Origin of the sequence: Limnohabitans sp., assembly GCF_034680285.1 — a bacterium.
Classification (GTDB): Bacteria; Pseudomonadota; Gammaproteobacteria; order Burkholderiales; family Burkholderiaceae_C; genus Limnohabitans_A.
Window position 1 is genome coordinate 113449 of sequence record NZ_JAXITC010000008.1, and the last position, 40737, is coordinate 154185.

Here is a 40737-nt window from a genome sequence, read left to right on the forward strand (position 1 = left end):
TGCCGGTGTTTGGCACCATGGCGGCGCGCTTCAACGACGACGGCGTCACTGCCCTTTACCAAGCCCTCAAAGCCCGATTGGCCGAGCTGGGCATGAAGACCACCGAAGGCCGTTTGCCTGTGGTCAGCGTGCGTTACAGCACCCACCAAAACCCGGTCGTGCCGTCTTCCCGCACCCGTTACCTGGCCGAGATCAGCGACACGGTGCGCGGCTACAAAAAGCGCGCCATCGACCAATCCCGCCTGGCCCGCGAGATTCAGCAACTGCGTGCTGCGGCCCGGATGCTCGAAGTGGGCAAAGCTGGTCGCGCCAAAGCGGCTGAAGCCGCCATTGACCTGGCTGTGAGCCGCGAGCAAACGCAAGACCCCACCGCCCGCAAGTTGCTGGCCCAGTGGCCCGACATGCAAAAAGCCTACGCGGGCGACGAATACGTGGTCAAAATCCGCGACAAGGAAATCCGCACGGCACTGACCACCAAATCGCTGAGCGGCACCACCATCCGCAAAGTGGCGCTGCCCCAATACGAAGACGACGGCGAAGTGCTCAAGTGGTTGATGCTGGACAACGTGCCCGGCAGCTACCCCTACACCGCAGGCACCTTTGCTTTCAAGCGCGAGGGTGAAGACCCGACCCGCATGTTCGCCGGTGAGGGCGACCCTTTCCGCACCAACCGCCGCTTCAAGCTGGTGTCTGAGGGCCTGCCAGCCAAGCGCCTGTCCACCGCGTTTGACTCGGTCACGCTGTACGGCAACGACCCCGACCTGCGTCCGGACATCTACGGCAAGATCGGCAACTCGGGTGTGAACGTGGCCACGCTCGACGACATGAAGGTGCTGTACTCGGGCTTTGACCTGTGCAACCCGACCACCAGCGTGTCCATGACCATCAACGGACCTGCACCCTCTATCTTGGCCATGTTCATGAACACGGCCATCGACCAGAACCTCGACAAGTTCAAGGCCGAGAACGGCCACGAGCCGACCGAGACCGAAGCCGCCAAGATCCGCGAGTGGGTGCTGGCCAATGTGCGCGGCACGGTGCAGGCCGACATCCTGAAAGAAGACCAAGGCCAGAACACCTGCATCTTCTCGACCGAGTTTTCATTGAAAGTGATGGGCGACATCGCGCAGTACTTTGTGCACCACGACGTGCGCAACTTCTACTCGGTGTCCATCAGCGGTTACCACATCGCCGAAGCCGGGGCTAACCCGATTTCCCAGCTGGCCTTCACGCTGTCCAACGGCTTCACCTTTGTGGAAGCGTATCTCGCGCGTGGCATGCACATCGACGACTTCGCGCCCAACCTGAGCTTCTTCTTCAGCAACGGCATGGACCCCGAGTACACCGTCATGGGCCGTGTGGCACGCCGCATCTGGGCGGTGGCGATGAAAGAGAAATACGGCGCGAACGAGCGCAGCCAAAAGCTCAAGTACCACATCCAAACCAGTGGCCGTTCCTTGCACGCCCAAGAGATTCAGTTCAACGACATCCGCACCACGCTGCAAGCGCTGATCGCGATCTACGACAACTGCAACAGCCTGCACACCAACGCGTTTGACGAGGCCATCACCACGCCCACCGCAGACTCGGTGCGCCGTGCTATGGCGATCCAGCTCATCATCAACCGCGAATGGGGCTTGGCCAAGAACGAGAACCCGGGCCAAGGCGCCTTCATCATCGAAGAGCTGACCGAGTTGCTGGAAGAAGCCGTGCTGGCTGAGTTTGAAAAAATCGCCGAGCGCGGTGGTGTGTTGGGCGCGATGGAAACCGGCTACCAGCGCGGCAAGATCCAAGACGAGTCCATGCACTACGAGATGCTCAAGCACACCGGCGAGCTGCCCATCATCGGCGTCAACACCTTCCGCAACCCCAAGGGCGACGAAGTCATGGAAACGCTGGAACTGGCCCGCTCGACCGAAGAAGAAAAGCAGTCGCAACTCCAGCGCCTGAACGACTTCCACGCCCAACACGCTGCCGAATCACCCGCCATGCTCAAACGCCTGCAACAAGCCGTGATCGACAACGGCAACGTGTTCGAGGTGTTGATGGACGCGGTGCGGGTCTGCTCACTCGGTCAGATCACCAATGCGCTGTTCGAGGTGGGTGGTCAGTACCGACGCAATATGTGAACCTCAAAAATTCACTTTATCCCCGCCCTTGAGCGCCAGCATGCTGCGGGCCTCATCGGGTGTGGCGATCTCCAGGTTCAGGGCTTCGAGCACGGTGCGGATGCGCTGGACCTGCTGAGCGCTGGACTCGGCCAATTTTCCAGGGCCAATCCACAACGAGTCCTCCAGCCCCACGCGCACATTGGAGCCCATGGCCGCACCAATGCTGGCCAGCGCAATCTGGCCTTTGCCTGCGCCCAGAATCGACCACTGGTAATCGTTGCCAAACAAGCGGTCGGCCGTGCGGCGCATGTGCATCAGGTCTTCGGGGTGCGGGCCAATACCGCCCAAAATGCCGAACACCGACTGCACAAACAAAGGCCCCGTGACCAAGCCCCGATCGCGGAAGTGCGCCAGGTTGTACAGGTGGCTGATGTCGTAGCACTCGAATTCGAAGCGGGTGCCGTTTTCGGTGCCCAGACGCAAAATGGTTTCGATGTCCTTGTAGGTGTTCTTGAACACCAGATCACGGCTTTTTTCCAGGTGCTCACGCTCCCACTCGTGCTTAAAGGTCTTGAAGCGGTCCAGCATGGGGAACAAGCCGAAATTCATCGATCCCATGTTGAGCGACGCCACTTCGGGCTTGAAGGTCAAAGCCGGTTGCATGCGCTCATGCACCGTCATGTGCGGGCTGCCGCCTGTGGTCAGGTTGATAACCGCGTTGGTGTTGGCTTTGATCTTTTGCAAAAACGGCACAAAAAACGCTGGGTCTTGTGTGGGGCGGCCGTCGACCGGGTCGCGGGCGTGCAGGTGCAAAATGGCCGCACCCGCCTCGGCGGCGGCAATGGCTGCATCGGCAATCTCGTCGGCAGTCACCGGCAAATGCGGTGACATGCTGGGGGTGTGGATGGCCCCGGTGGGGGCGCAGGTGATGATGACTTTGCGGGTTTGACTCATGAACCGTCTCCAGAAAAATTGTGGCCCAGTACCTGTGGGCTGGGTCTGGGCCACAGCATGCCCGTCCAACAAGATGGACGGGGTCACCAAGGCAACAAGCGTGCAGCCCTGTCACACCCAAGCCGCGCGATTGCAGCAAAATGGCCAGACACACTGTCCAGGAATCCCATGCAGCACCTGCCGCCCTTCATCGCCCCTTCCGAGCACCACGATGCCGACAGTGCCTTGGCGCAAATTCAGCACATCTACCAGCACAGCGTGAACCACCTGCGCCAGGCCATGCGCGAGTTTGTGGCGGGCGCCGACATGACAGACACCCGGGTGCGGGCTTTTTACCCGTTTGTTCGGGTGCAGGTCAGCAGCGCCAGCCGCAAAAGCGCGGGGCTGGACAGCCGCCTGAGCTACGGCTTTGTGGCCGAACCCGGCCGGTTTGAAACCACATTGACACGGCCCGACCTGTTTGCTTTTTACATTCGCCAGCAACTGGCGTTGCTGCTTAAAAACCACGGTGTAAGCCTGCAGGTGGGCACCAGCAACCAACCGATTCCGATTCACTTTTCATTTGCCGACGACGAACACATGGAAGGCAGCCTGAGCACCGAGCGCCAGGCCCTGATGCGCGAGGTATTTGACCTGCCCGACCTGGCCGCCATGGACGACGGCATTGCCAATGGCACACACGAGCCTGCAGCCTCCGAGGCGCGGCCGCTGTCGCTCTTCACCGCGCCCCGCATCGACTATTCGCTGCAACGCCTGCGCCACTACACCGGCACCTCACCGCGCTGGTTTCAGAACTATGTGCTGTTCACCAATTACCAGTTCTACATCGACGAATTCATCGCCCTGGGCCACGCCGAAATGCAAAACCCGGACAGCGAGTACATCGCCTTTGTTGAGCCCGGCAACTTGGTCACGCGCCGTGTGGGCCTGGCTCCTGAGGATGTGGACGCTCAGGGCCAAACACCACCTCGCTTGCCGCAAATGCCTGGCTACCACCTGGTGCGCAAGGGCCACAGCGGCATCACCATGGTCAACATCGGCGTGGGCCCGGCCAATGCCAAAACCATCACCGACCACATCGCCGTGCTGCGCCCGCACGCTTGGCTGATGCTGGGCCACTGCGCGGGCCTGCGCACCACGCAGCTGCTGGGCGACTACGTATTGGCCCACGCCTATGTGCGCGAAGACCATGTGCTGGACGAAGAACTTCCGCTGTGGGTGCCGATTCCGGCGCTGGCCGAGATTCAAGTGGCGCTTGAGCGTGCGGTGTCCGAGGTCACCGGCTGTCATGGTGCAGACCTCAAACGCCTCATGCGCACCGGCACGGTGGCCAGCACCGACAACCGCAACTGGGAGCTGCTGCCAGACAACAAACCGCAGCGGCGCTTCAGCCAAAGCCGTGCGGTGGCCCTGGACATGGAAAGCGCCACCATTGCGGCCAACGGATTTCGCTTTCGGGTGCCCTACGGCACCTTGCTTTGTGTGAGCGACAAACCGCTGCACGGCGAGATCAAGCTGCCCGGCATGGCCAACCACTTTTACCGCGAGCGGGTGAACCAGCACCTGCAAATCGGCATCCGCGCCGTGACCTTGCTGCGCGACGCTGGCCCCGAGCAACTGCACAGCCGCAAACTGCGCAGCTTTGCCGAAGTGGCTTTCCAGTAAGCCTGCCCCGCCATGGCCTTGGTCCTGCTCAACCCCCATGCGCAAGGCGGCCGCGCTGCGCGGCGCATTCCGACGCTGCGGGCGTGGCTGGCAGCGCATGCGCCGAATGCACAACTTGCTGCCCCCGAAGCCTTGAGCGACAGTGTGGCCCTGCTGGAGTCGCTGGCCGAAGGCAGCCGCGTGGTGGTGGTCGGCGGGGACGGCACACTGAACTGCTGGTTGCCCATGCTGCTGGCGAGGCGGCTCACCATCGGACTGGTGCCCATGGGCAGTGGCAACGACAGTGCCCGCGCCTGGGGTGTGGATGGTCTGCCTTGGGCACAAGCCTTGACGTTGGCATTGCAAGGCCCTGCGCAAGCCATCGACACCGGCCTGGCCCACTGGTGCGATATGCAAGGCCAAACGCACGACACCCCTTTTCTGTCGAGCCTGACGGCCGGTTTTGACTCGGCCGTTGGGCTGCGTGCACTGAACGGCCCGAGCTGGCTGCGCGGCTTGCCCCGCTACCTGTGGGCCACCTTGAACGAGCTGATCCACCTGCGCCACTGGGACCTGACGCTGCACAGCGATGGGCACCTGAAACAACAAGGCGCTTGCCTCTTTGCCTCCAGCCTGAACACCCCGACCTTCGGTTCGGGCATGCCGGCTGTGCCCCACGCGCAATTGGCCGATGGCCAGCTCAACGCCCTGTTGGCGGGCACCTTTGGTCGACCGGGCGCCCTGCTCATGCTTCCCCGTCTGCTGATCGGCCGACACCTTGGTCATCCGCGCATCGGCTGTTGGGCCTATCGCCAACTGGACATCGCCTGCACACAGGGCGTTCCTCTGGCCGCCGATGGAGAATACTTGGGTGAAGCCCAGCATGTGCGCATCCACTGCCAGGCGGCCAGCTTGCTGGTGGTGCGGCGGTGATCCCGGCCGCCTTCCATCTTGGTTCACATCCGTTTTAGCGTTCTGTGTCACAGTTCGCGCATTGACTTAGAAATCTGACTGCTCATGAAAATACTCTTTGTTGCCGACCCGCTCGAATCCTTCAAAATTTACAAAGACACCACCTTCGCCATGATGCGCGAGGCACAAAAGCGCGGCCACCAGGTCGTGGCGTGCCAGATGACCGATGTGCGCTGGCAGCAAGGCGAGGCCGTGTCGGCTCAAGTTCGCCACATCACGCTCACCGGGCAGCCAGACACTTGGTTCACCGAAACCTCTTCGAGCCGTGCCAACCTCAAAGATTTTGATGCGGTCATCATGCGAACCGACCCGCCTTTTGACAGCGAATACTTCTATGCCACCCACTTGCTGACGCAAGCCGAGCGCGAAGGCGCCAAAGTCTTCAACAGCCCGGCGGCATTGCGCAACCACCCCGAAAAGCTGGCGATTCTGGAGTTTCCGCAGTTCATTGCACCGACCTTGGTCACGCGCAGCGAGTCTGACATCCGCGCCTTTCATGCCGAGCACGGCACCATCATCTTGAAACCCCTGGACGGGATGGGCGGCACGGGCATCTTCAAGGTGGGTGTCGACGGCCTGAACCTGGGCGCGATCATTGAAACGCTGAACCAAAGCGGCGCCCAGACGGTGATGGTGCAAAAGTTTTTGCCCGGCATCGCGAAAGGCGACAAACGCGTGCTGTTGATCGGCGGCAAGCCCGTGCCGTTTTGTCTGGCGCGCATTCCGCAAGGCGGCGAAGTGCGCGGCAACCTGGCAGCCGGCGGCAAGGGCGTGGCCCAACCGATTTCGGAGCGTGACTGCGAAATCGCCGAAGCCTTGGGTCCGATCCTGTTCGCACGCGGATTGATGCTGGTGGGCCTGGACATCATTGGCGACAGCCTCACCGAGATCAACGTGACCAGCCCGACCTGCTTTCAGGAAATCACCGACCAGATGGGCTGCGACGTGGCGGCGCTGTTTTGGGACGCGGTGGAAGCGGCGCTGTAAAGCATCAATCCACAGCTTCCCCCCGCTAAGCGTTCAGACTCCCATCCTCAAACGCATACAAGCGGCCAGGCTCAAAAGCGACCCAGTCCTCGTCGGTCGTCAAAGGTTGCGTGACCACCACCGCCACGCGGTCACTCTCACGGGTGTGGTCCGCAAAATTGACACTCAGATCTTCATCACTGAGCGTGGCCCGGTTGAACGGGTGCCTGCGCAGCACATAGTGCAGATGCGTGCTGGCGTGCGACCAGAGGGCTTGCCCGTTGGACAACAAAAAATTAAACGTGCCGTGCTGTGCGATTTGCGGCACCAGCTCGCGCAAGGTGCAACTGAGTTCTGCCACGCTGGGCACGCTGGCGTGTGATTTGGCCAGCTCTTGCATGAGCCAGCAAAACGCCCGCTCGCTGTCGGTCTGGCCCACGGGCTTGAAGCTGCCGTGCAGGCGCGGCGCGTAGTCCACCAAATTGCCGTTGTGCGCGAACACCCAGTAGCGCCCCCACAGTTCACGCACAAAGGGGTGACAGTTTTCCAGGCTCACCTCGCCCTGCGTGGCTTTGCGGATGTGAGCGATGACGTTCTGACTTTTGATCGGGTAGCGCCGAATCAGGTCGGCAATGGGTGAGGTGCTGGCGCTTTGGTGGTCCACAAAGTGGCGCACGCCCTGCCCTTCAAAAAAGGCAATGCCCCAACCATCACTGTGGTGGTCAGTGATGCCACCACGCTGCGCAAAGCCGCTGAAGCTGAAAGTCACATCGGTGGGGGTGTTGCAGTTCATGCCGAGCAGTTGGCACATGGTTCAGTCTTTCTTGGGGGGCTCTTCGGCCTCACCCATTTTCCAGGCAGCCAACAAGGCCAAGGCGGTCATAGTGGCCAGAAACACAAAGGTCTCGTTGAAGGCCCGCAAATCGGCGCGACCTGGGATGCCGGATGCATGGGCATACACCGCCAAACGCCACTCCAGCACGATGGCGCAAATGCTCACGCCCGCCGCGCCGCCCAGCATGCGCACAAAACCAATCACGCTCGACGCCTGCGGGATCAGGTCTTTGGGCAAGCCCCTCATCGCCCCCAGGTTGAGTGAAGGCAAGATGAACCCCAGGCCAATACGGCCCAGGATCACCAAAATCCAAAGCAGCGCCAAGCCCGCTGCCGGGTGGACCAAGGGCATGAGCGCAAACGACAGCGCCAGCAAAGCCAAGCCCCAGCTCACCCAATGGGCAGGCGGCATGCGGTGCGACAAACGCCCCACAGCCGCGATGGTCACGGCCAGCAAAATGCCCGCCGGCAACAAGGCCGCGCCAATGTAGGACGGTGACAGACCCAAGCCCATCTGCATGTAGACCGGCAGCAAATAGGTCGAGCCAAACAGCGCGATGCCGTAGGTGAACGATACCAGCGCCCCCATGGCGAAATGGCGGTGGCCAAACACACGCAGGTTCATGAGCGGGCCTCGCCTAGCTTGGCGGACTTGGCCTTTTCGGCCTGAAGATGCGCGTCGCATGCGATGCAAACGGCGATCCGGCTGCAGCAAATGCCGCTGCCAGGCCACAAACAAGGCCATGCCCACGCCCGCCAGCACCAAAAGGGTCACGGCAACCGTGTGGTCATCGCCGCGCAGCTGCACGAGGCCATTGAGCAGCATCAAGGTGGAGACGCTGGCCAGCACCAGCCCAATCCAGTCCAGGCCCGGGCTGCCCGCATCGGCCTGCACACCGCCCGGAGCCGACGTGGGCACATAGCGGCGCGACAGCCACAGCGCCACCATGGCCAGCGGCACCACCATGAAAAAGATCGAGCGCCAGCCAAACACATCGACCAGCACCCCGCCAATGCTGGGGCCAATGGCGGGGGCCAGCACCACGCCCATGCCAAACATCCCGCTGGCGCGGCCCTGCTCTTCGGACGCAAAAGCCCGCAAGATGATGATGGCCGGTATGGGCTGCACCACACCCGCAGCCAGGCCCTCGGCCACGCGTGCGGCCATGACCAGCGGAAAATCATTGGCCAAGCCACCCACCACACCGCCACCCAGCAGCAGCCACATGCACACCTCGTACACCCGGCGGTAGCCGTAGCGCGACAGAAGCCAAGGCGTGGTGAGCATGGACACCGTCATCGCCACCATGAAGCCAGAGGTGACCCACTGCACACGGCTTTGCCCCAAGGTGAAGTGCTGGCTCATGTCGGGAATGGCCACGTTCATGATGGTGGACGACATCACCGCCGCCATGGAGCCCAGCATCACCGACAGCAGCAGCAACCAGCGATGACGCTCGCCATAACGCGCTTGCAGGGCCTGCAGGCTGTGGGGGCCTTGGGCAAGGCTCATGCGCCTGCGCCTTGGTTTGGGTTGTGGGCCGTGTTGTCCACAGACGCCGCACCACAAGCCGCGCAAATGCAGGCCTTGTTGCGCGCCGCTTCGGGCACTTGCTTCAGCAAATCGGCGCTGAACTGAACTCGCGTGCACCAGCACGGCCCGGACGCGGCATCACAGGCTTGCGGCATGGCCATGGCACAGGCATTGGGCTGCCCGCACAAGGGGCAGCGGCAAGGGTCAAGGGCAGGCTGCGACATGGCGGCAGGTCTCAGTCCTTACCCTGGCGGCGGCGCTGCGCGTCACGCCACAGGCGAATGCCCAGTACCACCAAAGGGGTGGTGTGCAAGAAAAAATCAAAGATGTCGATAGGTTTGCTCAAGCTGCCTTGCATGAGCATGCGCCACTTCTCCACCAAATGCGGCTCAGGCACAAACGGGGCCCCGGCCAAATAAACGGCAATAGCCACCAGCCACCACATCGGAATCCGGTCAATCCAGCGCATTGCGCCCTCCTCAAAGCACCATTTTCAACCATGCACAGCAAAACGGCTCCCGAAGGAGCCGTTTTTAAGCATCGGCCCGTGTCCGAGCCCTGCGCTTTCAGGCCGCTTTGACCTTCAAGCGCCAAGCGTGCAGCAGCGGCTCGGTGTAGCCGCTGGGTTGCGCCTTGCCTTTGAAGACCAAGTCACAAGCCGCTTTGTAGGCCGCTGACTTGGCAAAGTTACCGGCCATGGGCTGGTAAGCCGCGTCGCCCGCGTTTTGCGCATCCACCACGGCGGCCATGCGTTCCATGGTTTGCTTGACTTGCTTTTCGGTCACCACGCCGTGCTGCATCCAGTTGGCCATGTGCTGGCTGCTGATGCGCAAGGTGGCGCGGTCTTCCATCAGGCCCACGCCGTTGATGTCGGGCACTTTGGAGCAGCCCACGCCTTGGTCCACCCAGCGGACCACATAACCCAAGATGCCTTGGGCGTTGTTGTCGAGCTCTTTTTGCTTGTCTTCAGCCGACCAGTTGGCGGCGTCTTTGGCCACCACGGGGAACTGCAGCAAAGCGTTGAGCGTGTCTTCGCGCAATTGTTTCGGGTCTTGCTTGGCAACCGCTTTTTCCATCTGCTTTTGCAGGGCAGGCACGTCCACTTGGTGGTAGTGCATGGCGTGCAGCGTGGCGGCGGTGGGGCTGGGCACCCAAGCGGTGTTGGCACCGGCCATGGGGTGGCCGATTTTGGCCTTGAGCATGTCGGCCATCAGGTCGGGCATGGCCCACATGCCTTTACCGATCTGAGCGCGACCGCGCAGGCCGCAGGCCAGGCCCACGTTGACGTTGTTCTTCTCGTACGCACCCAGCCAAGTGCTGTTCTTGATGTCGCCCTTGCGCATGACGGGGCCGGCCAGCATGCAGGTGTGCATCTCGTCGCCTGTACGGTCCAGGAAGCCGGTGTTGATGAAGGCCACGCGGCTCTTGGCGGCAGCGATACAGGCTTTCAAGTTGGTGCTGGTGCGGCGCTCTTCGTCCATGATGCCCAGCTTGACGGTGGAAGGCTTCATGCCGATCACTTTTTCGACGCGGCCAAACAGCTCGTCGGCAAACGCGACTTCAGCCGGGCCGTGCATTTTGGGCTTGACGATATAGACGCTGCCGGTGCGGCTGTTGCGCAGGGGGTGCGAAGACTTTTTCTGCAAGTCCACTAAGGCGCAGGTCACGGTGATCATCGCGTCCAGGATGCCTTCAGGGATCTCGTGGTTTTTGCCGTCAGCGCCTTTGTAAAGAATGGCGGGGTTGGTCATCAGGTGACCGACGTTGCGCACAAACATGAGCGAGCGGCCGTGCAGTTTGACGGTGCCCTTGCCTGCGGGTTTGGTGTACTCACGGTCACCGTTCATGGTGCGGGTGAAAGTCTTGCCACCCTTTTGCACTTCTTCGCTCAGGGTACCTTGCAAAATGCCCAGCCAGTTGGCATAGGCCAACACTTTGTCGTCGGCGTCCACCGCGGCGACCGAGTCTTCCAAGTCGAGGATGGTGGACAACGCGCTTTCAGCGATCAGGTCGGACACGCCAGCGGGGTCGGTCTTGCCGATGGGTGTCGACTTGTTGATTTGCAGGTCGAGGTGGATGCCGTTGTGCACAAACAGCACGGATGCCGGGGCCTTGGCATCACCGGTGTAACCCACGAACTGCTTGGCATCGGCCAAGGTGGAGTTTTTGCCGTTGGCCAGGGTCACGACCAGCTTGCCTGCTTTCACGGCATAGCCCTTGCTGCCCACGTGCGAGCCGGTCTTCAGGGGTGCTGTGCGGTCGAGCACGTTGCGGCAGTAGTCGATGACTTTGGCGCCGCGCTTGGGGTTGTAGCCCGAGCCTTTTTCACAGCCATCGGCTTCGCTGATCGCGTCTGTGCCATACAGCGCGTCGTACAAAGAACCCCAACGGGCGTTGGCGGCGTTCAGGGCGTAACGGGCATTCAAAATCGGCACGACCAACTGAGGGCCAGCCAGCTTGGCCAGCTCGGCGTCCACGTTGGCGGTGGTGGCTTGGGCATTGCGCGGCTCCTGGACCAGATAGCCGATTTGGGCGAGGTATTTACGGTAGGCCTTCATGGCCTTGCCTTCGGCCACTGGGCCAGGGTTGGCGGTGTGCCACGCGTCCATGGCGGTCTGGATGCGGTCACGCTCGGCCAACAGGGCGATGTTTTTCGGGGCCAAGTCGGCCACGATGTCGTTGAAGCCTTTCCAGAACTTGTCTTGGTCCACGCCTGTGGCGGGCAGCATCTGGTCGTTGATGAAACTCAGCAGTGGGTTGGCCACTTGCAGGTTGTGAATCGCGGTGCGTGCAGTCATGAAAACCTCTCGGGTCAAGTCAAAAAATCAGATCGGGCCGAGGCGTGCAAAGTGACATCTGCAGGGCGGCCAAAGATACGAAGCACTCTATTCTAAATTTAGACACCGATAAAGACGCCGAAACTGCATAGACCCATGACTTTTAATCACAAGTGCAGCGCTTCAAGCGATGTCCACAACTTTTGGCACTCTGCGGTTTAATTCAGACATGACACGATCACCAAGCCCTGAAGTCCTGATCAGCGAAGTTGGCCCGCGCGATGGCCTGCAATCGGTCAAAGCCACCATGCCCACAGCCGACAAGTTGCGCTGGATCGATGCACTCGCGGCGTCGGGCCTGCGAGAAATTGAAGTCGCCTCGTTCGTGCCCGCCCAGCTGCTGCCGCAAATGGCCGATGCAGCGCAGGTGGTGCAGCATGCGCTGCGCCACTCCGGCGTGCGCATCATGGCCTTGGTGCCCAACCTGCGTGGCGCGCAAGCTGCGCTGCAGGCTGGGGCACAAAAGCTCACTCTGCCGGTATCGGCCAGCCCGGCGCACTCGATGGCCAATGTGCGCAAAACACCCGAAGCCATGGTCGAAGAGGTCAAGGCGGTCTTGCGCCAGCGCGACGAGATCGCGCCCGGCGTACCCGTCGAAGTTGGCATGTCCACCGCATTCGGATGCACGCTGCAAGGGGCCGTGCCCGAGGACGATGTGCTGCGCCTGGCACACCGCTTGGCCGAGGCGGGTGTGGACGAAATCGGCCTGTCCGACACGACCGGCATGGCCAACCCCGCACAGGTCAGCCGACTGTTCAAGCGCATGTTTCAGGAAATCGGTCCCCTCACGGGCTCGGCCCACCTGCACAACACCCGGGGCCTGGGTCTGGCCAATGCGCTGGCGGCTTACGAGGTGGGTGTTCGCACCTTTGACAGCTCTCTGGGTGGATTGGGTGGCTGCCCTTACGCCCCGGGAGCATCGGGCAATGTGGTGACCGAAGACCTGGTATTCATGCTGGAAGCCATGGGCGTGTCCACAGGCATTGACCTGAACAAACTCATGGCCGCACGAGCCCCTCTGAAAGCCGGTCTGCCCGGCGAGCCGCTCTACGGCATGACACCCGAGGCGGGCTTGCCCAAAGGCTGGCGCGACTGACTTAAACAAGTCAATTCACCCCCATGCGGCCAGCATTCCAAACTTAAAGCCGCATAATCGGTCCGCATGGACAAGCTCAAAGCCTTCGAAACCTTTGTCTCGGTTGCCACCAAAGGCAGTCTGACCGCTGCAGCTCGGGCCGAGGGCGTGGCCCCTGCCATCATCGGCCGCAGGCTGGATGCGCTGGAAGAAAGCCTGGGTGTGAAGCTGCTGGTACGCACCACCCGGCGCATCACCCTCACCCACGAAGGCAGCGCCTTCTTGGAAGATTGTCAGCGCTTGCTCTCCGATGTGGCCAATGCCGAGGCCAGTGTCTCGGCAGGTGGCGTCAAGGCCAGTGGGCATTTGCGCATCACGGCTCCAGCCGGGTTTGGCCGCCGCCATGTGGCCCCACTTGTGCCGCGCTTTCGCGAACTGCACCCCGATGTGTCGATTTCCTTGAATTTGAGCGACCGGGTCGTGGACCTGGCTGCCGAGGGTTTTGACTGTGCCGTGCGCGTGGGCGACCTGCCCGACAGCTCGCTGGTCAGCGTGCGCATGGCCGACAACCGCCGCCTGTGCGTGGCTACGCCCGCCTATCTGGCACGGCGCGGCACGCCGACTCAGCCCTCCGACTTGCTGCAGCACGACTGCCTGACCCTGTCGAGCGATGCCTCGCAAACCCGAGGTTGGGCCTTTCGAAACCCCGAAGATGGTGGCCAAGGCGTGGTTCACTTGCGCCCGGGGGGGCCACTCGACTGTTCGGATGGCCAAGTGCTGCACGACTGGTGCTTGGCCGGTTACGGCATCGCCTGGCGCAGCACCTGGGAAGTGGAGAGCGAAATCCGCTCAGGTCAGTTGGTGGCGGTACTGGAAGACTTTGCTGCACCACCCAACGGCATTTTTGTGGTCTTCCCTCAGCGCAAGCACTTGCCGCTGCGCGTACGGCTCTGGATTGACCACCTGAAACACCATTACGCCCAACCCGGTTACTGGCAAACGTCAGCCCCGTAAAATCCCCCCATGCTTTCTGCCAAACACCAATTGCTCACGGCCCTGGCCGCTGAACTCGACAAACTTCAACCCGGTGCTGGTGCACGCGCGGCCTTCGAATCGCCCAAAGTAGCTGCCCATGGCGACTTGGCCTGCACGGCGGCCATGCAACTGGCCAAAGCCCTCAAGCAAAACCCACGGCAACTGGGCGAAGCCCTGCGCGAAGCCCTGCTGGCCACCCCGGCTTTCCAGCAATGGGTGGACGCCATTGAGCTGGCGGGCCCAGGCTTCATCAACATCCGCCTCAAAGACGCGGCCAAGCAGGCCGTGGTGCACGAAGTTCTGCAAGCCGCTGAATGCTTTGGTGACCAACCGGCCCAAGCCAACAAAGTACTGGTCGAGTTCGTGTCGGCCAACCCCACAGGTCCTTTGCATGTAGGACACGGCCGCCAAGCGGCTTTGGGCGACGCGATTTGCAACTTGCTGGCCACGCAAGGCCAACAGGTCTACCGCGAGTTCTATTACAACGACGCGGGCGTGCAGATCGGCACCTTGGCCAAGAGCACGCACATGCGGGCGAAAGGTATTCAGCCCGGCGATGCGACTTGGCCCACCGACCCCGATAACCCCGAAAGCAAGGCTTTCTACAACGGCGACTACATCCAAGACATCGCCAACGATTTTCTGGCGGGCAAAACCGTTCAGTCTGACGACCGCAGCTGCACGGCCAGCGGCGATGTGAACGACGTGGACGGCATGCGCGAGTTCGCCGTGGCCTATTTGCGCCGCGAACAAGACTTGGACTTGAAGGCCTTTGACGTTCGCTTTGACAACTATTACCTGGAGTCGAGCCTCTACACCAGTGGCAAGGTCGATGCAGCGGTGCAAAAGCTCAAGGACGCGGGCAAGACCTACGAGCAAGACGGCGCCTTGTGGCTCAAGTCCACCGACTACGGCGACGACAAAGACCGTGTCATGCGCAAAGGCGACGGCACTTACACCTACTTTGTGCCGGATGTGGCATACCACATCGCCAAGTGGGAACGAGGCTTCACCCGCGTGGTCAACATCCAAGGCACCGACCACCACGGCACGATTGCCCGCGTGCGTGCGGGCCTGCAAGCGGCCAATGTCGGCATCCCCGAGGGTTACCCCGACTACGTGCTGCACACCATGGTGCGCGTCATGCGCGGCGGCGAAGAGGTCAAAATCTCCAAGCGTGCGGGCAGTTATGTGACCTTGCGCGACCTGATCGAGTGGACCAGCAAGGACGCGGTGCGCTTCTTCTTGCTCTCACGCAAGCCCGACACCGAATACATCTTCGACATCGACCTGGCCTTGGCCCAGAACAACGACAACCCGGTCTATTACGTTCAATACGCCCATGCCCGCATCTGCTCGGTGCTGGCGGCCTGGAAGGAAAAAGACGGGGGTGATGCGGCCAAGCTGGCCCAGGTCGACCTGTCACCATTGCAAAGTCCCCAAGCCCACGCACTCATGTTGGCACTGGCTAAATACCCCGAGATGCTCACATCGGCAGCCACCGACTTCGCGCCGCACGACGTGACGTTTTACCTGCGCGACCTGGCCTCGCTGTACCACAGCTACTACGACGCCGAGCGCATTTTGGTGGACGACGAAGCGGTCAAACAAGCCCGCCTGGCCTTGGTGGCAGCCACCGCACAGGTGCTGCGAAACGGTCTCAAAGTGCTGGGCGTGTCAGCCCCGCAAAAAATGTAAAGGGACAGGTCATGCAACTCCACAGCCAACGCGGCGGTACTTTTCTGGGCTTCATCATCGGTTTGGTGCTGGGCCTAGGCGTGGCCCTGGCCGTGGCCGTTTACGTGACCAAGGTGCCCACGCCGTTTTCCAATAAGAACCAGCCCCGCACCACCGACCAAGACGTGCAGGAAACAGAAAAGAATAAAGACTGGAACCCCAACAGCGTGTTCCAACCCAAGCCTCCAGCAGAGGCGCCAGCCGCGCCAGCAGCCTCCGCACCTGGAACAAAAGAGGCAGGCGCTGAAAAACCCACCTCGGGTGATGCCGGCAAAACAGCTTCAGACACGTCTAAACCCGAACCCCGTCCAGCCGTCACCGCAGACCCCTTGGGTGACTTGGCCAAGTCCAAGTCAGGCCTGTCCACACCCGCTGCCGCTGGCAATGCAGCAGACCCGTTTGACTACGTGATCCAAGTGGGCGCCTACCGAACCCTGGCCGACGCCGACGCCCAGAAAGCCAAGCTCGCCTTAATGGGCTTGGACGCCAAGGTTTCTGAACGAGACCAAGCTGGCCGCACCGTGTATCGCGTACGCTTGGGGCCTTTCTCGGACAAAACCGCCGCCGAACGCATCCGCACCCGCTTGGAAGGCAGTGGCCTCGAAAACACCTTGGTGCGCGTTCAACGCTAAACCCGTCGCCCTTATTTTTGGAGTACCGAAATGAAACGCCGTTTGTTTTCCACCTTGGCCGTGACCGCCAGCGCTTGGCTGAGTGCCCCGTTGGCATGGGCCCAGGCTGCGCTTTTCCGGTCTGGCAAGGACTACCTCACCTTGGAACGCCCCGTGGCCACCGAGTCTGGTACCGGCAAAATCGAGCTGATCGAGTTCTTCTGGTACAGCTGCCCCCATTGCAATATGTTTGAGCCCAGCTTTGCCCAGTGGGTCAAAAATGCGCCCAAAGATGTGGTGGTTCGCCGCATTCCGGTGTCTTTCCGCGATGACTTTGCCCCACAGCAGCGTTTGTTTTTCACCATCGAGGCCATGAACCTGATGGAAACGCTGCACCCCAAGGTGTTTGCCGCCATCCACGTGGAAAAGTTGATGCTCAACACCGACGCCAGCGTGCTGGCTTGGGCTGAAAAGCAAGGCGTCGACAAAACCAAGTTCAACGAGGTGTACAAGTCCTTTGGCGTGGCCAGCAAACTCAAGCGTGCTGTGCAACTGCAAAACGACTTCAAGGTCGAAGGTGTGCCCTCTCTGGGCGTGGCGGGCCGTTACTACATCGATGGCACCTTGGCGGGCAGCATGGAGCGGGCCCTGAAAGTGGCCGAATCCCTGATCGCTCAATCGCGCACGGCAGCCGCCCCTGCCACACCGACCAAAAAACAAAGCTGATTTGCTTGTCCACGCGGACACCCGCGCAGTCCCAGCCCGCCCAAGCGCATGTTTGGCCGGGCTTTTTTTATGGTTCCACCGCGGGCACGGGGGCAGATCTGACTGCGCTTGCCCCTACAATCCGAACACATCCATCAGCAAGATTCATGCCCTCAATGAAAACACGCCACGCCATCGGCCTCTTTGCCTTAGGGATGAGTTTGCTCGGCATGCCTGCTTGGGCCGAAAAAGCCGACCGCGACAAGCCCTTGCTGATCGAAGCGGACGCCATGCGCCACGACGAAAACAAACTGCTGACCCACTTCACGGGTCAGGTGGTGGCCTTCAAAGGCACCATGGTGTTGCGCGGCGCTCGGATGGAAGTGCAACAAGACAAAAATGGCCAGCAAATCGCGCAAATTTGGGCGGCCCCCAATGAGCGCGTGTTCTTTCGGCAGAAGCGCGAAGGCGTGGACGAATTCACCGAAGGTGAAGGCGAAATGGTGATTTACGACAGTCAAGCCGATGTGGTGACTTTGGTACAGCGGGCCGAGCTGCGCATTTTGCGCGGCACCGTGTTGGCCGATCAGATCACAGGGCAAAAAATTGTCTTCAACAACACCACCGAAGTGATGACGGTGGACCGCCCTGCGCCAGGCACGAAACCCACAGACCCGCGTGATCAACGCGTGCGGGCCGTGCTGACTCCCCGTAAAACCACCCCGGTCACTGCACCACCAGCGCCCAACTCGGCGCTTCCGGCTTTGCGGGTCAGCCCAGTCGCGACCGAAGGCAAAAAGCCATGAGTGCACCCGTCATCAACAGCAGCTTGGTGGCGCACCACCTGAAGAAAGCCTACGGCAGCCGCAAGGTGGTGCACGATGTGTCGGTGCAAGTTGAAAAAGGCGCGGTGGTGGGTCTGCTGGGCCCCAATGGCGCAGGCAAAACCACTTCTTTCTACATGATCGTCGGCTTGGTGCGCGGCGATGGTGGACAAATCTTGATCGACGGCGCAGACGTCACGCGCATGCCCATCCACAAGCGATCACGCATGGGCTTGTCCTACTTGCCGCAAGAGGCCTCGATTTTTCGCAAACTCACAGTGGCTCAAAACGTGCGCGCCATTTTGGAGCTGCAAACCGATGCGCAAGGCCAAGCCTTGTCGTCGGCAGAAATCGAAAAGCGCCTGACCGATTTGTTGACCGATTTACGCGTAGAACACTTGCGCGACTCGCCTGCTGTGGCGCTGTCGGGCGGTGAACGCCGCCGGGTCGAGATTGCCCGCGCCTTGGCCACCGACCCCCGTTTTATTTTGCTCGACGAGCCTTTTGCCGGCATCGACCCGATCGCGGTGATCGAGATCCAGCGCATCATCGCCTTCCTCAAGCAGCGCGGCATTGGTGTGCTCATCACCGACCACAACGTGCGCGAGACGCTGGGCATTTGTGACCACGCCTACATCATCAGTGAAGGGCGTGTGCTGGCCGAAGGCACGCCGGAAGAAATTGTGTCCAACGCCGAGGTACGCAGGGTGTACTTGGGCGAACACTTCCGAATGTGATGAACCGCATACCGTCTGCTCACCACAAGAAAGCACAGCCATGAAACCCGGTCTGTCGCTTCGCATGTCCCAGCACCTGGCGCTCACGCCCCAGTTGCAACAATCGATCCGCTTGCTTCAACTGTCCACGCTGGAGTTGTCGCAAGAGGTCGACCAAATGCTGGACGACAACCCATTCTTGGAGCGCAGCGAAGAAGAAGCGCCCATAGAGGCCTTTGGCCTGGACCAGACCGACACCCGCGTGAGTCTGGGCGACCGCGTCAGTGAAACCGCCAGCACGGCCAGCAGCAGCGATGACGGCCCCAGCGAAACCCGCGACGAAGCCGTCACCGATGTCGCCGAAAGCTGGGACGGCGACGGCAGTGTGGACATGCGCCCCGATGACAGCGAATGGGGCGGCGATGCCGGCCCACGCCAGAACAACGGCGAAGAAACCGCCGACGCCATCGACCTGGCCCGCAGCAGCGGCTCACTGACCGACTTCTTGCACCGCCAAGCGCTGTCGCTGCGCCTGTCCGAAGTGGACAGTGCCGCGCTGCGCTTTTTGATTGAATCGCTCAACGACGACGGCTACCTGACCGACACATTGCCCGAGCTGGCCGCCAGCTTGGCGGGCAGCGACGATTACGAACAGCTCGACGAGCTGGTGCACCGCTTCACCGTGGCGCTGGGCTTGCTGCAATCGCTCGAACCCGTGGGCGTGGGCGCCCGCGATTTGGCCGAATGCCTGCGCATCCAAATCAAGGCTTGGCTCAAAGACGACCCTGAAGATGAAGTGGCCCAAGCCGCGTTGGCCGTTTGCGCTCAGCCGCTCGAGATGTTGGCCAAACGCGACTTCAAACGCCTGGCCGTGTCGTGCGGCCTGGACGAAGCCGTGGTCAAAGCCGCCATCCCCTTCATTGCCCGGCTCGAACCCAAGCCCGGCCGCCCCTTTGTGCAGGCCGAGCAAAACATCATCATCCCCGACGTGCTGGTGGTGAACACCAGCAAGACCGCCACGCCCAAGTTCCGCATCCAGCTCAACCCGGACGTGATGCCCAAACTGCGCGTGCACGACATCTATGCCAACGCCCTGCGCGGCAGTAAAGGCTCGTCGCACGCGGGTTTGCAGCAGCGCTTGCAAGAAGCCCGCTGGTTCATCAAGAACATCCAGCAGCGCTTTGACACCATCTTGCGCGTGTCCACCGCCATCGTGGAGCGGCAGAAGAACTTCTTGACGCACGGTGAGCTGGCCATGCGCCCGCTGGTGTTGCGCGAGATCGCCGACGAGCTGGGCATGCACGAGTCGACCATCAGCCGCGTGACCACGGCCAAATACATGTCCACGCCGCAAGGTACGTTTGAGCTGAAGTATTTCTTTGGCTCGGGCCTGGGCACCGACAGCGGCAGCGCCGCGTCGAGCACCGCCGTGCGGGCGCTCATCAAGCAGTTTGTCGCCGCTGAAAAACCTGCCAAACCCCTGTCTGACAACCAGATTTCCGAGATGCTGAAAGAGCAAGGCATCGACTGCGCCCGCCGCACCGTGGCCAAGTACCGCGAAGCCCTGAAGATCGCGCCTGCGAACCTGCGCAAAACCCTTTGAGAGTATTTGAGTGAATTCATTGAACCTGTTCATGCCTTGCGCCGCTGGCGTTGAGGGCTTCTTGGCCGACGAGGTCCACGCCATCACCGGCCTCACGGGCCACGACCTGATGACCGGACGTGGCGGCGTGATGGCCCGAGCCTCCTGGCGCGATGCGATGCGCATCAACCTGCACAGCCGCTTGACGCAGCGCGTGCTGGTGCAGCTGTCGGTCACCGACTACCGCAACGAAAACGACCTGTACAACGCCGCCAGCGAAGTGGCTTGGGAAATTTGGTTCACGCCCAAACAGACCTTCAAGATCGACATCACCGCGCAGCACAGCCCGCTGACCAGCCTGAACTTTGCGGCCCTCAAAATCAAAGACGCGGTGGCCGACCGTTTCCGCCACAAGCGCGGTGAGCGCCCCAGCGTCGACACCAGCTGGCCCGACGTGCGCATCTACGCGCACCTGACGCCCGAAACCCTCACGCTCTACATCGACACCTCGGGCGAGCCGCTGTTCAAACGCGGCTGGCGCACCGACAAGGGCGACGCACCCCTGAAAGAAACCTTGGCCGCCGCCATGATCGCGGCCAGCGGCTGGGACGGCACCACACCGCTGTACGACCCCTGCTGCGGCAGCGGCACCATCCCGATCGAAGCAGCGCAAATCGCCTGCGGCATTGCCCCCGGTTTGCAACGTCGCTTTGGTTTCGAGAAATTGCTGCCCTTCCAGAACCACGTCTGGCAAGGCCTGATCGAAGAAGCCCGTGACCTGGAACACGAACCCACCGCGCCCGTCTTTGGCAGCGATGTGGCCTTCCGCATGGTGGACTTCTCGGAGCGCAACGCCGAACGCGCAGGCGTGTCCGGCGTGATCGAGTTCCGGGGCGGCGATGCGCTGCAACGCATGCCCCCCAGCGAGACACCTGGCGTGATGCTGCTCAACCCACCCTATGGCGAGCGCATTGCCGCAGCGGGTGTGGCCGGGCGCGGGCGCGATAACTTCCAGCCGGGGGCCTTGGCAAACGCACGGGCCTCCGAGCAGAGCCACCACCGCGAGACTGCCCAGACCGATGACGGCGGCGACTTCTTCGCCCAACTGGCCAGCCACTGGAAGAAAAACTACAGCGGCTGGAGCGCCTGGATGCTCACGCCCGACCTGAAGCTGCCCAGCAAAATGCGCCTGAAAGAATCGCGCCGCGTGCCCATGTGGAATGGCCCCATCGAATGCCGCTTGTTCCGATTTGACATGATCAAGGGCAGCTTGAAGCGCAATGCCAACCCCACTACCGACACACCGGGGGCTGATGAAACACCTGCGCCATGAGCGCAGCCGCAGATGCGCAAGCTCCGGTGCGCCGCGTGCTGGACACCAACATCGTGCTCGACCTGTGGGTGTTTGACGAACCCAAGGCCGAAGCGCTGCGCACCAGCGTCGAGACCGGCAGCACACAGTGGCTGGCCACCGCTGCCATGCGCGAAGAACTGGCCCGCGTGCTGGCCTACCCGCAAATCGTCAAGCGCTTGACACACCGCGAGCTACCCGCCAGCGCCGTGCTCGGCCACTTTGATCAATACGCACAGCTGCAGCCCGACGCGCCCAAAGCGCCCTACGCCTGCAAAGACGCAGACGACCAAAAATTCATCGACCTGGCAGTAGCCCACACCGCAGTCTTGCACAGCAAAGACGCGCAAGTGCTCTGCATGAGAAAGCGCCTGGAGCGCTGCGGCGTGGCGCTAAACCCGGTCACTACAATCCCCGCCTGAACACAGGAACACACCATGAACACGACCGCTGGCTTGGAAGCCGAAGACTTTGACACCCTAGATAACATCCTGGACGACCTGCGCGAACGCTTTGAAGAGACGCCTCAGTGGGAGTTTTGCGAGGGCTTCATGGCGGCGCTGGTGTGCTGCCGTCGCGCCATTCCCGACAGCGAGTGGTTGCCCATGCTGCTGGGCATTGACCCGGACGAGGCCGAAGGTGGCAGCTTTGCCGACGACGCCCAGCGCCAGCAGTTCATGGCCTTGTGGCAGCGCCGTTTTGACGAGATCAAACTTGCACTCGACACGCCCGTGGAAGCGCTGGACGACGACAAGGCTTATGCGCCTGAAGTGATGGATGTGCGCGGTGCGATTGCATCATTGCCGCCCGAAGAGCGTGAAGAGATCGACGACAGCGAAATCCCTTCGTTTGCCCAGGTGTGGGCACTGGGCTTCATGTTCGCCGTTGAAAACTGGCCCGACGAGTGGGCCACGCCCAAGGACAAAGACGCGGCCAAGTGGTACGACCTGTCGCTTGAAGCCGTTGTGGCGCTGACCGAGGACGACACCGATGTGCCCACTTTGTCGGCACTGTCGGAAGACGGCCCACCCAGCGTGAGCGAAAACCGCCTGAACGCCTATGGCGAGGCACTGTGGGCGGTGTATGACCTGCGCGAGATCTGGCGCAACATCGGGCCCCGCGTAGCTCAAGTCATCAAGGAAGCCACGCCAGGGCGCAACGATGCTTGCAGTTGCGGCAGTGGGAAGAAATACAAGAAGTGCTGCGGGGCTTGAGCGCTTAGCTCTTCACCCCTGTCCGCTTTTCGCGACGGGGGCGTCGCTCCTACAAAGTCAAACCATCCACTTGGCCAGCGCGTCGCTGGTGGCTTCGGGCAGTTCTTCGGGAATGAAGTGGCCAGAAGCCATGACCTGACCTGACACATTGCCTGCGCATTGCGCTTGCCACAGCTCCACGGGCTTGAACATGCGGTTGACCACACCACGGTTGCCCCACAAGACCAGCGTGTCGCAGGCGATTTGGTCGCCCCGCTCCCGGCCCTCAAGGTCGTGCTGCAGATCGATGCCTGCACTGGCGCGGTAATCTTCGGCCGCGCTGTGGATGGCGGCGGACCAGCCCTTGTCATTGAGTGCCGGATTGCAAAAAGCGCGTTCGTATTCGGCCAAGGCTTCAGGCTCGATGTACCCCATGTTTTGGCTGCCCCAGCCGCCGAGCTTGGCGTGCAGATAGGCCTTGGGGTTACCGCCGATCATGAATTCGGGCAAAGGCGCGGGCTGCGTCAGGTGGAACCAGTGGTAGTAAGCCTGTGCAAACGCAAAGTACGGGTCGGCCACCGGGCCGGAGACCTCCGGGGTTTTGCCCGGCAATGCCCCCCAGTGACCGCTGTACATGTCAAACGTAGGCGCGATGTCGATGACGCACAACTTCTTGACGCGTTGGGCATGGTCCAGCGCCAGCCGATGCGCCACACGGCCACCTCGGTCGTGACCGCACAGGAAAAAATCACCTACGCCCAGCGCGTCGAGCAGGCCCACCACTTCTTGCGCCATGGCGCGTTTGCTGTAGTGCGTGTGCTCGGCGTCGCCCACGGCGTGCGACGAATCGCCGTAACCCCGCAAATCGGGCATGACCAAGCGGTATCGGCCGCGCAAGTTTTGCGCGACTCGGTGCCACATGACATGGGTTTGCGGAAAGCCGTGGAGCAGCACCATCACAGGCAGGTGCGCTTGCGCAGCCCAATCGGCCGATTGCCGAAAGCAAACTGGCAAGCCCGCCACCGTGAGCGTTTGCCGCTCGAAGCCTTCAAACCAAGCCATCAGTCGACCTTGGCGCCCGAGGCCTTGACGACTTCGGCCCACTTCTTGTGCTCAGCGTCGATCAGCGCAGCAAACTGTGCAGGCGTGTTGCCGCTTGGGATCGCGCCCAAGGTGGCCAGGCGCTCTTTCATGGCCGGGGTGGCCAGCGATTTGGCCACTTCTTGCTGGATGCGGCTGACCACATCGGCGGGCGTGCCGGCGGGTGCCAGCAAACCGAACCAGCTGCTGGCTTCAAAGCCTTTGAGTCCTGCTGCTTCTTCGACCGTGGGCAACTCGGGCATGGCAGCAGAGCGTTGCCCGCTGGTCACCGCCAAGGCCTTGAGCTTGCCCGACTTGATGAGCTGCATGGCCGATGGCAGGTTGTCGAACATCACGTCCATGCTGCCACCCGCCAAATCGAGCAAGGCCGGGCCGGAGCCGCGGTATGGGATGTGGGCCATGAAGGTGCCGGTTTGCGACTTGAACAACTCGCCTGCCAAGTGGATGGAAGTGCCGTTGCCGCTGGAGGCCATGTTCAGTTTGCCGGGGTTGGCTTTGGCGTACTGGATGAAGTCTTTGACGTTGTTGATCTTGTTGGCCGCTGCTTTTTCGGCGTTGACCACCATCACGTTGGGCACACCCGCCACGAGGGTGATGGGGGCGAAGTCCTTGAAGGGGTCGTAGGGCAGCTTGGCGTACAGGGCGCGGTTGATGCCGTGTGTGCCCACGGTGCCCATGAGCAGGGTGTAGCCGTCGCCTGCCGACTTAGCGACTTGTTCGGCCCCGAGATTGCCGCCTGCGCCGCCTTTGTTTTCGATCACGAACTGCTGACCAAAGGCCTTGGCCAAATCAGGTGCGATGGCGCGGGCCAGGATGTCGGTGGTGCCGCCGGGTGCAAAGGGCACCACGATCTTGACCGGCTTGTTGGGCCAGGCGGTTTGCGCCCAGGCTGCTGAAGTGGTCGACAAAAGAATCGCCGCGGCCATGCCCAAGACAGGACGGCGAGTGAAATGGCGTGAGAGTTGAACCATGCGTATCTCCTTGTTTTGATGCATCAGATGATGATGCCATGCAGGTATGACAACGCTGTCACGCAGGCGAAGAAAGAGGTGGTTTTTAAGGGTTTGTCCCGGTCAAAAGGGCCTGCAAAGCGGGCTTTTGCACCTTGCCCAAGGCACTCTTGGGCAAGCTGTCCATGAACACCACGCGGCGCGGCAGCTTGAAGCGGGCGATGCGGCTTTGCAGGTGTTGCAGCACGGCTTCGGCCGTCAGGGTCTGCCCTGCGGCGTCGGGGCTGCGCACCAGCACCGCCACGGGCACTTCGCCCCAGCGGGCATCGGCCACGCCGACCACCGCGTTGTCGGCCACGCCGGGCAAGGTGACGAGCTGGTTTTCGATTTCGGCCGGGTAGATGTTTTCACCGCCCGAGATGATCATGTCTTTGCTGCGGCCGACGATGGTGATGCAGCCGTCTTCGGCACGCTGGCCCAAGTCGCCCGAATGGAACCAGCCGTCCTGCAGACCTGTGTTGGGCTCTCCGTCGGCACGCCAATAGCCGCGCATCAGGTTGGCGGCGCGGATGCAGACTTCGCCCGTTTCACCGGGGCCGACTTCCTGGCCTTGCGCGTCGATGAGTTTGACCTGCGCTTCGGGGTGCGGCCAGCCCGATGCGCCCACGCGGGCCATGGCGTCTGGCAGACGCAGCACGATGGACACAGGCCCCGTCTCGGTGGTGCCATAGACCTGCCCCACGGGCACGCCGCGTGCCTGCAGCATTTCGAGGTAAGCCACAGGCACGGTGGACGAGCCGGTCATGATGCCGCGCAGGCAAGCCAGCGAGGTGTCTGCCCATCGCGGGTGTTCAAACACGGCGCGCATGGTGGCGGGCACCAAGAGCGACAGTGTGGGGCGGCTCGTTTGCATTTCGTCCAACCAAGCGGTCGGGTCAAAGCGCGGATGCAAGACCACCTCCACCCCAGCCAGCAGCGCGGGCAGGGTCTGGATGCACAGGCCGCCCACATGGAACATGGGCAAGGTGGACAGCACCTTGTCGCCCGGTGTGTTGTTGTGCGCCCCTGCACGGCTGAAGTCGTGCGCCCATGCACTGGCACGGGCATTGGCCAGCAGCGCCGCTTGTGTGTGCACAGCGCCCTTGGGCACGCCCGTGGTGCCCGAGGTGTAGACCAGCAGCAGCGGCAGCTCGCCATGAACGGCAGGCATTGGCAATGCGCGAGGCGAGGCGGTGGCGATCAGGCTGTCGTGGTGCGTATGCTGCAGGCCTGCGCCTTGCAACGCATAGGCTGTATCGGCGTGGTGGGTGTCGTGTACCAGCAGGCGCGGCTGGGCGTCTCCCATGACCTGCTGCAGCTCTGGCACCGCCAGGCGAAAGTTGAGCGGCAAAAACACTGCGCCCAAGCGGGCGCAGGCCACCAACGTGACCAACTGCAACTCGTGGTTAAACCCGAGCCAAGCCACTCGGTCGCCCGGCTGCACGCCCCAGTTGGATTGCAGGTGCGCGGTGACGCGTGCCACGCGCCGCCAAAATTTGGCAAAGTCGTAGGCGAAGGTGCTGTCACCCGTCTGGGTGGCCTTGCGCTCATCGCCCCGGAAGGTCATGGCGGGCTGCGTGCCGCAGTCCTGCGCCAGCTGCGCAAAGCGGGCAGCAAGGGGGCTGGTTTCGTCGCCCAACATCACTCGTCTTTTTCGCCGGGTTCGTACAGGGCTTCGCGGCCAATGCGGTCCATGCACAGCTCGGCTGTCCAGGGCAGCATGAGCGAGCCGCAACGCGCATCGCGGTACAGGCGCTCGAGCGGCAGGCTTTTGAGCATGGACTGACCGCCGCAGGTGCGGATCGCAAGGCGGGCGATGTCTTGCGCGTTCTCCATGATGGTGTACTGCGCGGCATAGGCGCGCAGGCGGGTGGATTTGCTCGGGTCCACCTTGGCGTCTTCGATGGCGCGCAAGAACAGGTTGCGCGTCTGTTCGAGCTTGATGAACATCTCGGCCACGGCGATCTGCTTGGTCGCGAACTGGCGGCGCTTGACGGGGCCCGTGCCCGCAATCTCGCCACGCAAATAGGCCACGGTGAAGTCGTACGCCGCTTGCGCGATGCCCATGTAGGTGGGCGAGAGCGTCATGAACATGTGCGGCCAGCGGCTGGCCGCCTGGAAGTACAGGCCTTGCGGCATGAGCGCCGCGTCGTCGGGCACGAACACGTCTTTGAAAATCAAATTGCGCGACACGGTGGCGCGCATGCCCAAAGGGTCCCAATCGCCTTCGATCGTCAGGCCCGGCGCGGTGCGGGGGATGGCCAGGTACAAGGTGTCCCGGCGCGAAAGGTCAGCGCCCTCTTTTTTCTCGGTACAGAGCACGCCAAAGTAATCGGCCGCATCTGACAGGGAAGCGAAGATTTTTTTACCGTTGATCTTCCAGCCGCCTTCGACCTTGACGGCGAGGGTGCCGAAGGGTTGAGCGCCTGACGCCGCTGCACCGCCTTCTGAAAACGGCTGCGCGTAAATCGCGCCGTCTTTCACCACCCGTGCAAAGTGCGTGGCCTGGTGCTGGCGGTGTGAAGCGCGCTGCTCGGGCGTCATCTCCAAGTCTTCAGACAACAAGCCGCTCCAGAGCATGGTGCAGACGTGCATGTTGAAAGTGAGCGCGGTGGCGCCGCAGTAGCGGCCAATCTCGGCCGACACCATCGCATAGGTGGCGTAATCAGCACCCTGACCGCCATGCGCTTCGGGCACGCACAGCGCCAGCAGGCCCGAGTCACGCATGTCGTCGTAGTTGGCAAACGGGAACTGCGCGTCGCGGTCGAGTTGCGCGGCACGGGGGGCGAACTTCTCGCGGCCCAGCTGGCGGGCCAGCGCCATCAGCTTTTGCTGTTTTTCGGTCAGGGGGTAATCGTCGCCACAGATGGGCATGACGTCTGGTTGAGAGAGGGCTGTCACGTCGGTCATGGTTTCACGTCCTTTAGGAATTTTTCGAGTTCGGCGTTGAACGCCTCGGGCTGTTCGTAATGCAGCAAATGCCCTGCACCGGCCAGGCAGGAGTAGCGCGCACCGGGGATCTTTTGCGCCATGCGTTCCATCACGGTAGGCGGTGCGGTGCGGTCATGTTCTGCGGCCAGGCAAAGCACAGGCACGGTGATGGTGGGCAGAGCGGCGCGTTGCTCAAACTGCACCAGCGCATGCAGCGCGGCGCGGTAGGTGGCGGGCTGCACTGCGGCCATACTTTGGTGCGCATGGATCAACTGGCTTGCATCGCCACCGGGTGCGGCCATGGTGGGGATCAGCTTGTCGGCAATGTCACCCATGTTTTTGCCCGCTTCCAACGGGGCCAGGCGCTGCGCCAAAAACTGTTTTTGAAAATCGCCGTCGCTGTTGCCAAAAGCCGGGCTGCTGGCGGCCAGCAGCAGGCCACGGATGCGCTCTGGCTTTTGCGTCCAGGCTTGCAGGGCGACCATGGCCCCCATGCTGTGGCCCACCAACACGGCTTGGTCGATGTGCGCCGCGTCCAGCATCTGCCACAGGGCTTGCGCCAGGTGCGCGAAGTCGTAGGGGGTGACCATGGGGCTGTCGCCATAACCGGGCATGTCCCAGGCCAGGCTGCGCCAGCCCAGAGCAGCCACATGCGCTTGTTGCACTGTCCAGCCGTGTCGGCCGCCGCCCACGCCGTGCAAAAACACCACAGCAGGCTGTGTGGGCAAGCCTACGTCGGTGAAGGCTGGCGAGTTCATGCCAGCGCCGCGCTCACGACTTGGCCCGCATCAACCACCACCGTGTCGTCGAGCCGGATGGTGCAGCCGCGCATAGGCAGGTCAAAGTGGCCCAGCGTGTGGCGGCCCGCGACTTCGTTGGCCCCGGTCGAATACAAAAAGTTGCCCGCAAAGGCCCGCAGCTCGGTGCCGTTGCAGTCGCGCTTGTCATAGAACGCCATGGCGTCCCAACGCGCCGCGGGGTTCAGGCCAAAGCCCACATGCGAGACGGCATAGGCGGCGCGGTGGCCTTCGGCGTCTTCCCAAGCTTTCCAGTAGCCGCGCATCATGTCCACATCGACGCCCTGCCCCTCGATGGCGACCACGCTGTCGTTCTCGATGGCCAGGCGGATCGTGTCACGCAAATAGCTTTTGAAGGTCAGGTTCACATCACCCGGGGCCATGACCAGCGTGCCGTTGACACTGCCCGCTGCGGGGAAAGCCAGCGCCAGCCCGGCAGGCCAGTGCGACACCATGCCCGGCTTGGGGCAAAAGCCCCACACACCGCCGACCACCGCTTGTTTGTCGCCATGTTTCAGGTTCACGCGCAGGTCGGTGCCTGCGGCTGACGTCACATGCATCTGCTGCGCGGCGCGGAGCTTTTTCATGGCCGAACGCACCACGCCTTCAAGCGCCGGATCGGGTACGGTGCGCTCCAAAATTTCAGGGTGCTCGTTCGACACCATCAACAAGCGCGGCATATGCCCGTCCACGCCTTTCATGATGGTGGGCAACTCGGGCGCGTGCAGAAGGCCTTCGACGGTGCAGTCCACCACCATGTCGGCGCGGGCCAATGCAGCCACCACGGGGCCGAGTTGCCCGATAGCGTCGCTGGCGCCTGTGGATCGCACCGGCGCGGGGGCGGTGAGTGCAGGCGTGGTCAAAGTCACTTCGAACACGCGGGCGCCCATGGCTTCCAGAGCGAGGCGGGCCAAGTCCACGTTGACCCGGCGTGATTGGGTTTCGGCCAAAATAGCGACCACTTCGCCAGGCTGCACCTTGCACAGCGTGAAGGTGCGGGTAAAGGCCGCGAGCCACCTGTTTTCGATTCGTTCCACCAGCATGCTTGTCTCCTTGGCCTGCAGCTCTGAACGGTTCTCCTGCAGACATGAATGGTCAGTTTATATGAAAATTCATGCAATTCAACTATCATCCACCCATGCACCAAGCCCCCCCATCTCACATCAAAGCGCTCAGTCCAGACTTTGAAACGCCGCATTTCAAGCAAGCACTATCACGCTTTGCCACGGGGGTGACCGTCATCACCACGTTCGCGCCGGGCGCACACAAGGGCGATTCGGCCAGCAGCAGCTTTGTGGGCATCACCGCCAGTTCATTCAACTCGGTGTCGCTCACGCCCCCGCTGGTGTTGTGGAGCCTGGGGCAAGGCGCCAGCAGCGCACCGCTGTTCCATGCGGGCACGCATTACGTGGTGAACGTGCTGGCCGCCGATCAGCTGGATGTCTGCAACCGTTTTGCCTTCGGCAAAGGCGACCGCTTTGCCGATACCGCTTACAAGCTGGGCGAGTCGGGTTTGCCCATTTTGGATGGCGCTCTGGCTTGGTTTGAATGCCACAACCGCAGCCGACACGAAGAAGGCGACCATGTGATTTTTGTAGGTGAGGTGGAACGCTGCGGCTTCAGTGATGGCTCGGCCCCACTCGTTTACCAGGGCGGTCAGTTCAGCACCACTACGCCATTAGCATGAGCAACCCGGCAGGCTTTGTCGACGACTACCTGGCCTACTTGCTGGCCCGCGCCAGCCATTTGATTTCGAGCGAGTTCCACGCCGTGGTCGAAGCCAGCGGCCTGAGCCTGATGGAGTGGCGCGTCATGGCGAGCCTGTCGGGCAAAGACAGTTTGAGCATCAACGAACTCGCCAGCATCGTGCTGGCCAAACAACCCACCGTGACGAAGCTGGTGGGCCGCATGCAAGACGCCGGTTGGGTCAAACGTTGCGACGCCGCACACGACAAACGCCAAAGCCTGGTCAGCCTAACAGCCGCAGGTCGGCGTAAAGTGCAGCCCCTGCTGAAACAAGCCAAAGCGCACGAAGCCCAGGTGGTGTCTGCTTTGGGTGCGGACCCGGCCCATCAACTCAAGCTCATGTTGGAGAGCTTGATTGATGCGCATACCGGTGCTGGGGAGCGCTGAGTCGCTTTCGGGGTTTTGATATTGCTGTTTGGATGCGGCTCTTTGCTACGGGACGCAGATGTGAGTTGATTAGCTGTCGCTGAGTTCAAATCCCGTGTTGCAAGCTTAATATCAATATCTGCAGTATCGATGGCACTCTTGCAGAAGGGCAACGCGGTGAAAATACTTTCCCCGAATAAGTATTTTATTTTGCAACTGCAAATTACTATATTTAAAGCATGCAACTACCAACTGCGACCTAATTTCCAATGTGGCGTACTCGAAGGATGGCATCTTTTGAAATAGCTGTTTTTAAATAGATTTAGAGATACCACAGACTCATCTACTTGCCCAGATAGATTTAAGGCATGCCCTCGTTTTTTCGTACCTTTGGTGCAGGCATTTATGATTATTGTTTTTTCATTTGTATATCGCATCAATCTTTCAATGAAATCCTCTTTTGCATAATTCCAGGAATTTAAAAATACAGAATCTCTATCCTTCGAATTTTGACCCTTTAGCTTTTTTCCAAGAGAGCACTGATAAGGTACAGCATTCATCAAAAGCAAGTTAAATTTTTCTGGAGTCTTGAAATTTATTTGCCTTGCAATTTCCACGGTTGCCGTATCTAAATAGGCTCGTATACTCCGACCTGTTTATCCATTAGCTGGGCCAATAGCTGAAATACTTCCATCTAAATTCATCTCATACTCATCCACGTGAGGACTTTCAAGAATAATCAGCAAGCTAGATTTATTTTTAAAACAGGATGATGCTTGAGGTAAATTTTTTCTCCAAGTAAAATCATTACGGGAATTTCCAAGGTAAATAAATCCATCAGGCGAATACATTACATCACCAACCCATTGATCGGGGCAGCGACTTACATTACCAGCCTGCAAACCAATTTTAGACACCACACTAGAAAAATCCAATTCAGTAAACATAAAATTTAAGTTATGGTGTTTTTGGTCTTTTTATCTCAAGTTTTTGAATTTCATTTAATATAGATTCGCGCTCCTCTACAAGCTTGGATGAAATAAATTTAACATTACACTTAGAATAACAGCTCATTTTTATAGATAATTTACTCTTCCTCCATTCATACATTCTCCCCTCCCCTAATGAGTATTTTTCACTTGGATAACCGAATTTTAAACTTATTGAATTTGCAATAACCTCTTCTTGGTTGCCTTCTATTTCATTAGCCTCTAACACATCAACCTCCCCAACCTCATTAAGCGAAATCCAGAACTTTGCAGAAATCGCCCAAGCGGGTAAATTAAAGAAGTCTTGGTATTTAACAGACCCGCTCAAATCTCCATCTTTTTTTCGAGGACTATTAATCCAACAAATTCTTTTTGATTGATCACTGGTTGCTGCACAAGATTGAATCTTATAAGCAAGAAGCCCACCAATGGGGATTCCAAATGCTGTTTCAAATGTTGTAGCTGATATGAAATTTGGAAAAATCAAAAAAGGCAACAAAAGTAAAATTTTCATATTTAATTTGGTATGACTGATAGAAAAATGTGATTTGAAGTTTTTACAAATTCTTTACGAATGCACCGACACAGTAGCACCCCCCTCATTTATACTAGGAATTTACATACTATTCAATAATGCTTTTGAAAATTTATTTATCCAATAAAAATGCGCGTCTGTGATCGTCAGCATCCTAGAGGAAAAATTTCGAACATAGGATCGTTAATATTTACATCTTGCGCCCGATTAATTCATTCAAACACAGACATGGGAGAGCGCACGCAACAAGATAATTCGGCCATTTAGCTCATAAACCTATGATGACCAGAATCAAGCGTGAACGTAAGCAGCCCATCGATCAGCATCGCCATTGACACCGCGCAAGGCGCGTATCCCCTCAGTCTGGCACCACCGCCGTCACTTCGATTTCAACTTGGGCTCGATCTTCGACCAGGTCGGCCACTTGCACCAGCGTCATGGCCGGGTAGTTCTTGCCAATGACTTTCTGATAGACCTTGCCCAGCTCCCTGCCGCGTGCGAGGTATTCCTTCTTGTCTTTGACGTACCAGGTCATGCGGGCCATGTGCTGTGGGCCTGCGCCTGCGCACGCGAGCGTGTCGACGATGTTTTGCAGGGCCTGGCGGCACTGGGCCACAAAGTCGTCGGTCTCGAACTGGGCTTGGCCGTTCCAGCCGATCATGCCCGCGACGAACACCATGCGGCCACGCGCTTCGATGCCGTTGGCATAGCCTTTGGCGGGTGCCCAGCCTTCGGGTTGCAAGACGTTGAACATGGTGGGCTCCTTAAGAAATTTGACGCAGCTTGAAGCGCTGCAGTTTGCCGGTTTCGGTGCGGGGCAAGGCGTCCAGAAAGACCACCTTGCGCGGGTACTTGAACGGGGCGATGGTTTGTTTGACGTGCTCTTGCAGGGCTTTTTCCATGGCCGCATCGCCCGTGTGGCCGGGCTTGAGCACCACATAAGCCTGCACGATGTGGCCGCGGTCTTCGTCGGGCATGCCGACCACGCCGCATTCGGCCACGGCCGGGTGTTGCAGCAAAGCGCCTTCCACCTCGGGGCCTGCGATGTTGTAGCCCGCCGAGATGATCATGTCGTCGTTGCGCGCCTGGTAGCTGAAGTAGCCATCGGCGTCCATGACGAAGGTGTCGCCGGGCAGGTTCCAGCCGTCTTTCACATAGTCTTGCTGGCGCGGGTCGGCCAGGTATTTGCAGCCTGTGGGGCCGCGCACCGCGAGCCGCCCCACGGTGCCGGGCGGCACGGGTTGCATGTCGTCACCCACGATCTGCGCCACATAGCCGGGCACCACTTGGCCAATGCTGCCGGGCCGCACTTGCGCGCCCGCGCTCGAGATGTAGATGTGGATCACTTCGGTGCCGCCAATGCCGTCCGTCATCTCGATGCCTGTGGCCTGCTTCCACAGCTGGCGGGTGGCGTCGGGCAAGGCCTCGCCTGCCGAGACGGGGTGCTTGAGGCTCGACAGGTCAATGCCTTTGGCCAGCGTTGCCATTTGGCGGTACATGGTGGGCGCGGTGTAGCACTGCGTGGCGTGGTACTTGGCAATGGTCTGCATCAAGGTCTCGGGCGTGTGCTTTTCGAGCAGCACGGTGCTGGCACCATAGCGCAGCGGGAACGCCAACAGACCACCCAGCCCGAAGGTGAAGGCGATGGGCGGCGTGCCACACACCACATCGGTTTCGTTCATCTTCAAGATGTGGCGCGGGAACAAATCGCACATGGCCAGCACATCGCGGTGAAAGTGCATGGTGCCCTTGGGCTTGCCCGTGGTGCCGCTGGTGAACGCAATCAGGCACACGTCGTCGCGGCTGGTGGCGTGAGGCATGTACGCGCCAGTTTGCTGCGCCATGCGCTGCTCCAGACCATCAGGGGCATCGCTGCGGAACTGCACCAGCTGCTGCAAGCTGGCCATGTGGCTGGCGTGACCGGGCGTCATGCAGTGCTGCAGTTCGTCGGCCAGCAGGCTGTCGCACAGGGCGGCGCTGACCTGCGCTTTGTCGATGATCTGGGCCAACTCGCCCGCACGCAGCAGCGGCATGGTGGGCACCGCCACCAGGCCCGCCTTGAGCGTGCCCAGCAAGCAAGCCGCCATCATGGGGCTGTTACCGCCTCGCAGCAAGATGCGATTACCGGGCACGAGGCCCATGTCATGGGCCAGCACCTGGGCGATGCGGTTACTCTTGTCTTGCAACTGCGCATACGTCCAGCTGAAGTCGCCACCGCCCTTGTTGAAGTCGCTCACGCCATGCAGCGCGATGCGATCGCCTCGGCCTTCGCTCACATGACGGTCCACCAATTCCACAGCGCAGTTGATCTGGTCCGGGTAGTCAAGCTCGTGCCGGTCGGCGATGAACTCGGGCAGCTGGTCTTTGGGCGGCAGCCGGTCACGCGCAAAGGTGTCGGTGTGGCTGCTGGGCAGCAGTTGGTTCCAGTCGCTCATGTCAACCTTTCAGCATGTCTTTGCCGATGATCAGCTGCTGCACTTCGGTCGCACCTTCGTAAATGCGCAGCGCCCGAATCTCGCGGTACAGGGACTCGACCATCACGCCTTTTTTGACGCCCATGCCGCCGTGCATCTGCACCGCCATGTCGATGATCTGCTGGGCGTTTTCGGTGGCGGTCATCTTGGCCATGGCCGCTTCGCGGGTGATGCGCCCGCCTTGGTCGCGCAGCCAAGCGGCGCGATACGTCAAGAGGGTGGCCGCGTCTAGCATGGTGGCCATCTGCGCTATTTTGGTCTGGGTGATCTGAAAGTCGCCCAAGGTTTGGCCAAACATTTTGCGAGAACGCGCCCAACTGATGGACTCGTGCAGCGCACGTCGCCCAAAGCCCAAAGCGGCTGCGGCCACCGAGGTGCGGAACACATCGAGCGTGGCCATGGCGACCTTGAAGCCTTGGCCCGCTTCGCCAATGCGTTGGTTAGCTGCCACCTTGCAGTTGTCAAACTTGAGCGTGGCCAGCGGGTGCGGCGCGACCACGTCGATGCGCTCTTCAATCGACAGACCGGGCGTATCCGCATCGACAATGAAAGCCGTGATGCCGCGTGCGCCAGGCGCTTCGCCTGTGCGGGCGAACACCACATAAAAGTCGGCGATGCCGCCGTTACTGATCCAGGTCTTGCGGCCGTTGAGCACATAGCCGTCTGCCGTGGCCGTGGCGCTGCACTGCATGGCGGCCACGTCCGAGCCTGCATCGGGTTCGCTCAAGGCAAAGGCGCTCAAGGCCTGACCTGAGGCCACACGCGCCAGGTAGCGCTGCTTTTGATCGTCGCTGCCCATGAGGCTGATGGCGCCTGTGCCCAAGCCCTGCATGGCAAACGCGAAGTCAGACAAGCCGTTATGGAAAGCCAGCGTCTCGCGCAGCAGACAGAGCTGACGGGTGTCGATCACGTCTGACGCTGCGCCATAGGCCGTGCCTGACACTGCATGCTTGAGCCAGCCGCCTGCGCCCAGCAGGCGCACCAGACGGATGCATTCGGCATCCACCGCATCGCGGCTTTCGTCGTGGTGTGCGTGTGCAAGGTGCTCTTGGCACCAAGTGTCCAAGCGCACTTTGAAGTCGCGGTGGCTGTCGTCAAAGAAGGGCCAGTCGAGTTCTGGCGGGTGATTGGCTGGGTGGTCTGACATGACTCAGTCCCCTTCAAAAACAGGTGTTTGCTTGGCCACAAAGGCGTGGTACGCCCGGTGGAAGTCGTTGGTGGCCATGCAGATGGCTTGGGCCTGGGCTTCGGCCTCGATGGCTTCGTCCACGCCCATGTTCCATTCTTGTTGCAGCATTTTTTTGGTGATGCCGTTGGCAAAGGTGGGGCCTGCCACCAGCTGGGCGGCGATGGCCTGTGCATCGGCCAGCACGGTGCCTGCCTCGCACACGCGGTTGTAAAAACCCCAGCGCTCAGCCTCCAGCGCGCCCAGGCCGCGCCCGGTGAACAGCAACTCGCTCGCACGCCCCTGGCCGATGATGCGCGGCAAGAGCGCGCACGCGCCCATGTCGCAACCGGCCAGGCCGACCTTGTTGAACAGGAAATAGGTCTTGCTGCGCTCGGTGCCGTAGCGCAGGTCAGACGCCATGGCCAGGATCGCGCCTGCGCCCGCGCACACGCCGTCTATCGCCGCGATGATGGGTTGTGGGCAGGCACGCATGGCCTTGACCAAATCGCCGGTCATGCGGGTGAAAGCCAAGAGGCCGGGCATGTCGAGCTGGGTGAGCGGGCCGATGATCTCGTGCACATCGCCGCCCGAGCAGAAGTTGCCACCCGTACCCGTGATGACCACGGCGTGGATGTCAGGTGCGTAGGACAAGGCGCGGAAAAAGTCGCGCAGCTCGGCATACGAATCAAACGACAACGGGTTCTTGCGCTCGGGACGGTTCAGGCTCACCGTGGCCACACCGTCTTTGAAGGACAGCAAAAAATGCTCGGGCTGGTAACCCGCCATGGGCTGGTTGTGGCGGGGCAGCTGGTGCGGCTGGCCGGGCAGGTAGCGTTGGGTCATTTTGTCTCCTCAGAATTTTTAGGGTTGCCGGACTTCAAGGTGCCCAGCAATTGATGCAGTTGAGTTTGTTCTCGCTCAGCCAGCGGCGACAGCAGCTCGACGACCCAGCCCTCGTGGGCCAGGGCCATGGCCGAGAAAGCGCTGCGCCCGGCATCGGTCAGGCTGACGGTATAGGAGCGGCGGTCGCTGGCTTGCATTTGCCGCTGCACCAGTTGTTCTTTTTCAAGCTGGTCCACGATGCTGGTGACGTTGCCACCTGTGACCATCATGCGGCGCGACAACTCGCTCATCGACAGGCCTTGCGGCTCGCGCTCGAGTTGCGCCATCAGGTCAAAGCGCGGCAGCGTGATGTCAAACTGCTCGCGCAGCCGCTGGCGGATCGTGTCTTCGATGCGGGTGGTGGCCGAGAGCAGACGCAACCACAAGCGCAACGAGGCGTGGTGGTCGGCGTGCGCGCGCACTTCCATATCAGTGTCTTGTCGTGCGCTCATGACACCAGCTCCCCACCATCAATGGCAATCGATTGGCCGTTGATCGCATCGCTGCCCGCTGCGCACAGCCACAACACGCTTTGCGCCACTTCGTGCGGCTGCACCAGACGCTGCTGCGGGTTGCTGGCGGCCAGCGCTTGGCGCGCCTCGGCTTCGCTCTTGCCGGTTTTGCTCACGATGTTTTGCACCGCTTCGCGCACGATGTCGGTCTCGGTGTAGCCGGGGCAAATCGCGTTCACGGTCACGCCTTTGCGGGCCAATTCGAGCGCGAGTGCTTTGGTCAAACCCACCACACCGTGCTTGGCGGCCACATAAGCGCTCACGTAGGCATAGCCTTTGAGGCCTGCTGTGCTGGCGATGTTGACGATGCGCCCGGGCGTGCCTGCTTTGGCCGCTTCGAGCATGCCCGGCAGCACCGCCTGAATGCAGTGGTAGGTGCCTGTGAGGTTGACGTTCAGCATCTGTTGCCACAGCGCGGCACCTGTCTTGGCAAAGGGCGCGCTGTGCGCCTGGCCCGCGTTGTTGACCAGGATGTTCACCGAACCAAAGCGGGCCTGCGCCTGCAGCACCGCCGCTTGCACGGCGTGTTCATCGGCCACATCCATGGGCGCGATCAGCATCGCCACGTCGGGCACTTGCGTGCGCAGTGCCTCGGCTTGCGCCTGCAGCGTGTCTTGCGAGCGGCCACACAAGGTCAAGCGGCAACCCGCTTGCGCGAGCTGCAATGCGATGGCCGCGCCAATGCCAGCGCCCGCGCCTGTGATGAGGGCGTGGCGGTTGCTCAGCATGCTTTGATCCCTGTAGGAGCGGCGCCCTCGCCGCGATGGGAATTTGTAGGAGTCACCTCGCCTTGATTGGTTTCTGTGGGAGCGGCGCCCTCGCCGCGATGGACGCCCATTCGCGACGAGGGCGTCGCTCCCACAAATTCAAATTGCAAGGAAGTTGAAGTCCCCCCATGAGCATTCAACATCTCAATCCCCCTTTGTCGCAGCCTGCTGGGCACGCTCGCGGGCAAAACCGGCTTCGAGCTGCGGCTTGCCCGACACGTAAGCACGTGGCCAAGGGATGTCTTTGAAGCCGATGCGCGCGGCTTCGGTCAGCGTCCAGGCCGGGTTAGCCAAATGCGGGCGGGCCACAGCGCACAGGTCGGCGCGGCCTGCGGCCAGGATGCTGTTGACGTGGTCGGCCTCTGAGATGGCACCGACCGCGATGGTGGCGATGCCGGCTTCTTGGCGGATGCGGTCGGCAAAGGGGGTTTGGTACATGCGGCCGTAAGTGGGCTTTTGCTGCGCACTGACCTGGCCCGACGAGCAGTCGATCATGTCGGCGCCAGCGGCCTTGAAGGCGCGGGCGATCTCGACCGCATCGGTCGGTGTGATGCCGCCTTCCACCCAGTCGTGCGCCGAGATGCGCACCGACATGGGCAGGTCTTTCGGCCAAGCGGCGCGCACAGTGGCAAACACTTCGAGCGGGTAACGCAGGCGGTTTTCGAGCGAGCCGCCGTATTCGTCTTTGCGATGGTTGGTGAGCGGGCTGATGAAGCTCGACAACAAATAGCCGTGAGCGCAGTGCAACTCCAGCCAATCAAAACCAGCTTGCGTTGCGCGTTGGGTGCAGGCCACGAAGTCGGCCGTGACGCGGTCCATGTCGTCGCGGGTCATGGCGCGGGGCACATCGCCATGGGCCAAATAGGGCATGGGCGACGCGGCGATCAGCGGCCAGTTGCCTTCCGCATCGTCAGCGGGTACAGGCTGGTCCATGCCCGCGCCTTGCCAAGGTCGGCAGGTCGAGCCTTTGGGCCCGGCGTGGCCGATCTGCAGGCCGATCTTCGCGTCAGATTTGGCATGCACCCAGTCCACGATCTTTGCAAAGTCGGTGATCTGCTGGTCATTCCACAAACCCGGGCAGCCGTGCGTGATGCGGCCATCCATGCTGGGCGCGGTCATCTCGACCATCACCAGCCCTGCACCGCCCATGGCGCGTGCGCCCAGGTGCACGAGGTGGTCGTCGCCCACGCGGCCGTCCACGGCCATGTATTGCGCCATGGGCGATACCACCACGCGGTTCTTGAGCGTGACCGAGCGCTGGGTATAGGGCGTGAACATGGGAGGACGAATGCCCGGCTTCGCTGTGCGGCCCGCAAACCAGGCCTCGTAGCCTTCCAGCCAGGCTTTGTCACGCAGCCGCAAATTCTCGTGGCTGATGCGCTGGCTACGGGTGAGCATGGAGTACATGAACTGCTCGGGTTCGAGCTGATCGCAATAACGCTCGCCACACACCTCGAACCATTCCATCGCGTTCCAAGCGGCGTTTTGCAGGCGAATCACGTCGATCTCGCGCACGGCTTGGTAATCTTTCAGCACTTCAGGAATCCGGTCTGCGGTGTCGCCCAGCGCCTTGAACTGGCGCACCAACTCAATGGCGTCTTCGAGCGCGAGCTTGGTGCCCGAGCCGATGGCAAAGTGCGCGGTGTGCACCGCGTCGCCCATCAGCACCACATGGCTGTTGCCGTTGAAGGTGGACCAGTTGGCGCATTTGACGCGCTGGAAGTTGAGCCATGCCGAGCCACGCAGGTGGCGGGCGTTGGTCATCAGCTTCTCGCCTTGCAGATTCTTGGCAAATAGCTTTTCACAGAAGGCGATCGACGCGTCTTGGTCGGCTTTGTCCAGGCCGTGCGCCAGCCAGACATGCTCGGGGCACTCAACAATGAAAGTCGAAGTTTGGTTGTCGAATTTGTAGACGTGCGCTTGAAACCAGCCGTGCTCGGTCTTTTCGAACAAAAAGGTGAAGGCGTCGTATTGACGGTTGGTGCCCAGCCAGATGAAGCGGTTGGGACGGGTGACGATGTCGGGCTTGAACACTTCAGGCATGCGGCTGCGCACACGTGAGTTGACGCCATCACTGGCGATGATGAGATCAGCATCAGGAAAGTCCAAATCCGAGTTCACGTCCTGCTCGAACAGGAGTTTGACACCGACTTGTTCGCATCGGTCTTGCAAAATGTTGAGTAATTTTTTACGGCCAATGCCCACAAAGCCGTGACCGCCTGATCGAATCACACGGTCCTTGAAATGCAGCTCTATGTCATCCCAATGGTTGAAGGCCTGCTCAACCTCGGCAGCGGTCTCGATGTCCCACTGGCGCATGTTCTCCAGCGTTTGATCTGAAAACACCACGCCCCAACCAAATGTGTCGTAGGGCTTGTTGCGCTCCACCACGGTGATGTCGTGGTGTGAGCCGAGCTTTTTCATCAGCAACGCAAAGTACAAACCCGAAGGACCACCACCAATACACACGATTTTCATGTTCGTTCTCTTTGCTATAAACCGCACAGGCCATTGATTAAGGCCTATATATTTCAAACCTCAAGTATTGAGGTGAATGAATAGTCGGTCAATCAGGGAGTAACCCGTAGAAAACGAAAGAAAGAGAGGAAATGGTGCTGATGCAGAAATGGTCCGCACAAAGCAAAACGCCCCACCGATCGGTGAGGCGTTTTGGGCTGTTAGAAGCCTGACGATGTCCTACTTTCACACGGGAATCCGCACTATCATCGGCGCTAAGTCGTTTCACTGTCCTGTTCGAGATGGGAAGGAGTGGGACCAACTTGCTATGGTCATCAGGCA

38 protein-coding genes and 1 rRNA gene (1 of these 39 only partly in view) are annotated in these 40737 nt (G+C 60.9%); 17 read left to right on the forward strand and 22 right to left on the reverse strand.

Annotated features, from left to right (window positions below; all coding sequences use genetic code 11):
* Nucleotides 1–2129, forward strand: partial view of a fused isobutyryl-CoA mutase/GTPase IcmF gene (gene icmF / locus SWE17_RS08585; protein WP_322992685.1) — the 3' portion only. It extends 1162 nt beyond the left edge of the window; only the last 2129 of its 3291 coding nucleotides appear in the window; its start codon lies off the left edge, out of view; the stop codon is at nucleotides 2127–2129.
* 3 nt (nucleotides 2130–2132) lie between these two features.
* Here icmF and SWE17_RS08590 read toward each other — a convergent pair whose 3' ends face one another.
* Nucleotides 2133–3065, reverse strand: coding sequence for a 3-keto-5-aminohexanoate cleavage protein (locus tag SWE17_RS08590; RefSeq protein WP_322992686.1), 933 nt, complete (start codon nucleotides 3063–3065; stop codon nucleotides 2133–2135).
* A gap of 168 nt (nucleotides 3066–3233) precedes the next feature.
* On the opposite strand from SWE17_RS08590, the gene SWE17_RS08595 reads away from it, so the two are divergent.
* The 3 genes from SWE17_RS08595 (at nucleotide 3234) to gshB (ending at nucleotide 6668) form a co-directional block, all read left to right on the forward strand.
* Nucleotides 3234–4730 (forward strand): AMP nucleosidase, encoded by a 1497-nt coding sequence (locus SWE17_RS08595; RefSeq protein ID WP_322992720.1) that lies wholly within the window; start codon nucleotides 3234–3236, stop codon nucleotides 4728–4730.
* Nucleotides 4731–4742: 12 nt separating this feature from the next.
* Nucleotides 4743–5642, forward strand: a complete 900-nt coding sequence (locus tag SWE17_RS08600) for a diacylglycerol/lipid kinase family protein (RefSeq protein ID WP_322992687.1) — start codon at nucleotides 4743–4745, stop codon at nucleotides 5640–5642.
* Nucleotides 5643–5726: 84 nt separating this feature from the next.
* A complete protein-coding gene (gene gshB / locus SWE17_RS08605; protein ID WP_322992688.1) occupies nucleotides 5727–6668 on the forward strand; it encodes a glutathione synthase in 942 nt (313 codons plus the stop codon).
* 25 nt (nucleotides 6669–6693) lie between these two features.
* Here the strand turns inward: gshB and SWE17_RS08610 are convergent, their stop codons facing one another.
* The 5 genes from SWE17_RS08610 to SWE17_RS08630 form a co-directional block, all read right to left on the reverse strand.
* On the reverse strand, nucleotides 6694–7458 hold the full coding sequence (locus tag SWE17_RS08610; protein ID WP_322992689.1) for a class II glutamine amidotransferase: 765 nt from the start codon (nucleotides 7456–7458) through the stop codon (nucleotides 6694–6696).
* Nucleotides 7459–7461: 3 nt separating this feature from the next.
* Entirely contained in the window at nucleotides 7462–8994 is a 1533-nt protein-coding gene (locus SWE17_RS08615; RefSeq protein WP_322992690.1) for an MFS transporter, read from the reverse strand.
* On the reverse strand, nucleotides 8991–9239 hold the full coding sequence (locus SWE17_RS08620) for a cysteine-rich CWC family protein (RefSeq protein WP_322992691.1): 249 nt from the start codon (nucleotides 9237–9239) through the stop codon (nucleotides 8991–8993). The genes SWE17_RS08615 and SWE17_RS08620 overlap by 4 nt, the downstream gene beginning before the upstream one ends.
* An 11-nt stretch (nucleotides 9240–9250) precedes the next feature.
* Entirely contained in the window at nucleotides 9251–9484 is a 234-nt protein-coding gene (locus SWE17_RS08625) for a hypothetical protein (protein ID WP_108313369.1), read from the reverse strand.
* 97 nt (nucleotides 9485–9581) lie between these two features.
* Complete coding sequence (locus SWE17_RS08630; protein WP_322992692.1) at nucleotides 9582–11813, reverse strand: malate synthase G; 2232 nt, start codon at nucleotides 11811–11813, stop codon at nucleotides 9582–9584.
* A gap of 208 nt (nucleotides 11814–12021) precedes the next feature.
* Here SWE17_RS08630 and SWE17_RS08635 point away from each other — a divergent pair, with 208 nt between their 5' ends.
* The 11 genes from SWE17_RS08635 (at nucleotide 12022) to SWE17_RS08685 (ending at nucleotide 22702) form a co-directional block, all read left to right on the forward strand.
* Complete coding sequence (locus SWE17_RS08635; protein WP_322992693.1) at nucleotides 12022–12948, forward strand: hydroxymethylglutaryl-CoA lyase; 927 nt, start codon at nucleotides 12022–12024, stop codon at nucleotides 12946–12948.
* Nucleotides 12949–13014: 66 nt separating this feature from the next.
* Complete coding sequence (locus tag SWE17_RS08640) at nucleotides 13015–13941, forward strand: LysR family transcriptional regulator (RefSeq protein WP_322992694.1); 927 nt, start codon at nucleotides 13015–13017, stop codon at nucleotides 13939–13941.
* A 9-nt stretch (nucleotides 13942–13950) separates the two neighbouring features.
* Nucleotides 13951–15660 (forward strand): arginine--tRNA ligase, encoded by a 1710-nt coding sequence (gene argS / locus SWE17_RS08645; RefSeq protein ID WP_322992695.1) that lies wholly within the window; start codon nucleotides 13951–13953, stop codon nucleotides 15658–15660.
* Nucleotides 15661–15671: 11 nt separating this feature from the next.
* Nucleotides 15672–16331, forward strand: coding sequence for an SPOR domain-containing protein (locus tag SWE17_RS08650; RefSeq protein WP_322992696.1), 660 nt, complete (start codon nucleotides 15672–15674; stop codon nucleotides 16329–16331).
* Nucleotides 16332–16361: 30 nt separating this feature from the next.
* Entirely contained in the window at nucleotides 16362–17036 is a 675-nt protein-coding gene (locus SWE17_RS08655; protein ID WP_322992697.1) for a thiol:disulfide interchange protein DsbA/DsbL, read from the forward strand.
* A 155-nt stretch (nucleotides 17037–17191) separates the two neighbouring features.
* Nucleotides 17192–17821, forward strand: a complete 630-nt coding sequence (gene lptA / locus SWE17_RS08660) for a lipopolysaccharide transport periplasmic protein LptA (RefSeq protein ID WP_322992698.1) — start codon at nucleotides 17192–17194, stop codon at nucleotides 17819–17821.
* The gene (gene lptB, locus SWE17_RS08665; protein WP_322992699.1) at nucleotides 17818–18576 is read left to right on the forward strand and encodes an LPS export ABC transporter ATP-binding protein; all 759 of its coding nucleotides are present in this window, start codon (nucleotides 17818–17820) and stop codon (nucleotides 18574–18576) included. Before lptA ends, lptB begins: the two co-directional genes overlap by 4 nt.
* 40 nt (nucleotides 18577–18616) lie before the next feature.
* Nucleotides 18617–20158, forward strand: a complete 1542-nt coding sequence (locus tag SWE17_RS08670; protein ID WP_322992700.1) for an RNA polymerase factor sigma-54 — start codon at nucleotides 18617–18619, stop codon at nucleotides 20156–20158.
* A 10-nt stretch (nucleotides 20159–20168) separates the two neighbouring features.
* Entirely contained in the window at nucleotides 20169–21470 is a 1302-nt protein-coding gene (locus SWE17_RS08675) for a THUMP domain-containing class I SAM-dependent RNA methyltransferase (RefSeq protein ID WP_322992701.1), read from the forward strand.
* Entirely contained in the window at nucleotides 21467–21910 is a 444-nt protein-coding gene (locus SWE17_RS08680; RefSeq protein ID WP_322992702.1) for a PIN domain-containing protein, read from the forward strand. The genes SWE17_RS08675 and SWE17_RS08680 overlap by 4 nt, the downstream gene beginning before the upstream one ends.
* Before the next feature lie 15 nt (nucleotides 21911–21925).
* Nucleotides 21926–22702, forward strand: coding sequence for a UPF0149 family protein (locus SWE17_RS08685; protein WP_322992703.1), 777 nt, complete (start codon nucleotides 21926–21928; stop codon nucleotides 22700–22702).
* Nucleotides 22703–22759: 57 nt separating this feature from the next.
* Here SWE17_RS08685 and SWE17_RS08690 read toward each other — a convergent pair whose 3' ends face one another.
* From SWE17_RS08690 to SWE17_RS08715, 6 genes are all read right to left on the reverse strand, one after another.
* Nucleotides 22760–23743, reverse strand: a complete 984-nt coding sequence (locus SWE17_RS08690) for an alpha/beta hydrolase (protein ID WP_322992704.1) — start codon at nucleotides 23741–23743, stop codon at nucleotides 22760–22762.
* A complete protein-coding gene (locus SWE17_RS08695) occupies nucleotides 23743–24708 on the reverse strand; it encodes a tripartite tricarboxylate transporter substrate binding protein (protein ID WP_322992721.1) in 966 nt (321 codons plus the stop codon). Before SWE17_RS08695 ends, SWE17_RS08690 begins: the two co-directional genes overlap by 1 nt.
* A 130-nt stretch (nucleotides 24709–24838) precedes the next feature.
* Nucleotides 24839–26413, reverse strand: coding sequence for a class I adenylate-forming enzyme family protein (locus SWE17_RS08700; RefSeq protein ID WP_322992705.1), 1575 nt, complete (start codon nucleotides 26411–26413; stop codon nucleotides 24839–24841).
* Nucleotides 26413–27681, reverse strand: a complete 1269-nt coding sequence (locus tag SWE17_RS08705; protein WP_416234997.1) for an acyl-CoA dehydrogenase family protein — start codon at nucleotides 27679–27681, stop codon at nucleotides 26413–26415. Before SWE17_RS08705 ends, SWE17_RS08700 begins: the two co-directional genes overlap by 1 nt.
* On the reverse strand, nucleotides 27678–28460 hold the full coding sequence (locus tag SWE17_RS08710) for an alpha/beta fold hydrolase (RefSeq protein WP_322992706.1): 783 nt from the start codon (nucleotides 28458–28460) through the stop codon (nucleotides 27678–27680). The genes SWE17_RS08705 and SWE17_RS08710 overlap by 4 nt, the downstream gene beginning before the upstream one ends.
* Nucleotides 28457–29542, reverse strand: a complete 1086-nt coding sequence (locus SWE17_RS08715) for a peptidase M29 (RefSeq protein ID WP_322992707.1) — start codon at nucleotides 29540–29542, stop codon at nucleotides 28457–28459. The genes SWE17_RS08710 and SWE17_RS08715 overlap by 4 nt, the downstream gene beginning before the upstream one ends.
* A 71-nt stretch (nucleotides 29543–29613) precedes the next feature.
* On the opposite strand from SWE17_RS08715, the gene SWE17_RS08720 reads away from it, so the two are divergent.
* Both SWE17_RS08720 and SWE17_RS08725 read left to right on the forward strand, forming a co-directional pair.
* Nucleotides 29614–30186 (forward strand): flavin reductase family protein, encoded by a 573-nt coding sequence (locus tag SWE17_RS08720; protein WP_416234998.1) that lies wholly within the window; start codon nucleotides 29614–29616, stop codon nucleotides 30184–30186.
* On the forward strand, nucleotides 30183–30632 hold the full coding sequence (locus SWE17_RS08725) for a MarR family winged helix-turn-helix transcriptional regulator (protein ID WP_322992709.1): 450 nt from the start codon (nucleotides 30183–30185) through the stop codon (nucleotides 30630–30632). Before SWE17_RS08720 ends, SWE17_RS08725 begins: the two co-directional genes overlap by 4 nt.
* Before the next feature lie 635 nt (nucleotides 30633–31267).
* Here the strand turns inward: SWE17_RS08725 and SWE17_RS08730 are convergent.
* The 10 genes from SWE17_RS08730 to rrf all read right to left on the reverse strand — a co-directional run bounded on the left by SWE17_RS08730 (nucleotide 31268) and on the right by rrf (nucleotide 40735).
* A complete protein-coding gene (locus tag SWE17_RS08730; RefSeq protein WP_322992710.1) occupies nucleotides 31268–31558 on the reverse strand; it encodes a hypothetical protein in 291 nt (96 codons plus the stop codon).
* 10 nt (nucleotides 31559–31568) lie between these two features.
* On the reverse strand, nucleotides 31569–32114 hold the full coding sequence (locus SWE17_RS08735; RefSeq protein WP_322992711.1) for a hypothetical protein: 546 nt from the start codon (nucleotides 32112–32114) through the stop codon (nucleotides 31569–31571).
* A 379-nt stretch (nucleotides 32115–32493) separates the two neighbouring features.
* Entirely contained in the window at nucleotides 32494–32889 is a 396-nt protein-coding gene (locus tag SWE17_RS08740) for a RidA family protein (protein ID WP_322992712.1), read from the reverse strand.
* A gap of 10 nt (nucleotides 32890–32899) precedes the next feature.
* Complete coding sequence (locus tag SWE17_RS08745; RefSeq protein ID WP_322992723.1) at nucleotides 32900–34552, reverse strand: AMP-binding protein; 1653 nt, start codon at nucleotides 34550–34552, stop codon at nucleotides 32900–32902.
* A gap of 19 nt (nucleotides 34553–34571) precedes the next feature.
* On the reverse strand, nucleotides 34572–35756 hold the full coding sequence (locus tag SWE17_RS08750; RefSeq protein WP_322992713.1) for an acyl-CoA dehydrogenase family protein: 1185 nt from the start codon (nucleotides 35754–35756) through the stop codon (nucleotides 34572–34574).
* Between the two features lie 3 nt (nucleotides 35757–35759).
* Nucleotides 35760–36620, reverse strand: coding sequence for an enoyl-CoA hydratase family protein (locus tag SWE17_RS08755; RefSeq protein ID WP_322992714.1), 861 nt, complete (start codon nucleotides 36618–36620; stop codon nucleotides 35760–35762).
* Nucleotides 36617–37111 (reverse strand): MarR family transcriptional regulator, encoded by a 495-nt coding sequence (locus SWE17_RS08760; protein WP_322992715.1) that lies wholly within the window; start codon nucleotides 37109–37111, stop codon nucleotides 36617–36619. Before SWE17_RS08760 ends, SWE17_RS08755 begins: the two co-directional genes overlap by 4 nt.
* Complete coding sequence (locus tag SWE17_RS08765; RefSeq protein WP_322992716.1) at nucleotides 37108–37899, reverse strand: SDR family NAD(P)-dependent oxidoreductase; 792 nt, start codon at nucleotides 37897–37899, stop codon at nucleotides 37108–37110. The genes SWE17_RS08760 and SWE17_RS08765 overlap by 4 nt, the downstream gene beginning before the upstream one ends.
* A gap of 183 nt (nucleotides 37900–38082) precedes the next feature.
* Complete coding sequence (locus SWE17_RS08770; RefSeq protein ID WP_322992717.1) at nucleotides 38083–40416, reverse strand: bifunctional salicylyl-CoA 5-hydroxylase/oxidoreductase; 2334 nt, start codon at nucleotides 40414–40416, stop codon at nucleotides 38083–38085.
* Between the two features lie 206 nt (nucleotides 40417–40622).
* Nucleotides 40623–40735: ribosomal RNA gene (rrf, locus tag SWE17_RS08775) — 5S ribosomal RNA — on the reverse strand.
* Nucleotides 40736–40737: the final 2 nt, after the last annotated feature.

Bases quoted from the DNA above. Each gene is read 5' to 3' on its own strand.
- SWE17_RS08590 (WP_322992686.1), bottom strand. From the start codon at position 3,065: ATGAGTCAAACCCGCAAAGTCATCATCACCTGCGCCCCCACCGGGGCC.
- SWE17_RS08595 (WP_322992720.1), top strand. From the start codon at position 3,234: ATGCAGCACCTGCCGCCCTTCATCGCCCCTTCCGAGCACCACGATGCC.
- SWE17_RS08600 (WP_322992687.1), top strand. From the start codon at position 4,743: ATGGCCTTGGTCCTGCTCAACCCCCATGCGCAAGGCGGCCGCGCTGCG.
- gshB (WP_322992688.1), top strand. From the start codon at position 5,727: ATGAAAATACTCTTTGTTGCCGACCCGCTCGAATCCTTCAAAATTTAC.
- SWE17_RS08610 (WP_322992689.1), bottom strand. From the start codon at position 7,458: ATGTGCCAACTGCTCGGCATGAACTGCAACACCCCCACCGATGTGACT.
- SWE17_RS08615 (WP_322992690.1), bottom strand. From the start codon at position 8,994: ATGAGCCTTGCCCAAGGCCCCCACAGCCTGCAGGCCCTGCAAGCGCGT.
- SWE17_RS08620 (WP_322992691.1), bottom strand. From the start codon at position 9,239: ATGTCGCAGCCTGCCCTTGACCCTTGCCGCTGCCCCTTGTGCGGGCAG.
- SWE17_RS08625 (WP_108313369.1), bottom strand. From the start codon at position 9,484: ATGCGCTGGATTGACCGGATTCCGATGTGGTGGCTGGTGGCTATTGCC.
- SWE17_RS08630 (WP_322992692.1), bottom strand. From the start codon at position 11,813: ATGACTGCACGCACCGCGATTCACAACCTGCAAGTGGCCAACCCACTG.
- SWE17_RS08635 (WP_322992693.1), top strand. From the start codon at position 12,022: ATGACACGATCACCAAGCCCTGAAGTCCTGATCAGCGAAGTTGGCCCG.
- SWE17_RS08640 (WP_322992694.1), top strand. From the start codon at position 13,015: ATGGACAAGCTCAAAGCCTTCGAAACCTTTGTCTCGGTTGCCACCAAA.
- argS (WP_322992695.1), top strand. From the start codon at position 13,951: ATGCTTTCTGCCAAACACCAATTGCTCACGGCCCTGGCCGCTGAACTC.
- SWE17_RS08650 (WP_322992696.1), top strand. From the start codon at position 15,672: ATGCAACTCCACAGCCAACGCGGCGGTACTTTTCTGGGCTTCATCATC.
- SWE17_RS08655 (WP_322992697.1), top strand. From the start codon at position 16,362: ATGAAACGCCGTTTGTTTTCCACCTTGGCCGTGACCGCCAGCGCTTGG.
- lptA (WP_322992698.1), top strand. From the start codon at position 17,192: ATGAAAACACGCCACGCCATCGGCCTCTTTGCCTTAGGGATGAGTTTG.
- lptB (WP_322992699.1), top strand. From the start codon at position 17,818: ATGAGTGCACCCGTCATCAACAGCAGCTTGGTGGCGCACCACCTGAAG.
- SWE17_RS08670 (WP_322992700.1), top strand. From the start codon at position 18,617: ATGAAACCCGGTCTGTCGCTTCGCATGTCCCAGCACCTGGCGCTCACG.
- SWE17_RS08680 (WP_322992702.1), top strand. From the start codon at position 21,467: ATGAGCGCAGCCGCAGATGCGCAAGCTCCGGTGCGCCGCGTGCTGGAC.
- SWE17_RS08685 (WP_322992703.1), top strand. From the start codon at position 21,926: ATGAACACGACCGCTGGCTTGGAAGCCGAAGACTTTGACACCCTAGAT.
- SWE17_RS08690 (WP_322992704.1), bottom strand. From the start codon at position 23,743: ATGGCTTGGTTTGAAGGCTTCGAGCGGCAAACGCTCACGGTGGCGGGC.
- SWE17_RS08695 (WP_322992721.1), bottom strand. From the start codon at position 24,708: ATGGCCGCGGCGATTCTTTTGTCGACCACTTCAGCAGCCTGGGCGCAA.
- SWE17_RS08700 (WP_322992705.1), bottom strand. From the start codon at position 26,413: ATGTTGGGCGACGAAACCAGCCCCCTTGCTGCCCGCTTTGCGCAGCTG.
- SWE17_RS08705 (WP_416234997.1), bottom strand. From the start codon at position 27,681: ATGACCGACGTGACAGCCCTCTCTCAACCAGACGTCATGCCCATCTGT.
- SWE17_RS08710 (WP_322992706.1), bottom strand. From the start codon at position 28,460: ATGAACTCGCCAGCCTTCACCGACGTAGGCTTGCCCACACAGCCTGCT.
- SWE17_RS08715 (WP_322992707.1), bottom strand. From the start codon at position 29,542: ATGCTGGTGGAACGAATCGAAAACAGGTGGCTCGCGGCCTTTACCCGC.
- SWE17_RS08720 (WP_416234998.1), top strand. From the start codon at position 29,614: ATGCAATTCAACTATCATCCACCCATGCACCAAGCCCCCCCATCTCAC.
- SWE17_RS08725 (WP_322992709.1), top strand. From the start codon at position 30,183: ATGAGCAACCCGGCAGGCTTTGTCGACGACTACCTGGCCTACTTGCTG.
- SWE17_RS08730 (WP_322992710.1), bottom strand. From the start codon at position 31,558: ATGTTTACTGAATTGGATTTTTCTAGTGTGGTGTCTAAAATTGGTTTG.
- SWE17_RS08735 (WP_322992711.1), bottom strand. From the start codon at position 32,114: ATGAAAATTTTACTTTTGTTGCCTTTTTTGATTTTTCCAAATTTCATA.
- SWE17_RS08740 (WP_322992712.1), bottom strand. From the start codon at position 32,889: ATGTTCAACGTCTTGCAACCCGAAGGCTGGGCACCCGCCAAAGGCTAT.
- SWE17_RS08750 (WP_322992713.1), bottom strand. From the start codon at position 35,756: ATGTCAGACCACCCAGCCAATCACCCGCCAGAACTCGACTGGCCCTTC.
- SWE17_RS08755 (WP_322992714.1), bottom strand. From the start codon at position 36,620: ATGACCCAACGCTACCTGCCCGGCCAGCCGCACCAGCTGCCCCGCCAC.
- SWE17_RS08760 (WP_322992715.1), bottom strand. From the start codon at position 37,111: ATGAGCGCACGACAAGACACTGATATGGAAGTGCGCGCGCACGCCGAC.
- SWE17_RS08765 (WP_322992716.1), bottom strand. From the start codon at position 37,899: ATGCTGAGCAACCGCCACGCCCTCATCACAGGCGCGGGCGCTGGCATT.
- SWE17_RS08770 (WP_322992717.1), bottom strand. From the start codon at position 40,416: ATGAAAATCGTGTGTATTGGTGGTGGTCCTTCGGGTTTGTACTTTGCG.